This window comes from Mycobacterium sp. IS-1590 (assembly GCF_001500025.1).
Classification (GTDB): domain Bacteria; phylum Actinomycetota; class Actinomycetes; order Mycobacteriales; family Mycobacteriaceae; genus Mycobacterium.
This window is the reverse complement of the sequence record NZ_LQIW01000019.1, coordinates 1-56,977: the sequence shown is the minus strand read 5'-3', so window position 1 is coordinate 56,977 and position 56,977 is coordinate 1. Positions and strand designations below refer to the sequence as shown.

At 67.6% G+C, this 56,977-nt stretch carries 52 protein-coding genes (1 of these 52 cut by a window edge); 33 read left to right on the top strand and 19 right to left on the bottom strand.

Translation table 11 applies throughout. The features are described from left to right. The 3 genes in view from AU197_RS14055 to AU197_RS14045 are tightly spaced (at most 41 nt apart) and all read left to right on the top strand, a layout consistent with a single transcriptional unit that may run on beyond the window. On the top strand, positions 1-1,631 hold the 3' portion of the coding sequence (locus AU197_RS14055; RefSeq protein WP_064403320.1) for an ABC transporter ATP-binding protein. The gene continues 250 nt to the left of window position 1, outside the view; only the last 1,631 of its 1,881 coding nucleotides appear in the window; the start codon falls outside the window, past its left edge; it ends in the stop codon at positions 1,629-1,631. A 41-nt stretch (positions 1,632-1,672) separates the two neighbouring features. Beyond that, positions 1,673-3,598 carry an ABC transporter ATP-binding protein gene (locus AU197_RS14050; protein ID WP_064403319.1) on the top strand — a complete coding sequence of 642 codons (1,926 nt, stop codon included), beginning with the start codon at positions 1,673-1,675 and terminating at the stop codon, positions 3,596-3,598. Further along, positions 3,595-5,439: an ABC transporter ATP-binding protein gene (locus AU197_RS14045; RefSeq protein ID WP_064403318.1), complete on the top strand. Its 1,845-nt coding sequence runs from the start codon at positions 3,595-3,597 to the stop codon at positions 5,437-5,439. The genes AU197_RS14050 and AU197_RS14045 overlap by 4 nt, the downstream gene beginning before the upstream one ends. Positions 5,440-5,511: 72 nt before the next feature. Here AU197_RS14045 and AU197_RS14040 read toward each other — a convergent pair whose 3' ends face one another. Further along, positions 5,512-6,891, bottom strand: a complete 1,380-nt coding sequence (locus AU197_RS14040) for an NAD(P)-binding protein (protein ID WP_064403317.1) — start codon at positions 6,889-6,891, stop codon at positions 5,512-5,514. Then, positions 6,892-7,995, bottom strand: a complete 1,104-nt coding sequence (locus AU197_RS14035; RefSeq protein WP_064403316.1) for an epoxide hydrolase family protein — start codon at positions 7,993-7,995, stop codon at positions 6,892-6,894. Between the two features lie 54 nt (positions 7,996-8,049). Between AU197_RS14035 and AU197_RS14030 the strand changes: the two genes are divergently transcribed. Continuing rightward, positions 8,050-8,445, top strand: a complete 396-nt coding sequence (locus AU197_RS14030; RefSeq protein WP_064403315.1) for a hypothetical protein — start codon at positions 8,050-8,052, stop codon at positions 8,443-8,445. On the opposite strand, the gene AU197_RS14025 is transcribed toward AU197_RS14030, so the two are convergent. Next, positions 8,423-9,556, bottom strand: a complete 1,134-nt coding sequence (locus AU197_RS14025) for an FAD-dependent oxidoreductase (RefSeq protein WP_064403314.1) — start codon at positions 9,554-9,556, stop codon at positions 8,423-8,425. The genes AU197_RS14030 and AU197_RS14025 overlap by 23 nt on opposite strands. Before the next feature lie 100 nt (positions 9,557-9,656). Here AU197_RS14025 and AU197_RS14020 point away from each other — a divergent pair, with 100 nt between their 5' ends. Genes AU197_RS14020 through AU197_RS14005 form a run of 4 tightly spaced genes read left to right on the top strand, consistent with a single transcriptional unit; the run spans position 9,657 to position 11,144 of the window. Further along, positions 9,657-10,199 (top strand): TetR/AcrR family transcriptional regulator, encoded by a 543-nt coding sequence (locus AU197_RS14020; RefSeq protein WP_064403313.1) that lies wholly within the window; start codon positions 9,657-9,659, stop codon positions 10,197-10,199. 10 nt (positions 10,200-10,209) lie between these two features. Continuing rightward, positions 10,210-10,656: a hypothetical protein gene (locus AU197_RS14015; RefSeq protein ID WP_064403312.1), complete on the top strand. Its 447-nt coding sequence runs from the start codon at positions 10,210-10,212 to the stop codon at positions 10,654-10,656. A gap of 30 nt (positions 10,657-10,686) precedes the next feature. Beyond that, positions 10,687-10,902 (top strand): DUF3072 domain-containing protein, encoded by a 216-nt coding sequence (locus AU197_RS14010; RefSeq protein ID WP_064403311.1) that lies wholly within the window; start codon positions 10,687-10,689, stop codon positions 10,900-10,902. Beyond that, on the top strand, positions 10,899-11,144 hold the full coding sequence (locus tag AU197_RS14005) for a hypothetical protein (RefSeq protein ID WP_064403310.1): 246 nt from the start codon (positions 10,899-10,901) through the stop codon (positions 11,142-11,144). The genes AU197_RS14010 and AU197_RS14005 overlap by 4 nt, the downstream gene beginning before the upstream one ends. Before the next feature lie 7 nt (positions 11,145-11,151). Here AU197_RS14005 and AU197_RS14000 read toward each other — a convergent pair whose 3' ends face one another. Both AU197_RS14000 and AU197_RS13995 read right to left on the bottom strand, forming a co-directional pair. Further along, positions 11,152-11,844, bottom strand: coding sequence for a hypothetical protein (locus AU197_RS14000; protein WP_064403326.1), 693 nt, complete (start codon positions 11,842-11,844; stop codon positions 11,152-11,154). A gap of 34 nt (positions 11,845-11,878) precedes the next feature. Then, complete coding sequence (locus AU197_RS13995) at positions 11,879-13,348, bottom strand: acetyl-coenzyme A carboxylase carboxyl transferase subunits beta/alpha (RefSeq protein ID WP_064403309.1); 1,470 nt, start codon at positions 13,346-13,348, stop codon at positions 11,879-11,881. A gap of 26 nt (positions 13,349-13,374) precedes the next feature. On the opposite strand from AU197_RS13995, the gene AU197_RS13990 reads away from it, so the two are divergent. The 6 genes from AU197_RS13990 (at position 13,375) to AU197_RS13965 (ending at position 20,052) form a co-directional block, all read left to right on the top strand. Next, the gene (locus AU197_RS13990) at positions 13,375-14,109 is read left to right on the top strand and encodes an enoyl-CoA hydratase (RefSeq protein ID WP_064403308.1); all 735 of its coding nucleotides are present in this window, start codon (positions 13,375-13,377) and stop codon (positions 14,107-14,109) included. After that, positions 14,109-15,227, top strand: a complete 1,119-nt coding sequence (locus AU197_RS13985; protein WP_064403307.1) for an MBL fold metallo-hydrolase — start codon at positions 14,109-14,111, stop codon at positions 15,225-15,227. The genes AU197_RS13990 and AU197_RS13985 overlap by 1 nt, the downstream gene beginning before the upstream one ends. Before the next feature lie 85 nt (positions 15,228-15,312). Continuing rightward, on the top strand, positions 15,313-16,914 hold the full coding sequence (locus AU197_RS13980; protein WP_064403306.1) for a serine hydrolase: 1,602 nt from the start codon (positions 15,313-15,315) through the stop codon (positions 16,912-16,914). Between the two features lie 14 nt (positions 16,915-16,928). Next, complete coding sequence (locus AU197_RS13975; protein ID WP_502687880.1) at positions 16,929-19,334, top strand: cation-translocating P-type ATPase; 2,406 nt, start codon at positions 16,929-16,931, stop codon at positions 19,332-19,334. A gap of 10 nt (positions 19,335-19,344) precedes the next feature. Then, positions 19,345-19,599: an antitoxin gene (locus AU197_RS13970; protein ID WP_064403304.1), complete on the top strand. Its 255-nt coding sequence runs from the start codon at positions 19,345-19,347 to the stop codon at positions 19,597-19,599. A gap of 3 nt (positions 19,600-19,602) precedes the next feature. Beyond that, positions 19,603-20,052 (top strand): type II toxin-antitoxin system Rv0910 family toxin, encoded by a 450-nt coding sequence (locus tag AU197_RS13965; protein ID WP_064403303.1) that lies wholly within the window; start codon positions 19,603-19,605, stop codon positions 20,050-20,052. A gap of 18 nt (positions 20,053-20,070) precedes the next feature. Here AU197_RS13965 and AU197_RS13960 read toward each other — a convergent pair whose 3' ends face one another. The 6 genes from AU197_RS13960 to AU197_RS13935 form a co-directional block, all read right to left on the bottom strand. Then, positions 20,071-20,358 (bottom strand): hypothetical protein, encoded by a 288-nt coding sequence (locus tag AU197_RS13960; RefSeq protein WP_156434420.1) that lies wholly within the window; start codon positions 20,356-20,358, stop codon positions 20,071-20,073. An 85-nt stretch (positions 20,359-20,443) separates the two neighbouring features. Beyond that, positions 20,444-21,916, bottom strand: a complete 1,473-nt coding sequence (locus tag AU197_RS13955) for an acyl-CoA synthetase (protein ID WP_064403325.1) — start codon at positions 21,914-21,916, stop codon at positions 20,444-20,446. After that, entirely contained in the window at positions 21,913-22,692 is a 780-nt protein-coding gene (locus AU197_RS13950; RefSeq protein ID WP_064403301.1) for an SDR family NAD(P)-dependent oxidoreductase, read from the bottom strand. Before AU197_RS13950 ends, AU197_RS13955 begins: the two co-directional genes overlap by 4 nt. A 21-nt stretch (positions 22,693-22,713) precedes the next feature. Next, entirely contained in the window at positions 22,714-24,252 is a 1,539-nt protein-coding gene (locus AU197_RS13945) for an AMP-binding protein (protein WP_064403300.1), read from the bottom strand. A 9-nt stretch (positions 24,253-24,261) separates the two neighbouring features. Further along, a complete protein-coding gene (locus tag AU197_RS13940) occupies positions 24,262-24,999 on the bottom strand; it encodes a GntR family transcriptional regulator (RefSeq protein ID WP_064403299.1) in 738 nt (245 codons plus the stop codon). Then, positions 24,996-26,600, bottom strand: coding sequence for an SMP-30/gluconolactonase/LRE family protein (locus AU197_RS13935; protein WP_064403298.1), 1,605 nt, complete (start codon positions 26,598-26,600; stop codon positions 24,996-24,998). The genes AU197_RS13940 and AU197_RS13935 overlap by 4 nt, the downstream gene beginning before the upstream one ends. A gap of 138 nt (positions 26,601-26,738) precedes the next feature. Between AU197_RS13935 and AU197_RS13930 the strand changes: the two genes are divergently transcribed. The 14 genes from AU197_RS13930 to AU197_RS13865 all read left to right on the top strand — a co-directional run bounded on the left by AU197_RS13930 (position 26,739) and on the right by AU197_RS13865 (position 43,188). Next, positions 26,739-27,584 (top strand): SDR family NAD(P)-dependent oxidoreductase, encoded by an 846-nt coding sequence (locus tag AU197_RS13930; RefSeq protein WP_064403297.1) that lies wholly within the window; start codon positions 26,739-26,741, stop codon positions 27,582-27,584. Between the two features lie 10 nt (positions 27,585-27,594). After that, positions 27,595-28,968 (top strand): aromatic ring-hydroxylating oxygenase subunit alpha, encoded by a 1,374-nt coding sequence (locus AU197_RS13925; RefSeq protein WP_064403296.1) that lies wholly within the window; start codon positions 27,595-27,597, stop codon positions 28,966-28,968. A 3-nt stretch (positions 28,969-28,971) separates the two neighbouring features. Further along, positions 28,972-30,816: a flavin-containing monooxygenase gene (locus AU197_RS13920; protein WP_064403295.1), complete on the top strand. Its 1,845-nt coding sequence runs from the start codon at positions 28,972-28,974 to the stop codon at positions 30,814-30,816. 2 nt (positions 30,817-30,818) lie between these two features. After that, positions 30,819-31,766 (top strand): SDR family NAD(P)-dependent oxidoreductase, encoded by a 948-nt coding sequence (locus AU197_RS13915; protein ID WP_064403294.1) that lies wholly within the window; start codon positions 30,819-30,821, stop codon positions 31,764-31,766. Further along, a complete protein-coding gene (locus AU197_RS13910) occupies positions 31,759-33,051 on the top strand; it encodes a CaiB/BaiF CoA transferase family protein (protein WP_082696669.1) in 1,293 nt (430 codons plus the stop codon). Before AU197_RS13915 ends, AU197_RS13910 begins: the two co-directional genes overlap by 8 nt. A gap of 14 nt (positions 33,052-33,065) precedes the next feature. Further along, complete coding sequence (locus tag AU197_RS13905) at positions 33,066-34,205, top strand: acyl-CoA dehydrogenase family protein (RefSeq protein WP_197415538.1); 1,140 nt, start codon at positions 33,066-33,068, stop codon at positions 34,203-34,205. A 5-nt stretch (positions 34,206-34,210) separates the two neighbouring features. Beyond that, complete coding sequence (locus AU197_RS13900) at positions 34,211-35,128, top strand: acyl-CoA dehydrogenase family protein (protein ID WP_064403324.1); 918 nt, start codon at positions 34,211-34,213, stop codon at positions 35,126-35,128. Beyond that, the gene (locus AU197_RS13895) at positions 35,125-36,051 is read left to right on the top strand and encodes a Gfo/Idh/MocA family protein (RefSeq protein ID WP_064403292.1); all 927 of its coding nucleotides are present in this window, start codon (positions 35,125-35,127) and stop codon (positions 36,049-36,051) included. The genes AU197_RS13900 and AU197_RS13895 overlap by 4 nt, the downstream gene beginning before the upstream one ends. After that, on the top strand, positions 36,048-37,214 hold the full coding sequence (locus AU197_RS13890; RefSeq protein WP_064403291.1) for an acyl-CoA dehydrogenase family protein: 1,167 nt from the start codon (positions 36,048-36,050) through the stop codon (positions 37,212-37,214). Before AU197_RS13895 ends, AU197_RS13890 begins: the two co-directional genes overlap by 4 nt. Next, positions 37,214-38,161, top strand: a complete 948-nt coding sequence (locus tag AU197_RS13885; protein ID WP_064403290.1) for an acyl-CoA dehydrogenase family protein — start codon at positions 37,214-37,216, stop codon at positions 38,159-38,161. Before AU197_RS13890 ends, AU197_RS13885 begins: the two co-directional genes overlap by 1 nt. A 19-nt stretch (positions 38,162-38,180) precedes the next feature. After that, positions 38,181-39,896 (top strand): thiamine pyrophosphate-binding protein, encoded by a 1,716-nt coding sequence (locus AU197_RS13880; RefSeq protein WP_064403289.1) that lies wholly within the window; start codon positions 38,181-38,183, stop codon positions 39,894-39,896. 27 nt (positions 39,897-39,923) lie between these two features. Then, positions 39,924-41,360 (top strand): aldehyde dehydrogenase family protein, encoded by a 1,437-nt coding sequence (locus AU197_RS13875; RefSeq protein WP_064403288.1) that lies wholly within the window; start codon positions 39,924-39,926, stop codon positions 41,358-41,360. Between the two features lie 83 nt (positions 41,361-41,443). After that, the gene (locus tag AU197_RS13870) at positions 41,444-42,346 is read left to right on the top strand and encodes an amidohydrolase family protein (RefSeq protein ID WP_064403323.1); all 903 of its coding nucleotides are present in this window, start codon (positions 41,444-41,446) and stop codon (positions 42,344-42,346) included. A 68-nt stretch (positions 42,347-42,414) separates the two neighbouring features. Then, complete coding sequence (locus AU197_RS13865) at positions 42,415-43,188, top strand: VOC family protein (RefSeq protein WP_064403287.1); 774 nt, start codon at positions 42,415-42,417, stop codon at positions 43,186-43,188. Positions 43,189-43,195: 7 nt separating this feature from the next. On the opposite strand, the gene AU197_RS13860 is transcribed toward AU197_RS13865, so the two are convergent. Next, on the bottom strand, positions 43,196-43,774 hold the full coding sequence (locus tag AU197_RS13860; RefSeq protein ID WP_064403286.1) for an SDR family oxidoreductase: 579 nt from the start codon (positions 43,772-43,774) through the stop codon (positions 43,196-43,198). A 103-nt stretch (positions 43,775-43,877) separates the two neighbouring features. Between AU197_RS13860 and AU197_RS13855 the strand changes: the two genes are divergently transcribed. Then, the gene (locus AU197_RS13855) at positions 43,878-44,255 is read left to right on the top strand and encodes an RNA-binding S4 domain-containing protein (RefSeq protein ID WP_064403285.1); all 378 of its coding nucleotides are present in this window, start codon (positions 43,878-43,880) and stop codon (positions 44,253-44,255) included. A 2-nt stretch (positions 44,256-44,257) separates the two neighbouring features. On the opposite strand, the gene AU197_RS13850 is transcribed toward AU197_RS13855, so the two are convergent. Then, the gene (locus tag AU197_RS13850; protein WP_064403284.1) at positions 44,258-44,704 is read right to left on the bottom strand and encodes a cupin domain-containing protein; all 447 of its coding nucleotides are present in this window, start codon (positions 44,702-44,704) and stop codon (positions 44,258-44,260) included. A 78-nt stretch (positions 44,705-44,782) separates the two neighbouring features. Here AU197_RS13850 and AU197_RS13845 point away from each other — a divergent pair, with 78 nt between their 5' ends. Together AU197_RS13845 and AU197_RS13840 are read left to right on the top strand one after the other, a co-directional pair. Then, positions 44,783-45,199, top strand: a complete 417-nt coding sequence (locus AU197_RS13845; RefSeq protein WP_064403283.1) for a hypothetical protein — start codon at positions 44,783-44,785, stop codon at positions 45,197-45,199. Next, entirely contained in the window at positions 45,181-45,801 is a 621-nt protein-coding gene (locus AU197_RS13840; RefSeq protein WP_064403282.1) for a GNAT family N-acetyltransferase, read from the top strand. The genes AU197_RS13845 and AU197_RS13840 overlap by 19 nt, the downstream gene beginning before the upstream one ends. On the opposite strand, the gene AU197_RS13835 is transcribed toward AU197_RS13840, so the two are convergent. The 5 genes from AU197_RS13835 to AU197_RS13815 form a co-directional block, all read right to left on the bottom strand. Then, positions 45,792-49,076 carry a LuxR family transcriptional regulator gene (locus tag AU197_RS13835; protein WP_064403281.1) on the bottom strand — a complete coding sequence of 1,095 codons (3,285 nt, stop codon included), beginning with the start codon at positions 49,074-49,076 and terminating at the stop codon, positions 45,792-45,794. The two genes, AU197_RS13840 and AU197_RS13835, sit on opposite strands and share 10 nt — an antisense overlap. Positions 49,077-49,224: 148 nt before the next feature. Then, entirely contained in the window at positions 49,225-49,674 is a 450-nt protein-coding gene (locus tag AU197_RS13830) for an Hsp20/alpha crystallin family protein (RefSeq protein WP_064350661.1), read from the bottom strand. A 97-nt stretch (positions 49,675-49,771) separates the two neighbouring features. Beyond that, complete coding sequence (locus tag AU197_RS13825; protein WP_064403322.1) at positions 49,772-50,650, bottom strand: winged helix-turn-helix transcriptional regulator; 879 nt, start codon at positions 50,648-50,650, stop codon at positions 49,772-49,774. Between the two features lie 39 nt (positions 50,651-50,689). Next, a complete protein-coding gene (locus AU197_RS13820; RefSeq protein WP_064403280.1) occupies positions 50,690-52,216 on the bottom strand; it encodes a carotenoid oxygenase family protein in 1,527 nt (508 codons plus the stop codon). Position 52,217: 1 nt separating this feature from the next. Further along, entirely contained in the window at positions 52,218-53,432 is a 1,215-nt protein-coding gene (locus tag AU197_RS13815; protein ID WP_064403279.1) for an acetyl-CoA acetyltransferase, read from the bottom strand. A gap of 200 nt (positions 53,433-53,632) precedes the next feature. On the opposite strand from AU197_RS13815, the gene AU197_RS13810 reads away from it, so the two are divergent. Then, entirely contained in the window at positions 53,633-54,322 is a 690-nt protein-coding gene (locus tag AU197_RS13810) for a GAF and ANTAR domain-containing protein (protein WP_064403278.1), read from the top strand. A 127-nt stretch (positions 54,323-54,449) separates the two neighbouring features. Beyond that, on the top strand, positions 54,450-55,334 hold the full coding sequence (locus AU197_RS13805) for a universal stress protein (protein WP_064403277.1): 885 nt from the start codon (positions 54,450-54,452) through the stop codon (positions 55,332-55,334). A gap of 253 nt (positions 55,335-55,587) precedes the next feature. Here AU197_RS13805 and AU197_RS13800 read toward each other — a convergent pair whose 3' ends face one another. Continuing rightward, entirely contained in the window at positions 55,588-56,778 is a 1,191-nt protein-coding gene (locus AU197_RS13800) for an IS481 family transposase (protein WP_064403276.1), read from the bottom strand. Positions 56,779-56,977 lie beyond the last annotated feature (199 nt).

Sequence of the window (56,977 nt, the reverse complement as noted above, 5' to 3'; positions counted from 1 at the left end):
TGGCGGTCATCATCGCGGCGGTGGCCGTCGCCGAGACCGGCGCCTCCCTCGTGACGAGGTGGCTCTCATCGACGATCGGCGAAGGTCTGATTCTCGACCTGCGCACCGCGGTGTTCGACCACGTGCAACGGATGCCGGTCGCCTTCTTCACCCGCACCCGAACCGGCGCACTGGTCAGCCGGCTCGGCAACGACGTGATGGGCGCGCAGCGGGCCTTCTCCGACACGCTGTCGGGTGTGGTGTCCAACCTCGTGACGCTCACGCTGACGTTGGTGGTGATGCTGTCGATCTCCTGGCAGGTCACCCTGCTCTCGCTCGTGCTCGTGCCGCTGTTCATCGTTCCGGCTCGCCGGATCGGCCGCACCATGGCCCGGCTGTCGCGCGAGGCCGCCGCCCACAACGCGACCATGAACACCCAGATGACCGAACGGTTCTCGGCGCCGGGCGCGACGCTGGTCAAGCTGTTCGGCAATCCCGCGACAGAATCTCGCGAGTTCGCCGTGCGCGCCGGCCGCGTCCGCGACATCGGCGTGAAAACCGCGATGCTGCAGTCGGTCTTCATGAACTCGTTGACGTTCATGTCCGCCCTTGCGCTCGCGCTGGTCTACGGGCTCGGCGGTGCCCTCGCGATCGGCGGCCACCTGCAGGCCGGCGCGATCGTGTCGTTGGCACTGTTGCTGACCCGGCTCTATGCTCCGCTGACCGCACTGGCCAACGCGCACGTCGAGATCGCCAGCGCCCTGGTGTCCTTCGAGCGGGTCTTCGAGGTGCTCGACCTCGAACCGCTCATCGCCGAGAAGGCGGACGCCGTCCCCGTGCCCGTCGGCCCGGTGGCGGTGCAGTTCGACAACGTGCGCTTCTCCTACCCTTCGGCGGACAAGGTGTCGCTGGCCTCGCTGGAGGAGGTCGCCGAGCTCGACATCCGCGGCGGAGATGAAGTGCTGCACGGCATCTCGTTCACGGCGCGGCCGGGTCAGATGGTCGCGCTGGTGGGCTCGTCCGGAGCAGGCAAGTCGACGATCGCCTCGCTTCTCGCCCGGCTCTACGACGTCGACTCCGGTGCGGTGACGGTCAACGGCGTCGACCTCCGCGACGTGTCCTTCGCGTCGCTCAAGGAGACGGTCGGCGTGGTCACCCAGGACGGGCACCTGTTCCACGAGTCGATCCGGGCCAACCTCACGCTGGCGGCGTCCGACGCCACCGATGACGAACTGTGGGAGGCACTCGACCGCGCCCGGCTGGCCGACGTGGTCGCCGAGATGCCCGACGGTCTCGACACCGTGGTCGGCGAGCGGGGATATCGCCTGTCCGGCGGGCAGCGCCAGCGGCTGACGATCGCGCGCCTGCTGCTGGGCCGATCGCGGGTCGTCGTGCTCGACGAGGCCACCGCCTCGCTGGACTCCGAATCGGAGGCTGCCGTTCAGCAGGCGCTCACCGAGGCGCTCGCCGGTCGGACGTCCATCGTGATCGCGCACCGGTTGTCCACCGTCCGTGCCGCCGATCTCATCCTGGTCGTCGAGGACGGCCGCATCGTCGAGCGGGGCACGCACTTCGAACTGCTCGCCAACCGGGGCCGCTACGCCGAGTTGTACGAAACCCAGTTCGGAGCCCAGGAAACGGCGGCCGCGTGATCGGCCGTTATCCGTTTGCCCCGCATGGGAAGATGGCCTAAGTGGTCGCCCCCGAAGTCCAGGCCCTGCGCTCAGCGCCGGCCATCGCCCCGCCACCGCAACGCCGACGCGCGAGCTCGGACCTGTGGCGGATGCTGCCGTACCTGATGCCGTACCGAGCGCGCTGGATCGCGATGGTCACCGTCGCCATCGCCAGCCTCGCCGCCACCGTGTCGATCCCACTGATGACCAAGGCCGTCATCGACGGTCCGGTGCGCCACCAGGACCAGCAGGGACTGTGGCTGCTCGGCACCGCCGCGATGGGCGTCGGCATCACCGAAGCGGTGCTGTGGTTCATCCGCCGCTGGCTGGCGGCCCGCGCCACCATGGGCGTCGAAGCCGACATCCGCAAGGACCTCTACGCCCGGCTGCAGGTACTGCCGATGAACTTCCACGGACGCTGGCAGTCCGGCCAGCTGCTGTCACGAATCATGAACGACCTCAGCACGATTCGTCGCTTCATGTCCTTCGGCTTGCTCTTCCTCCTGCTGAACGGTCTGCAGATCACCGTCGTGACGGCCATCCTGCTGACGATGTACTGGCCGCTGGGCGTGGTCGTGCTGGTGTCGATCGTGCCGATCACACTGACCGTCCTGCATTTCCAACAGGAGTACACCCGGTTGTCGCGGCTGGCGCAGGATCAGGCGGGCCACGTCGCCACCCACGTCGAGGAGTCCGCGCTCGGGCTGCGGGTGGTGAAATCCTTCGGTCGTGAGGACTACGTCTACGACCGGTTCGACGAACAACTCACCGAGCTCTACGAAACGCAGATCGATCGCGTGTCGGTTTCGGCGAAGTTTTGGACGCTGCTCGAAGTCATCCCGAACCTGACCCTGATCGTGGTGCTCGGCTTCGGCGCCTACGCCGCCGGCGAAGGCCACGTCACCCTGGGCACCCTCGTCGCGTTCATCACGATGATGCTGTCCCTGGTCTGGCCGATCGCCTCCCTGGGCTTCCTGCTGTCGATGACGCAGGAGTCGTTCACCGCCGCGAACCGGATCACCGAGATCTTCGATACGCCAATCGATATCGTCGACGGTCCCGTCGATGAACCGCCGAGCGGCGGCCGCCTGGAACTCGTCGAGGTCGGATTCCGATTTCCCGACTCGGACGATTTTGCGCTGCGCCACGTCACCGTCACCGTCGAACCGGGCGAGACGCTCGCGCTGGTCGGGTCGACGGGCTCGGGGAAGTCGGTGCTGGCCGCGCTGCTGTCTCGTTTGTACGACGTCACCGAAGGATCCATCCGCATCGACGGCCGCGACATCCGCGAGCTCACCCTGTCCGCGCTGCGCGAAACGGTGGCCACGGCCTTCGAGGACCCGACGCTGTTCTCCATGTCGGTCGCCGAGAACCTGAGGCTGGGCCGGCCGGAGGCTTCCGATGACGACCTGGCCGAGGCGATTGACGTCGCTGCCGCCCACTTCGTCTACGAGCTACCGTTCGGCCTCGACACCCGCATCGGCGAGCAGGGCATGAGCCTTTCCGGTGGGCAACGGCAGCGGTTGTCGCTGGCCCGGGCGATCCTGGCGGCGCCGAAGGTTCTCGTGCTCGACGACACGCTGTCGGCGCTGGACGTGCACACCGAAGCGATCGTCGAGGAGGCCCTCCGTCGGGTGCTGCACTCCGTCACGGGAATCGTTGTGGCGCACCGAGCATCGACCGTGCTGCTTGCCGACAAGGTGGCCCTGCTGGAGGACGGCACCATCACCCACGTCGGCACCCACACCGAACTGCTCGCCGAAGTGCCGCAGTACCGATACCTGTTGGCCGCCGATGACGAACTCGACGACGGCACCGAGCGCGCGTGCGCGTGGGAGGACGATCGGGACCGCAGCCGCCTCGAGCACGCCGTCGAGGAGCAAGAGGCGCTGCACCGCGACCCCGCACAGCGACGCTTCGCCGCCCCGGAGGCCGAACGCCGATGACCGCGACCGATACCCCGGATACCGCGACACCAGAATGGCGCGGCAAGTTCGAAGAACAACACGACGACCTCCCGATCGACGAGACCCTCGACCGCCGCCGCGAGGCGCGCTCACTTCTCGGCGACCTGCTGCGGCCCTACCGATTCACCGTTGCACTGCTCGCCCTCGTCGTGGTCGTGGAGAACGCGGCACGCCTGTCGGTTCCGATCCTCGTGCAGCGCGGCATCGACCGGGGCATCCCGCCGATCGTTCAGGGCGGTACGGCCCACACGCTGCTGATGATCGTCGGCGCCCTCGCCCTCGTCGTCGCGGTCCAGGCCACCAGCCGGATGTTCTTCCTCCGCCGCTCCGGGCGCATCGGCCAGAAAGTGCTTCTGGAGCTGCGCCGCAGGGTGTTTCGGCACTTCCAGCGCCTGGACATCGCCTTCCACGACCGGTACACCTCGGGTCGGGTGGTGAGCCGCTCCACCAACGATGTCGAAGCCATCCAGGACATGCTCGAGACCGGCTTCGACAGCCTGGTCACCGCGGTGCTCACGCTGTTCGGCACGGCGATCCTGCTCGTCGTGCTCGACTGGCGGCTCGGGTTGATGTGCCTGGGCGCCTTCCCGCTGTTGATCGGGCTCGTGTGGTGGTTCCGCAACGAGTCGGCGAGAACGTATCGCCGGGTGCGCGAGAGCGCCGCGTTGGTGATCGTGCAGTTCGTCGAGACGATGACCGGCATCAAGGCCGTGCAGGCCTATCGCCGGGAACCGCGCAATCAGCAGATATTCGAAGACATCGCCGATCGCTACAAGGCCGACAACGAGCGCACCTTCCAGCTGCTCGCCATCTTTATGCCGGGCGTCAAGCTCGTCGGCAACCTCACCACCGGTGTGGTGCTACTCTACGGCGGCTACCGAGTTCTCAACGGTCAGATGACGATCGGCACGCTGACGGCCTTCCTGCTCTACCTGCGCATGTTCTTCGAACCGATGCAGGAGATCTCGCAGTTCTTCAACACGTTCCAGTCGGCGGCCTCAGCGCTGGAGAAACTGGCGGGCGTGCTCGCCCAGCGGCCGGGCATCAAGGACCCGGAGCACCCGGTGACGCTGACCGATGTGCGCGGCGAAATCGCCTTCCATGACGTGCGATTCCAGTACGTCGCCGATCGCCCGGTGCTGCCCGGACTGGTGCTCGAGGTGCCCGCCGGCCAGACCGTCGCGCTGGTCGGCACCACCGGGGCGGGCAAGACCACGATCGCCAAGCTCATCGCGCGGTTCTACGATCCGACGTCCGGGTCGGTCACGCTGGACGGCGTTGATCTGCGCGAGCTTTCGCAAAGCGAACTGCGCCGCCACGTGGTGATGGTCACCCAGGAGAACTTCATGTTCGACGGGACCATCGCCGACAACATCCGGTTCGGCCGACCTGACGCCACCGATGCCGAGGTGGCGGCCGCGGCCGAAGCCGTGGGCGCCGACCGTTTCGTCGCGGCGCTACCTGACGGATACGACACCGACGTCGCCAAGCGCGGGGGTCGGCTCTCGGCCGGGCAACGGCAGCTCGTCGCGTTCGCGCGCGCGTTCCTCGCCGACCCCGCGGTGCTGATCCTCGACGAGGCCACGTCGTCACTGGACATCCCCAGCGAGCGCATGGTGCAGCGTGCGCTCGAAACCGTGCTCGCCGACCGCACGGCGTTGGTCATCGCGCACCGGTTGTCCACCGTGCAGGTCGCCGACCGGGTACTGGTGCTCGAACACGGCCGGATTGTCGAGGACGGCACGCCAACGGATCTGATCGCTCGCGGCGACGGTCACTACGCCGCGCTGCACCGCGCGTGGGTCGAGTCGCTGGCCTGATCACGTCGCCGAAACTGAAGATAGCCGCGAGGCGGGCGCGAAACTTCGCGCACAAGTTCAGTTTCGGCGGGATCAGGCCTGCGCCAGCAGCGCTTCCAGTTTCTCGTTGATCGCCGGCAGCTCCGAGGTGAGCATCGAGATGATCCGCTCGCGCGCGCGCTCGCTGACGTTGGCGGTCACATGGTGCAACGCGTTGAGGCGCGCGGCGTCGACCCACGCCATCATGTCCGGGTCGGAGAACCACTGCAGTTGATTCTGGTTGAAGATCAACATCATCCGCAGCCAGTCGACCGGCACGTGCGGGTAGGGGACCGGCCGGCACAACGCATTGCGGGCGTCGTCGTCGGGGTAGGCAGTCTCGACATGAGCGATGACGGCCGCACTGAACGCCGGCTGGCAGGTGCGCACCGTCTGCAGCGCGATCTGGTCGCCGTCGAAGACGGTCGTGACCGGCTCCTTGCCCAAACCGTCTGCGCTGCAGTCGATGTAGAGCACCGAGCCGTCGACATCACGAATGCCGTCGTCGAGCGTGATGCGGCCCGGCTCGATCGCCTGGACGTGGCCCATCCGCACGACGTCGGTGATGCGGCGCAGCTCGGCCAGCTCGGCCTGCGACAGGATCGCGCACCGGTACATGGTCGGCTCGACGGACCGGTCGATGCGTTGCAGGCAGCCCTTGTCCTCCAACAGCCCGAACAGATGGGGGAGCGACTCCGCCTCGCGTACCGCGGCCAACTGGTTGCCGAAATCCCGCAGCGTGTTTTTCGCGAACTGCCGGCCGGGCTGGATGGCCGCCCGGTCCAGCACCCACGATTCGCGGGGCTTGATCCACGTGACGCGCTCCGGCGCGATGCCGTGCCGCAGCAGCCACAGGCACGAGTCCATCGCCGTCTTCCCCGCTCCCACAACCACATAGCGGTCACGCGGATCGGGAAGGCGCGGCAGGCTGTTGGGCGGCACGACGTGGACGCCGTCGGCGACGGTGTAGGACGGGCGCCGCATCGACGGGACGACAACCTCCACCCGCGTGGTCACCACCCGCCGTGCGGTCACCTCGATGTCCTCGCCGCCGAACGTACGCACCCGCCCGTCGCCGAGGTACTCGCTCATCGGCAGGTACGTCACCCTGCCGGTCGGCAGCAGGTGCTGGGTCATCACCGCATCGAAGTACGCGCACACCTCCGCACCGCTGGCCAACTCGTAATAGCCTGCGTTGAGACCGAATTGGTCGACGCTATCGCTGCCGAGCCCGCGGGAGTTCACCCCGTAGTAGGCCGACGGCTGGTGTAGCCGCACGAACGGGTACGCCGTCGTCCAGTGCCCGCCGGGCTGGTCGTTGCGGTCGACCACCACCACCGTCGCATCCGACTCGTGAACCAGCGTGTCGGTGAAGGCCAGCCCCATCGCGCCCGCACCCACCACGAGGTAATCGGCCTGCAGCGTCCTGCCCATCTATCGCACGGTAGCGAAGAATTTCGCGACGTCGTCGACGTACAGGTCGGGCTGTTCGAACGCCGCGAAGTGACCGCCGCGCGGCATCGTCGTCCAGTGGGTGATGTTGTATCCGTTCTCGCACCAACTGCGCGGGGCTTGCAGGATCTCCTTGGGGAAGGATGCGATGCCGGTCGGGAGCTCGACCCGGTCGAATCCGCCGAACGCGTTGAAGCTCTCCCAGTAGAGCCGGGCCGACGACGCGCCCGATGCGGTGAGCCAGTACAGCATCACGTTGTCGAGCAGTTCGTCTTTGGTCAGCACGTTCTCCGGATGGCCGTCGCAGTCCATCCACGACCAGAACTTCTCGACGATCCATGCGAGCTGTCCGACCGGGGAGTCGACGAGCCCGTAGCCGAGGGTCTGCGGGCGGGTGGACTGTTGTTTGGAATAACCCGAGTCCCACTTCTGGTAGTAGGAGCCGCGTTCCAGCGCCCGCTGCTCCTCCTCGGTCGGGTTCTCGAGCTTGCCGGGCGGAAAGCCGAGCGGCATGTTCAGGTGAATCGCGGTGCAGCGGCCTTCGTTGCGGCCGATCTGCGTGGTGACCGCGGCGCCCCAGTCGCCGCCCTGCGCGCCGAACCGGTCGTAGCCGAGCCTGCCCATCAGGGTGTCCCAGGCCGAGGCGATCTTCTCGATGCCCCAGCCCGTCGCGGTGGGCTTCGCGGAGAAGCCGTAACCCGGCAGCGAGGGGCAGACCACGTCGAATCCGCGCTCGGTGAGCGGTTCGATCACCTTGTGGAACTCGACGATCGACCCCGGCCAGCCGTGGGTGATCAGCAGTGGGAAGGCGCCGGGCTGCGACGAACGCTGATGGATGAAGTGGATGTCGAGCCCGTCGATCTCGGTGGTGTAGTGGTCGAACCGGTTCAACGCCTCTTCGCGGGCCCGCCAGTCGTAACGCTCGGCCCAGTACTCGGCCAGTTCGCGGGTGTAGTCCAGCGGGATGCCCTGGCTCCAGTCGGCGACGCATTCGGCCTCGGGCCACCGCGTCCGCCGCAACCGCGACTGCAGGTCGGCGAGATCGTCGTCGGAAATGGCGATTCGGAACGGGCGGATCGCTGCCATGTCCGGATCCTGTCACGGGGATGAATTCCGCCGACGGTGGGAGTCGATATCTTTATGACGGCGATCGCAACGGTAGGGCGGCGGGTGTGCGCTGCGCTGGCCGCGGGGTCGGCGTCCTTGCATGCGGTCATGGTGGGCCATACGGACGCGCCGGCCGCTGCGGTCCTGACGGTGTCGATGGTCGGGGCCTGCCTGTACTGCGCGCGCGACCTGTGGCGCGACGGGCGGCAGCGCACGTGGGCAACCGTCGCGCTGATGAATCTGGCCATGATCGCGGTGCATCTCCCGGCGACCGGCCACCACCACGGTGCGTCGACCACGACCGCGCCGACGGCCGTGATGGCACTGGCCACCGTGGTCGCCATGGCCGAGGCGGCCGTCGCCACGGCCGTGCTGTACGTACACAGCCGCGGCAGGGCGATGGAGCTCATCGGTAGACCAGACCGCTGAGCCTGCGGGCCAGGCCGTAGCGCACGGCGGGCATCAGCCCGGCGAGCCGGATCGCGATGTTGCGGACCGGCCGCGCGGCGCGGGGGAGTGTGGCCAACCGGGTGAGGCGATCGGTCAAGTCGACGACCTTCTTTGCGATCGCCCGGCGCGCCTCGTTGTACTCGTCGAGCCGGGCGTCGGGCTCCCCTGAGAGGACGGCGGCTAGCGCGTCGGCCACCGCCACCGCATCCTGGATGCCGAGGTTCATGCCCTGGCCACCGGCGGGGCTGTGCACATGCGCCGCGTCACCGGCCAGCAGCAGTCGGCTCGCACGGAAGGCGTCGGCGACCCGGTGATGGATGCGGAAGCGCGAACCCCAGATCACCTCGTTCACCGTCGGTGCCCCCGCGCCCACGCGGGTGTCGAGTATCTGCTGGACGAACGCGGCCGACGGCTCCTCGGGTGCTTCGGCGACGGGCGCGACGATCCGATGTACGCCGTCGGGTAGCGGCGCCACCACGGTCAGGCCCTCCTTCGCCCAGTAGAGGATGACCTCGTCCGCGGGTGCGCTGCCGGTGAGGCGGACGTCGGCCAGTACGAACGACTCGTCGTACACACTGCCGGCGAATCCGATGCCGGCCGCCTCCCGCACCGCGCTGCGGATCCCGTCCGCGCCGACGATGTAGCGTGCGCGGATCCTGTCACCGTCGTCGAACGTCGCGGTGACGCCGGTCGGATCCTGGTCGACCGCGGTCACGGTCTTCGGGCGCAGGACGCCGCCGCCCAGTTCCTCCAACCGCTCGAGCAGCAGGCGCTCGGTGGTCGCCTGCGACACCATCAACGAGTACGGGTAGTCGGTGGGCAGGCCGCTGAAGTCGACGGGAATCAGCGTGCGGCCGCGGTCGCGAATCGTGAACTGCGGCGCCTCCACCCCCTCCTTGACCAGTCGCCTGGCCACGTCGAAGCCCTCGAGCACCTCGAGCGTGCGGGCGTTGACCACGGCGGCGCGCGAGGTGTTGGCCCCGGCGGCCTGGCGGTCTACGACCATCACGCTCACGCCGCGCGAGCGCAGCGCGACCGCCGCGGCCAATCCGGTCGGGCCCGCTCCGACGATGAGGACGTCAGTGTTCATCTCTTTCTCCTTCCGCCGGCTGCCTATACCAACGCTTGTTGGCTTTACTATGCGCCTGGGCGGGCGCCATGTCAACGCTTGTTGGCCTACAATTGTTGGCATGCGGAGATCCTCGGAACAGTCCAAGGCGGTGATCCTGGCGGCGGCCCGTGACCGGTTCGCGCGCTCGGGCTTCGAACGGGCCACCATCCGGGCGATCGCCGCGGACGCCGGCATCGACCCGTCGATGGTGATGCGGTACTTCGGCAACAAGAACCAGTTGTTCGCCGCTGCCGCCGACTTCGACCTGCAGATCCCCGATCTGTCCGGTGTCGATCCCGGCGAGGTGGGTGCGGGCCTGGTCGCACACTTCATGAACCGGTGGGAACGCGACGAGGCGCTGATCGTCCTGCTGCGGTCCAGCGCGACGAACAACGATGCGGCGCAACGGATGACGGAGATCTTCACCCGTCAGCTGCTGCCCGTCGTCGCGAAGATCAACCCGAACTCGCCGCAGCGCCGCGCGGCGCTGATCGCGACGCAGACGCTCGGGCTCGCGCTGTGCCGGTACGTGCTGCGGCTACCGCCGATCGTCGCGATGTCGCACGAGGAGATCGTCGCGGCGGTGGGACCGACGGTGCAGCGCTACCTCGACGCCCCGTAATAATCGCGGTGTGTGGACTCCGACGCTCATCCTGATCGCCGCCACCACGCTGATGGCCTGCGTCCTGCTGGGCGGCGGACTCTACGAAACCGTCGTCGTCGACCCCGCCTGGCCGCGGCGGCCCGGCATCGTCCAGGCGCATAACGGCGGAATCTCGCGACGCCGGTTCTGGATTCCGGCGCACACGGCGTTCGAGGTGCTGCTCATCGTGTCGCTGATCGTCGGGTGGTCGCACGCCGACGTGCGCACCGCGCTGCTGGTGGCGCTGGTCAGCCACGCGGTGATGCGGGTGTGGTCGCTGGTCGACTTCGTGCCGAAGGCGGTGGCGTTCGAGAAGACCGACCCGGCGGAGGTCGACGAGGCCGCCGCGGCGCGCTGGACGCGACGCAGCCTCCTGCGGTTGCCGCTGGACCTCGTCGCGTGCATCGCGATGCTCACCGCGCTGGCGGTCGCATAGACCGGTCGGACATCGGGCATAGCTAGGGGCATGAGTGAGGACGCCGGCCGTGCGCCGCAGGAGAATCCCCAGAAGGACCGCTCGGACTGGGTCACCGGTGACGAGCCGATGACCGGTCCGCAGCGCAGCTACTTGACGACACTGGCGCAGGAGGCGGGCGAACAGGTCTCCGAGAATCTGACCAAAGCGCAGGCCTCCGAGATGATCGACCGGCTGCAACAACAGACAGGACGGAATTCATCATGATCTCGACCGAGGATGTACGCACACTGCTGCAGTCCGAGGAGAGGAACGCGGTGCTCGTCGTTGTCGAAGGCCGCGTCGACGTGATCGGCGCGGGCCGGCTCGCGTCGGAGGACTACCGCGGCGCCCTCGAGGTGGTGTCCCGCGACGACCTGGTGCAGCGCATCGGTGAGACGCCGTCCGACCGCGAAATCGAGGAGCAGGCAGCGCAACTCGACACCGCGGTCTCCGAACTGGGCGGCTGAGTTCGACTCACGCCTCGATCTCGCCGACGATCTTGCGCTCGATGCTGGCCCGAGTAGTGGTCGGTAAGGCGATGAGACCGTCGAGTTCTTTCTGCGCACGGGCATAGGCGGCCTTGCGCTCGTCGGATGTCGCGGCTTCGTCGGACGCCAGGCGTAGCAGGTGTTGGGCACGTTCGATGCGCGCCTGGTCTTCGGCGGAGAAGTCGCTTCGGCGGCGGCGAATCGCATCGGCCTCGGCGACGTCGAACGCCACAACGTACTCGTGCACGGCGTCGCGGTAGTCGACCTGCGCGTCGCGGTCGTCGAGAATGTCGTCGACGGAGTCTGGACGCAGCAGATCCGCACGGCTCCTGGCCTTGTGGAAGGCGATGGTCAACGGCTCGCGCATGTCGGTCATCAGCGGGAAGTCCAGCAACTTGGCGATATCGACCTCGTAGTCGAGCCAGCGCGCGTCGGTCTCGGAGTGGCGCTGCACCACCTTGGCCACCTCGCGCCGATTCGCCTCCTCGTTCGTGTGCGCTCGCCGCGAGGCCTCCGCGAGCGCCACCTTGGTCTCCTGTTTGATGCGGTAGCGCTCGAGGCGACGTTGGGCGCGGCGCTCGTTGGCCGCCGCCACGGCACGCACCGTTCCGCCGATCGCGCCACCCAGCGGGAAGATCAGCCACCAGAAGTTTCCGGCGAAATGGAGCAGTGCTTCCATCCAACCCAGCATGCCACCGGACGGTGGCCGAGCATCACAAGCCGATCTGACGGTAACGCGCCAGGCGTGCCTGCAACCGTCGCTCGCCCGGAACGGCGCGCAGCGAGTGCAATTCGTTGGCGACGACGGCTGACAACCGCTGCGTGAACTGCAGCGGTTCGTCGGCGGCATCGGGGTTTTCGGGCACGACCACGTCGACGATGCCGTTGCGCAGCAGGTCCGCGGACCGAATGCCCTGCGTCGCAGCCAGTTCCGGGGCGTGATCGAGATCGCGGAACACGATCGCGCTGGCACCCTCCGGCGGAAGCGGCGCCAGCCAGCCGTGCAGCGCCGCCAACACCCGGTCGGCGGGCACCATCGCCAGCGCCGGCCCGCCGCTGCCCTGACCCAACAGGACCGACACCGTCGGCGTGTCCAGGGTGACCAGTTCGGCCAGGCAGCGCGCGATCTCGCCGGCCAGCCCACCCTGCTCGGCCTCGACGGTCAATGCCGGGCCCGCCGTGTCGATCACGAGCACCAGCGGCAGCTGCAGACCTTCGGCCAACGCCATACCCCGCCGCGCCTCACGCAGCGCCGCAGGCCCGACCATCCCGCCGACCACGCGTTGTTGTCCGAGCACCACCGCGGGCTGCCCGCTGAACCGGGCCAGCGCCAACAGCGTCGTCGCCGCCTCGCCCTGCCCCGTCCCCGACAACAGCACCCGCTCGGTCGTCCCGTGGCGCAACAGATATCCCACGCCCGGGCGGTCCGGCCGCCGCGAGGCCTCCACCGACTCCCACGCCGGCACGTCGGGCAGCGGCCCGAGCTCGGGTGCGGACGGCGGCGAGCCCGGCGGATCGGCAACCACGGTCAGCGTCCGGTTCAGCGTGGCGCGCAACGCGTCGAGCGGCACGACCCCGTCGATCACGCCGTGGCGGTGCAGGTTCTCGGCGGTCTGGATGCCCTCGGGAAACGGCTCACCGTAGAGGTGTTCGTACACCCGCGGGCCGAGGAAGCCGATCAGCGCGCCGGGCTCGGCGCTGGTCACGTGGCCCAGCGATCCCCACGACGCGAACACCCCGCCGGTTGTGGGATGCCGCAGGTACACCAGGTACGGCAGATGCGCGCGCTTGTGCAGTTCGACGGCGGCGGCGATCTTGACCATCTGCAGGAACGCGACGGTGCCCTCCTGCATCCGGGTGCCGCCCGAACTGGGTGAGGCCAGCAGCGGCAGTCGTTCGGCGGTCGCGCGTTGCACCGCCGCGGTGATCCGCTCGGCCGCCGCCACCCCGATCGAGCCGGCCAAAAAGTCGAACTCGCACAGCACCACGGCGACGCGGCGGCTGAACACGGTGCCTTCGCCGGTCACCACCGACTCGTCCAGACCGGTCTTGGCGGCCGCGGCGTCCAACGCTCGCCGGTAGTCGCCGTCGGCCCCGACATCGAGCGGAGGGCCGTCCCAACTGCGGAACGACCCGCGGTCCAGCACGGCATCGCGCACCTGGAGGGCACCGATCCGGCTCATCAGGAGAGCGTATATAGGCTGGCGACATGATTGGTGTGACCCGCGACGGCCACGTGATGACCCTGGAGATGCAGCGCGCCGAGCGCCGCAACGCGCTGAACGCCGAACTCGTCGACGGGCTCCGCGAAGCGATCGAGAAGGCCACCGCCGAGGACGTCCGCGCGATCGTGCTGACCGGCCAGGGCCACGTCTTCAGCTCCGGCGCCGACCTCTCCGGCGGCCAGGGCGTTGCCGACGAGCTGCCCGACAAGGCCCGGGCACTCAACCTCGCGATAGACGCGGCGCCCGTCCCGGTGATCGGCGCCATCAACGGCCCCGCGATCGGCGCCGGGGTCATTCTGTCGATGATCTGCGACCTGCGCGTCGTCGCCCCCGAGGCGTACTTCCAGTTTCCGGTCGCGAAGTACGGCATCGCGCTGGACAACTGGAGCATCCGCCGGTTGACGACGCTGGTCGGGGCGGGCCGGGCCCGCGGCATGCTGCTGGCCGCCGAGCGGCTCACCGCCGACGCCGCACTGCAGACCGGGATGGCCAACCGCATCGGCACGCTTCAAGACGCGCAGGCCTGGGCGCAGGAGATCGCGGGCTTCGCGCCGCTGGCCCTGCAGCACGCCAAGCGGGTGCTCAACGACGACGGCGCCTACGAAGACCCGTGGCCGGCGCACAAGGATCTGTTCGATCGGGCCTGGGCGAGCCAGGACATCATCGAGGCGCAGGTCGCCCGCATCGAGAAGCGCCCCCCGAGGTTCAAGGGAGCCTGATGATCCGGTCGGCGCTGCGCATCGGCTTCGGCACGGCCTCACTGCTGGCCGGCGGATGGCTGGTACGCGCATTGCAGGGCGCACCCGCGGCGCTGGGCGCCTCGCCCACCGAGATCGAACGCGTCGCACAGCGCTCCCCGAACTACCGCGACGGCGTGTTCGTCAACCTCGAACCGGCGTCGATGATGAGCATCGACGCCGAACAGCAGCGGCTGCTGGTCCGCGAGTTGATCGGATCGCGCGGCGTCGCCAAACCGGACGGCCCGATTCCGGTCGTCACCCCGTCACCCACCGACCCCGACTCGACGCAGATGTCGGCCTGCTGGTTCGGTCACTCCTCGGCGCTCGTCGAACTCGACGGCTACCGCGTGCTCGCCGACCCGGTGTGGAGCCGCCGGTGCTCACCGTCGCAGACGGTCGGTCCCGAGCGGATGCACGAGGTGCCCGCTCCGCTCGAGGCGCTGGCCGCGGTCGACGCGATCATCGTCAGCCACGACCACTACGACCACCTCGACATGGACACGATCACCGGGCTGGCCCGCACCCAGCGGGCGCCGTTCGTCGTTCCGCTCGGCATCGGCGCGCACCTGCGCAAATGGGGGATACCGGAGAGCCGCATCGTCGAACTGGACTGGAACGAGACCCACACCATCGGCGAGCTCACCCTGGTGTGCACGCCGGCGCGGCACTTCTCCGGCCGCCAATTCACCCGTAACACCACGCTGTGGGCCTCCTGGGTGATCATCGGCCCGCGCCACCGGGCCTTCTTCGGCGGCGACACCGGATACACCAAGAGCTTCGCTCAGATCGGCATGGACCACGGGCCGTTCGACATGACGCTGCTGCCCGTCGGGGCCTACCACCCGGCGTGGCCCGACATCCACATGAACCCCGAAGAGGCGGTCAAGGCGCACCTCGACGTCGCCGAGGCCGACCGGGGGCTGCTGGTGCCGATCCACTGGGCCACCTTCCGGCTCGCGCCCCACCCGTGGGCCGAACCGGTCGAGCGGCTGCTGCGGGCGGCCGACGCGGAGAAGGTGCAGATAGCGGTGCCCAAGCCCGGTCAACGGGTCCGGTTGGACGCGGCGCCGGCGCTCGACCCGTGGTGGCGGTTCTAGCTCCGCCTGCCCACGCACACTTTTTGCAGACGCACTCGCGGTTCGAGCACCACAACAGCGCGCTCGCCGGGTTACCGTTCAGCTCATGAAAGCACTGGCCAGGGTGGCCGTCGTCGGGGTGCTGCTCGTCGCGGGCTGCGGTGCCGATCGCCCCGAACCCGCTCCGCCGTCCCCGCCGGCCGCCCCGGGTGCGCAGCCCGACGTACCCCCGCCGCTGGTGCCCGCGATGCCCCTTCCGGAGAACGCGGTCGACAACGCGGTGGCCGAACTCGACGGCATGGGCGAGGACCTGATGCGGAAGTCCGGAATCCCCGGTATGGCGGTCGCTGTCGTCCACGGCGGAAAGACGGTGTACGCCAAGGGGTTCGGAGTCAAGGACGCCACCAAGCCCGACGGGGACGAGAACCGGGTCGACCCCGACACGGTGTTCCAGCTCGCGTCGGTGTCCAAGTCGCTGGCGGCGACCGTGGTTGCCCACCAGGTCGGTGTGGGCGCCGTCAGCTGGGACACCCCGATCGTGTCCGAGCTGCCGTGGTTCGCGTTGTCCAACCCGGTGGTCACCTCGATGGTGACCGTCGGGGACATGATGTCGCACCGGTCCGGGCTGCCCGACCACGCCGGCGACATGCTCGAAGACCTCGGCTACGACCGCAGGCAGGTGTTGGAACGGTTGCGCCAGCTTCCGCTGGACCCGTTCCGGATCTCCTACGCCTACACCAACTTCGGGTATACAGCCGGCGCCGAGGCGGTCGCGGTCGGTGCGGGCAAGCCGTGGGAGGTGTTGGCCGACGAGGTGCTGTTCCGTCCGCTCGGCATGGGGCAGACCAGCTACCGGTTCACCGACTATCGGGCCCGACCCAACCGCGCGGTCGGCCACATCCACATGGATGAGCGCTACGAACCGGCGTTCGTCCGTGACGCCGACCCGGAAGCCCCGGCGGGCGGTGCGAGTTCGTCGGTCAACGACATGACCCGATGGCTGGCCATGGTGCTCGCCAACGGCAGCCATGACGGCAGACAAATCGTCGCCCCGAAGGCCCTGCTGCCCGCGCTCACCCCGCAGATCGTGTCGAGCCCGGCCACCGAACCCGCGGCCAGGTCGGGCTTCTACGGCTTCGGCTTCAACGTCAGCTCGACCTCGGCGGCGCGCATGGAGCTGAGCCATTCGGGCGCCTTCGAGCTGGGCGCCGGCACGACCTTCCTGATCCTGCCGTCGGCCGACGTCGCGATCGTCGCGCTCACCAACGCCACCCCTTCGGGTGTGCCCGAATCGCTGGCCGCGCAGTTCGCCGACCTGGTGCAGTTCGGCGAGGTGCGCGAGGACTGGTACGGCCTCTACAGCGGGGCGTTCGCCGAGATGGAGAAGCCGGTCGGGTCCCTGGTCGGCAAGCAGCCGCCGGCCAACCCGGTACCCGCTGCGCCGCTCGCGTCGTACGTCGGCACCTACCGCAACGACTACTGGGGGCCCGCCCGGGTCACCGAACGCAACGGCGAGCTGCGGCTGGCGCTCGGCTCGAAGCTCGACGTGCCGCTCGAGCACTGGGACGGCAACACCTTCACGTTCTCCTTCGTCACCGAGAATGCGCCGCCGGGAACGGTTTCCACCGCGGTGTTCGATGGGGTCGACCGCGACAAGCTCATACTGGAGTACTACGACACGTTCAAGAAGGGCACGTTCGTCAAGTGACCGCCGCACCCGAAATCCAGGCCGCCGGGCTGACCGAAGCCGAGGTCGCCCAACGCATCGCCGACGGCAAGACCAACGACGTCCCGACGCGGGCGGCGCGCAGCGTATCCGACATCGTGCGGTCCAACGTGTTCACCCGCATCAACGCCATCCTCGGCGTGCTGCTGATCATCGTGCTGTCCACCGGCTCGATCATCAACGGCGCCTTCGGATTGCTGATCATCGCCAACAGCGGCATCGGCATCATCCAGGAACTGCGCGCCAAGCGGACGCTGGACAAGCTCGCCATCGTCGGTCAGACGAAACCGTTGGTGCGCAGGCAGACCGGCGCCGGCTCCGCTACCCAGCAGCTCAGCCCCAGCGACATCGTCCTCGACGACATCATCGAGCTCGGGCCCGGCGATCAGATCGTGGTCGACGGCGAGGTGATCGAGGACGCCAACCTCGAGGTCGACGAGTCCCTGCTCACCGGGGAGGCCGATCCGATCGCGAAGGATGTCGGCGACCACGTCATGTCGGGCAGCTTCGTCGTCGCAGGCTCCGGCGCCTACCGCGCCACCAAAGTCGGCCGGGAAGCCTACGCGGCCAAGCTCGCCGAAGAGGCCAGCAAGTTCACCCTGGTGAACTCCGAACTGCGCACCGGCATCAACAAGATTCTGCAGTTCATCACGTACCTGCTCATCCCCGCCGGGCTGCTGACCATCTACACCCAGCTGTTCACCACCGAATCCGGTTGGCGCCGTTCGGTGCTGGCGATGGTCGGCGCGCTGGTGCCGATGGTGCCCGAAGGCCTGGTCCTGATGACGTCGATCGCGTTCGCGGTCGGGGTGATCCGGTTGGGCCGCAGGCAATGTCTGGTCAACGAACTACCCGCGATCGAAGGCCTGGCACGGGTCGACGTCGTCTGCGCAGACAAGACCGGCACGCTGACCGAGAACGGGATGCGCGTCTCCGACCTCGAGCAGCTCGACGAGGCTGGGCTCACGCGCGAGCTGGGGAACGTCGGAAACATCCTGGCGCAGCTCGCCGCCGACGACGCCCGCCCGAACGCGAGCATGCAGGCCATCGCCGAGGCGTACAAGATGCCGCCCGGGTGGACGGCGACGGCGACCGCGCCGTTCAAGTCCGCCACCAAGTGGAGCGGCGCCTCCTACGGCGAGCACGGCAACTGGGTGATCGGCGCGCCCGACGTGCTGTGCGAACCCGGCTCGCCGATCGCCGAACAGGCCGAACGGATCGGCTCCTCGGGGCTGCGGGTGCTGCTGCTCGGAGCCAGCGACCTGCCCGTCGACCACGCCGACGCTCCGGGCTGCGTGACCCCCGCCGCGCTGGTCGTCCTCGAGCAGCGTGTGCGGCCCGATGCCCGCGACACCCTCGATTACTTTGCCGCCCAGAAGGTTTCGATCAAGGTGATCTCCGGGGACAACGCGGTGTCCGTAGGGGCGGTCGCGGGATCGCTGGGCCTGCACGGCGAGTGCATGGACGCCAGGAACCTGCCGGAAGCCTCCGACGAACTGGCCGATGCCCTCGAGTCGCACACCACCTTCGGCCGGGTCCGCCCCGACCAGAAGCGAGCGATGGTGCACGCCCTGCAGTCCCGGGGACACACGGTCGCGATGACCGGCGACGGCGTCAACGACGTACTCGCGCTCAAGGACGCCGACATCGGCGTCGCGATGGGGTCGGGCAGCTCGGCATCGCGCGCCGTGGCCCAGATCGTGCTGCTGGACAACAAGTTCGCGACGCTGCCCTACGTCGTCGGCGAGGGACGGCGGGTGATCGGCAACATCGAACGCGTCTCGAACCTGTTCTTGACCAAGACGGTGTACTCGGTGCTGCTCGCGACGTTCGTCGGCCTGGCCGGGCTGGCGTCGAAGTTCTTCGGCACCGACCCGCTGCTGTTCCCGTTTCAGCCGATCCACGTCACGATCGCGGCGTGGTTCACGATCGGCATCCCGGCATTCATCCTGTCGCTGGCGCCGAACAAGGAACGCGCGCACCCCGGATTCGTGAAGCGGGTGATGACGGCGGCCCTGCCGTCGGGCCTGGTCATCGGTGTCGCGACGTTCGTCTCGTATCTGGCCGCCTATCAGGGCCGCGAAGCCACCGCCGTCGAGCAGACCCAGGCGTCGACCGCGGCGCTGATCACCCTGCTGGTCGGGGCGATCTGGGTTCTCGCGGTCGTGGCGCGACCCTACGAGTGGTGGCGGGTGGCGTTGGTCGTCGTCTCCGGTCTGGCCTACGTGGTGATCTTCTCGATACCGCTGGCGCAGGAGCTGTTCATGCTCGACATCTCCAACGCCAAGACGACGTCGATCGCGCTGGCCATCGGCGCTCTCGCCGCCGCCGCCATCGAGGTGATCTGGTGGGTGCAGGGCGCGGTGCTGGGAGAGCGACGCCGGTTGTGGCGGGCCGAGTAGCCTGGGGTCCATGGCATTTCTCGACAAGGTGAAGAATCTGCTGGCCCGCAACGCCGACAAGGTGGACACCGCGATCGACAAGGCCGGTGACATCGTCGACCGCAAGACGCAGGGCAAATATGCCCAGCACGTCGACAAAGTCCAGGACGCGGCGCGCAACTACGTCAACAAGGACAACCCGTCGGCGCAGGGCGCGCCACAGCAGCCGCCCCAGGCCCCGCCCCCTCAGGCTCCGCCGCAGCAGCAGCCACCGCAGCAGCCCTGAGCCATGGCCAAACTCTCCGTATCCGTCGACGTCCCCCTGCCGCCGGAGCAGGCCTGGTCGTGCGCATCCGACCTCGCCCGCTACAAGGAGTGGCTGAGCATCCACCGGGTGTGGCGCAGCAAGTTGCCCGAAACGCTGGAGAAGGGCACGACGCTGGAGTCCATCGTCGAAGTCAAGGGCATGCCGAACCGGATCAAGTGGACCATCGTGCACTACCGCCCGCCGGAGGCGATGACGCTCAACGGCGACGGCAAGGGCGGCGTGAAGGTCAAGCTGATCGGCAAGGTGCGACCGGCCCAGAAGGACCCCTCCGGATCGACCGTCACATTCGACGTGCACCTCGGCGGCCCGGCGCTGTTCGGCCCCATCGGCATGGTGGTCGCCGGTGCGCTCAAGGGCGACATCCAGGACTCGCTGAACCGGTTCAAGTCGGTGTTCGCCCCGGCCCAGTAGCCGGGTTGGTTTCTCGGGTTAGAGCGAGCCGCCGGCCAGGGCGTACTCGCCGAACGGCCCGGCCGCTGCCTCGCGGCCCAGGCGGCGCTTCTCGAGGCTGCTGTCGAGGAAGACGGTGGCCCGTGCGCCGATGAGGTGAAGCACCGCGAGAATCCCGGCCGTAAGGGCTACGGTCGAATGCCCGATGAGGAACGCGGCAAGGCAGGCGGTCGAGGCGAACAACGCCGCCGCATGCAGAAGCAGCGCCAGCGTGGCCAACCCATCGGAGGCGGGCGACCCGTCGGCGGTCGGCATGTGGTCGGTCATCGTCATCCTTCGGTAGAGCAGCCCGCCTGATACCCCTGGCCAATGAGCTCCAAACCAAGATCGTCTGTGATGACGGACACAGGTGCTACCGCGGCACCGATCGCACCCGGTCGCGCAGCTCGCGCTTGAGCACCTTGCCGTAGCTGTTCTTGGGCAGTTCCTCGATGAACTCGTAGCGTTTCGGACGCTTGAACCGCGCGATGCGATCGAGCAGATGCGCGTCCAACTCCTCGGCCGAGACCGACCCGACGATGAATGCCACCACCACCTCGCCCCACTCCTCGTCGGGCGCGCCCACGACGCCGGCCTCGATCACACCGGGATGCTCGAGCAGCACCTCCTCGACCTCGCGCGGATAGATGTTGCTGCCGCCGCTGATCACCACGTCCTTGGACCGGTCGCGCAGCGTGAGGAAGCCGCGGTCGTCGAAGGAGCCCATGTCGCCGGTGCGTAACCAGCCGTCCTGCAGCGTCGCTGCGGTCGCCTCGGGGTTCTGCCAGTAGCCCGACATCACGACGTCGCCACGGCAGACGATCTCGCCGATCTCGCCGACATCGGCCGGTGTTCCGTCGGCCCGGTGCACCGCCACGTCCACGCCGGACCGGGCATAGCCGACCGACCCGAGAACGGCGTCGTCTGCGCCGACGTGATCGGCTCTGCGCAGACCGGTGATGGTCATCGGCGCCTCGCCTTGGCCGTACAGCTGCACGAAGACCGGGCCGAACGCGGCCATCGCCTTCTTCAGGCTCTCCACGTACATGGGGCCACCGCCGTAGACGATGGTCCGCAGGTTGTTCGGGCAGGCCCGGCCGGTCTGCACCAGGCGCTGCACCATCGTCGGCGCCAGGAACGCGCTGCAACCGGGATGGCGCTCGCACAGGTCGAGAAACTCGTTCGGCTCGAACGCCGCCGACTCGGGGATCACCTGGCGCGCCGCGCGCAGCACGTAGGGCGGGATGTACAGTCCCGAGCCGTGCGACATCGGCGCGCCGTGCACCAGGGTGCAGTTCTCGTCGGGAGCGTCGAAGTCGGCCAGGTGCGACACCGTCATCGCCATCAGGTTGCGGTGCGACAGCATCGCGCCCTTGGATTTGCCGGTCGTTCCGCTGGTGTAGAACAGCCAGGCCAGAGTCTCGGGATCGGTGGTCGGTGGTCCCGAAGGCCCTGCGCTGAACCAGCTTTCGTAGCCATCGGTGCCGACGGTCGTGATCGGGACACCGGTCTGCGACGCGAGCGCTGACGCGATCTTCGGCGACGCGAACACCTGCGCGGCGCCGGAGTCTTCGAGGATCTGCACCATCTCCCGCGGGTGCAGCTTGTAGTTGATGGGCACGTACACGCATTCGGCGGCCCACACCCCGAACATCAGCTCGATGATCTCCGGACAGTTCTCGCTGGCGACGGCGATTCGCGTGCCGGGCGTGCCGAGCGTGGCGGCCAACCGCAGGGACCTCTCGCGCAGCTGTTCCCACGTCTGGTGTTGCCGCTCACCGTGATACACCGCGCCGCGGTCGCCGAAGCGGCTCGCGGCCTGGTCGAGCAGCGCGAACAGGTTCACTGCCGGGCCACCCACTCGGCGTTGAGCGCGAAGTCGGAGAGATACTTCGTCGAACTCCAGCCACCATCGACGACGATGGTCTGCCCGTTGATGAAACTCGCACCCTCCGAGCACAGGAATGCGACGGTGCTGGCGATGTCGTTCACCTCGCCCAGCCGCGGGTACGGGGTCATCTCGGTGTTGATCTTGCGGAACCGCTCGTCTTCGAGTCGCGTCGCCACCATCGGGGTCAGCGTGACGCCGGGAGCCACTGCGTTACACCGGATTCCCTGGGGACCGTATTGGCATGCGATGTGCTGGGTCAGCGACGTCAAGCCGCCCTTGGCCGCGGAGTACGCGCCACCGCGCAGCCCGCCGACGACGGCGAACGTCGAGGTCACGTTGACGATCCCCGAGCCGGCCTCCATGTGCGCAATGACGTCGCGGGCCAGCCGGAACGGTGCCCGCAGCATCAATCCCAGGAAGTAGTCCAGGGATTCGTCGTCGGTCTCGTGCAACGGTTTCGGGCTTCCCACGCCGGCGTTGTTGACCAGGAAGTCGATGCGACCCCAACGGTCCAGTGCGGCCTGCACGATGCGCTGCGGGGCCTCGTCGGCGGTGAGATCGACGGCGACCGTCGCGACGCGGTCGGTGTCACCGATCGCCTTCGTCAACCCGGCTAGCCTCGTCTCGTCGCGGCCGGTGCCCAGCACCGCCATGCCCGCCTCGGCCAGTTTGGTCGCACATCCGAAGCCGATGCCGCTGCTCGCCCCGGTCACGATCGCTACCTGAACCATTCTTGCTCCTCGCGTCCGCGGTCATATCAGCGCCGCTCGTATCCGATGCTTCAACACTTTTCCGGCGTCGTTCTTGGGCAACGACTCCCACACCGCCACCTGCTCGGGTGCCTTGAATCGCGCGACCCCGTGCTCCTCGAGCATGGTCCGCATGGCCGTGACGTCCGGCGGCGGCTGGTCGCTGGCCACCACGACAGCGCAGGCCCGCTCACCGGTGCGCTCGTCGGGTATGCCGACGATGGCGATCTCCGCGACGCCCGGATGACCGATGAGGATGTCCTCGACCTCCTTGGGCGAGATGTTCTCTCCGTTGCGGATGATGATGTCCTTGGCGCGACCGATGACGACGAGGAAGCCGTCGTCGACCCACCGGCCGAGGTCGCCGGTGCGGAAGTAGCCTTCGTCGTCGAATGCGGTGGTCTCGTCCTCGGGGTGCAGGTAGCCGACGAGCATCTGCGGCCCGCGGGCGCGGATCTCGCCGTCGACGAGTTTGATGTCGGCGATCCCCGGTCTGCCGTCGGTGTCGGCCGCACGCCCGGCGTCGTCGAGCGCGCCGACCGTGGTCACCGGCACCTCCGTCGAGCCGTAGACCCGGGACACCGCCGCCTTCTCGAAATATGCGGTGGCGCTGCGGATCAGCGACGGCGGCACCGACGCGCCACCACAGATGAACACCTTCAGCCCGGGTAGCCGCGTCCCGGCCCGTTCGGCGGCGCTGAGCAACCCGTCGAGGAACGGCGTGGCCCCCGCCATGTGCGTGACCCGCTCGGCGAGCATCAGCGCCACCGCCGCATCCGGATCCCAGCGTTGCATCAGCACCGCGGTGCTGTCCAGCAGCAGGGGACACTCGAACGCATAGATCGACCCGCCGATGTGCGCGATCGGGGACGGCACCAGGAACGTGTCACCGTCCTCGACGCGCCAGTGCTCACCGATCTGACGAATCAGTGCGTGGATCGAGTTATGGGTGTGCAGCACGCCTTTCGGCCGACCGGTGGTTCCCGACGTGTAGAGGATCATGCGCACCGTGTCGGCGTTCAACACCGGCAGGACGCCCCCGCCGCCCATTAGTGACTCGAACGGTGTGTGATCGCCCGCGTCGCCCCGCACCACGATGACTTCCGGCGGGGCGGACATCGCGCCGGTGACGCGGTCGAGCATCGCGACATAGTCGTGTTTGTTGAAGGCGGACGGCACGAAGATCGCCCGGACGTCGGCGTCGCGCAGAATGAACGTCAGTTCGTGGTCGCGCAGCGACGGCAGGATCGGGTTGACCACCATGCCTGCCAACGTCGCCCCGTGGTAGATGACCGCGGCCTCGTGCCAGTTCGGCAACATGAACGAGACCACGCTGCCGGCCGGCATGCGCGACATCAACGTGTGCGCCAGCGCCACCGCGCGGTCATGCAGCTCGCGGCAGGAGAGCCGGATGTCGCCGTCCACCAACACCGTTCGGTCAGGGGTCGAGGTGGCCGCGTCGCGCAGTGCGTCGGCCAGCGTGTCGTGCACCCACAGGCCGCGCCGGTAGGCGTCGGCGCTGCGCTTCTCGTCGACCCGCACGGTTGGGGCCTAACCCTTGATCCGGCGCATCGTCATCGAGTGTCGGTACCGCGACGAAGGATGGGTGTTGATGGTCACCTGAGCGACCTCGCCGTCGGAGGTCGTGTAGGCGCGGCGCATCTTCAGCGCGGCGCTGCCCGCGTCGGCCTTGAGCGCCTTGGCGAGGTCTGGGGAGACGGTGATCGCCGCCATCTCCTGGTGCACCTCGACGATGCTGACCCCGAACAGATCTTCGATCAGCGGGAAGATCGGTCCCGAATGGCGTTGCAGCAGACGACCGACCGCCGCGAAGGCCCGATTGATGTAGTACTCGGTGGTGCAGACCGGGGTATCGCTGCCCTCGGCCTGCCGGCAGCCGCGCACGGCCAGCCACTGCGTACTTGCCTCCAGCCCGGTGTGGGCGGCCAGCTCGTCGTCGACGGTGACCATCGCGTTGGACTCGATCGTGAGCTGGGCTCCGGCCGCGAAGGCCAGCAGGTCGTCGATCGAAACGACGTCTTGCGCATACGAATTGGACGCGGGTCGGGGGACCACGAGGGTGCCGGCGCGTGGCCGCGACGCGATCAGGTTGTCCTCGCGCAGCCGGCGCAGCGCCTCGCGGACGGTGTAGCGGCTGACCGCGAAGCGTTCGCACAGTTGTTGTTCGGTGGGAAGCTGCGAGCCGACGGGGTAGATCCCGTCGACGATCTCCTTGCGCAGCGTGCGGGCCACCTGCAGGTAGCGATGGTCGGTGGGGCTGACGGTCATGTCCGTCGCAGCGCCAGCACGCTGCCCTCGCCGTCGGCCGACACGTACAGAGTGCCGTCACGACCGACGGTGATGCCGGCGAACGGCCCCTGCGGTCCGGAGAACGGCGGCATGCCCTTGAGCGGTTTGGGCTCCACGCCCGGCGGCGGCCCCACGGGCAGATTCGAGGCGATCGTGGTGCGCGCACCGGTGTTCAGGTTCACCGCGATCACCTCCTTCGCGCCCGCGTCGACGATGTAGAGCACTCCGTCGGCGACCGTGATGCCCTGGGGCCGCTGCAGACCGTCGACCACCGTCTCCTTCACATCGCCGACCGCGATCACCCGGCCCGCCCCGGACTCGGCGACCAGCGGACGACCGTCGTCGAATGCGACGCCGACGGGATCCCGCAGATCTGACGCCAGCACCTTGGTGCCGCCGGTGGCCAGCGCGTGTACCCTGCCCGTGCCGAGTTCGGTGAACACGATCCGCCCACCAGGTCCGACCGCGACACCGTAGAGCTGGTCGAAACCGTCTGCCAGGTAGTCGGTCTCGCCATCGGCGGGACGGTACCGACCGATCTGGCCACCCGACGTGGCCACCACGAACGCATTGCCGTCAACCGGTGCCAGCCCGCGCAGGAAGCCGGGATAGCCGGGGGAGAACAGCATCCCGACGGTCTGCAGCGATCCGTCATCGCCGACGGTGTAGAAGTAGGTGCCGTCAGCGACGTAGAGCCGGCCGTCCCCGCCGACCGCCAGATCCAGCGGCCAGTTCAACCCGCCGCCGAGCAGTGTGCGGGTCTCGCCCACGCCGACGATCTCGGTGATCTCACCGGTGAAGTTCGAGACGAACAGCCGGTCCCCGACGAACGTCAGGTTGTCCAGTCCCGGGTTGAGCTGCGCCAGAAGGGTTTTCTCGCCGCTTCGGGGATCGATCCGCAGTACCTGGCCGCTGGCCACCTGCGTGGAGACCAGGTTGCCCTGCGGGTCGAACTTCACCGCATCGGGCACACCGAGGTCGGCGGCCACCCGTTGCGGCTCACCGCCATTGGGATCGATGCGCCAGATCTCGTTGGCCGTCATCAGCGGGTAGTAGAGTAGGCCGTCCGGGCCCACCTCCATGGCGTTCGGTGACGGCAGGTTCTCCACCAGGATCCGCTCGGCGCCCGTGACGCGGTCGAGTTCCATCAGCCGCCCACCGTCGCGGCACTCGTTGACGAACAAACGGTCCTGGTGCACGGTGATGCCGTTCGCGCAGGGCAGGTCGTCGCGCAGCACCCGCGTGCGGCCCGCGGCGTCACGCACGCTGACCCGTCCGTCCATCACCTCGGTCGCGAACAGGTTGCCGTCGCTGTCGAAGGCGACGTCGTCGGGGGCGATGATGTCGCCGCCCTTTGCGCTGATGGTCTCGAGCTTTCCGGTACCCAGGTCCAGCGCGCTGATCTGGCTGCCCGTCACCTGGGCGACGTAGACGCGGTCGTCGGGGCCGGTGCGCAGACCGTTCGCACCGAACAGCCGGCTCGGGGCGGTGATCCGCTCGACACGCCACCCGGCCACAGCGGTCGGATTTCCGCCCGGATAGCGAGACTGCTGCAAGGACCCCGTCGCCGATTGCGTCATGACCTGGCACGTTAGCAAGCCCGCTTAGTCCAGACAATAGGGCGCGAAAGAAGATGGTTCGCCCTTGACGGGCAGATTCCCGCTGGGGAATAGTGTTCTGCAACATGGAGAGCAACACTCGTTGTCCGGACAAATAGTATGACCGACCTCTTGCGGCTGGATGGCCGGATCGTCGTGGTCTCGGGTGCGGGCGGCGGCGGAATCGGCACCACCGTGACCCGAATGGCGGCCGAGGCCGGTGCCACGGTGGTGGCCGTCAGCCGGTCGCGCGACAACCTCGACCAACACGTCGGACCGCTGGCCGAACGCGGCCTGCCGGTGCACCCGGTTGCCGCCGACGCCTCCACCGACGACGGCATCGCCACCGTGCTGGAGCAGGTCCGGCGAACCGACGGTGATCTCTACGGACTGGTGAACATCGCAGGCGGCGCTGCGCCCTCGACCTGGATGCCCTCGACCCGGGTGACGCGCGAAGACTGGCGGGCCCTGTTCACCGCGAACCTGGAAACCGCGTTCTTCATGAGCCAAGCGGTGTGTGGAGAACTACGCGCCCGCGGCCTGAAGGGTTCGGTCGTCTCAGTGTCGTCGATCAGCGGGATGAACACCGCGCCGTTCCACATCGCCTACGGCACGGCGAAGGCGGCGGTGGTCGCGATGACGCGCACCATGGCCGCCGAATTGGCGCACGACGACATCCGCGTCAACGCGGTGGCGCCCGGGGTGACCGAGACCGCCGCGTCGCGAACCTATGTCGACGTCGATCCCGACCGCGACCGGCGGGCGATCGCGATGGGCAGGCGGGGCCGACCCGAAGAGCAGGCGGGGGCCATCCTGTTTCTGCTGTCGGACCTGTCGAGCTACATCACCGGGCAGACGCTGCTCGTCGACGGTGGACTCAATCTGAAGTGGACGCATCTCGGCGCCGACAACACGTCGTTGTTCTTGAAAGACGAAACCTTCCGCGCAGAAATCAGTCGGTTCTAAGGAGTTTGCGATGACCGATACGCAGGATCGTGAAGTAGAAGTGCCGGAGGAGCTTTCGGCGCCGATGACGATCCCGGTGGACGCGTACGTCTCCGAGGAGTACGCGCGCGCCGAACGAGACAAGCTGTGGCGCAAGGTGTGGCAGCAGGTCGGTCGCGTCGAAGAACTCCCAGAGGTCGGCAGCTACCTGACTTACGACATCCTCGACGACTCGATCATCGTCGTGCGCACGGGGGAGAACGAGTTTGCCGCGCACCACAACGTGTGCATGCACCGCGGCCGCCGCCTCGTCGACACCCCCGACGGTGCGAAGAACGCCGTCGGACGCGCCCGCAAGTCGTTCGTCTGCGGATTCCACGGCTGGACATACGGCCTCGACGGCGCCTGCACCCACGTCCGCGAGCAGGACGACTGGAACGGCGCGCTCACCCCGCAGAACACCCACCTCGTTCCCGTCCAGGTCGACACCTGGGGTGGCTGGTTGTTCATCAACATGGACCCCGACTGCGAACCCCTCGCCGACTACCTGTTTCCGGCCGCCAAGATCCTCGACCCGTTCGGGCTGGAGAACATGCGCTACAAGTGGCGCAAATGGCTGTATTTCGACTGCAACTGGAAGGTCGCGCTGGAGGCTTTCAACGAGACCTACCACGTGTTCACCACGCATCCGGAATTCAACAAGTTCGGTGAGTTCAAGGGGTGGGCCAAGGCGCAGGGCAGGCACAGCAACATCGGGTACGACGCGCCCAAGGACATGGAGGCCACCAAGTCCAAGATCCGGCTCGGCACCGGCGACGACCCCCGCGTCTCCACCGCGGAGATGCAGATGTACACGTGGGAGCAGACCAACGCGACGACCACCGAGACGCTGGTGAACGCGGCCAAGCGGCTGGTCGACGAACTGCCCGAGGGCACGCCTCCCGACAAGGTTCTCGAGCACTGGCTGGCCTCGGCGCGCCGCGACGACGAGGCGCGCGGCGTCGTCTGGCCGACCATTCCGCCCGACATCCTCGGGCAGGCCGGTACGGCGTGGCAGGTCTTCCCGAACTTCCAGATCGGCCAGGGGCTGACGACCGCGTTGTGCTACAGCGCCAGACCGCACCCGAGCTACGACCCCAACAAGTGCATCTTCGAAGTGGCGACCCTGGAGCTGTTCCCGAAGGGCCAAGAGCCGCAGACACATTGGGAGTACACGCCCAAGGACAGCCCGAACTGGCTGTCGGTGCTGCCCCAGGATTTTTCGAACATGGCCGCCGTGCAGCAGGGCATGAAGTCGCTGGGCTTCCCGGGCACCAAACCCAGCCCGTACCGCGAGCGCAGCACCGTGAACCTCCACTACCAGTTGTCCAAGTACATGGGCACCGGCGAACCGAAAGAGCTCTGAGCTATGACAATGTTCGACACCTGCGGGCCCACCGAGACGCCCGACGACATCGACATCGACGCGCTTCGGGAGAAGTACGCCCAGGAGCGGGCGAAAAGGCTTCGGCCCGAGGGTTCCAAGCAGTACGTCGAATTGTCCGACGACTTCGCCGGCTACTACGAGGTGGACCCGTACACGCCCGTGGCGCCGCGCGACCCGATCGTCGAGGACATCGACGTCGCGGTGCTCGGTGGCGGCTTCGGCGGGCTGCTCTCGGCGGCGCACCTGAAGAAGGCCGGTGTCGAGGACGTCCGGATCATCGAGCTGGGCGGGGACTTCGGCGGTGTCTGGTACTGGAACCGGTATCCGGGCATCCAGTGTGACAACGAGTCATATTGCTACATACCGCTTCTGGAAGAGCTCGACTACATTCCGAGCAAGAAGTTCGCCGACGGCCCCGAGATCTACGAGCACTGCAGGCGCATCGGCAAACACTTCGGCCTCTACGACTCGGCGATCTTCTCCACCCAGGTGCGGGACATGCGCTGGGACGAGGAGATCAAGCGGTGGCGCCTGGCCACCAACCGCGGTGACGACATCCGCGCACGTTTCGTGGTGCTGGCCTCGGGCCCGTTCCACCGGCCCAAGCTTCCGGGGATCCCGGGCATGAAGGACTTCAAGGGGCACAGCTTCCACTCGTCGCGGTGGGATTACGACTACACCGGCGGGGACTACACCGGCGGCATGGACAAGCTGGCCGACAAGCGCGTCGCGATCATCGGCACCGGCGCCACCAGCATCCAGGTGGTGCCGTTCCTGGCCCGAGACGCCCAGCATCTGTACGTGTTCCAGCGCACCCCGTCGACGGTCGACGTGCGTAACAACACGACCACCGACCCGGAATGGGTCAAGACGCTTCAGCCCGGATGGCAGAAGGAGCGGCAGCGCAACTTCCACTCGTGGACATTCGAGGGCATGGCGCTCGGGCAGCCGGACCTGGTGTGCGACTTCTGGACCGAACTCGGCCGCAACACCGCGGCGCGGGTGCTCTCGCTCGAGGATCCCTCCACGATGACACCCGAACAGTTCATGGCGATCCGCGAGGAAGAGGACTACAAGATCATGGAGCGGCTGCGCCGCCGGATCGCCGAGATCGTCGAGGACGCCGACACCGCCGAGGCGCTCAAGCCGTACTACCGATTCCTGTGCAAGCGGCCGCTGTCCAACGACGACTATCTGCCCGCCTTCAACCGGCCCAATGTCACGTTGGTCGACGTATCCGATTCCAAAGGGGTCGAACGGATCACCGAGAAGGGCATCGTCGCCAACGGCCAGGAGTACGAGGTCGACTGCATCATCTACGCCAGCGGCTTCGAGATCACCACCGAGATCAGCAGGCGCTACTCGATCGACGCGATCGAAGGGCGCGACGGCGTGTCGCTCTACGACTACTGGCGCGACGGCTACAAGACGCTGCACGGCATGACGAGCCGCGGCTTCCCGAATCAGTTCTTCACCGGCTTCACCCAGGTCGGCATCTCGGCCAACATCGCGGCCAACTACGAACTGCAGGGCGAGCACATCGCCTACATCGTCGCCGAGGCGCTGAAGCGGGGCGCGACCGTCGTCGAACCGACCGACGATGCGCAGGAGCAGTGGTGCCAGACCATCCGCGAATCCGCGGTCGACAACTCGGCTTTCGACGCGTCCTGCACACCGGGCTACTACAACAACGAGGGCGGCGGTGGCGGGGAGGGCATCCGCTCACACCTCGGCGAACCCTACGGCCCGGGCTTCTACGCGTTCGGCGATCTGCTGAAGGAGTGGCGCGACAAGGGCGACCTCGATGGCCTGGTACTCGAGAAGTAGCGATGGGTGAGGTGCGCTTCGACGGTCGGGTGGCCGTCGTCACCGGCGGCGGCAGGGGACTGGGCCGCTCGTACGCCATGCTGCTCGCCGAGCGGGGCGCCAAGGTCGTCGTCAACGATCCGGGCGGCAGCCTGACCGGTGAGGAATACGACCCGGTCCACCCGCCATCCGATAGTCCCGCCCCCGCCGAAGAGGTGGTACGCGAGATCACCGCTGCCGGAGGCGAAGCCGTGGCCGACACCGACTCGGTGGCGAGCCCGGCCGGCGGCAAGGCGATCGTCGAGACGGCTCTGGAGCATTACGGGCGCATCGACATCCTGATCCACAACGCCGGCATCGTGCGCCGCGCTCCGCTCGCCGAGATGACGTACGACGACTTCGAAGCGGTGCTCGACGTCCACCTTCGCGGCGCGTTCCACGTTGTGCGCCCGGCATTTCCGTCGATGTGCGAAGCCGGCTACGGCCGCATCGTGCTGACGTCCTCGATCGGCGGCCTGTACGGCAATCACGGCGTCGCCAACTACGCGGTGGCCAAGGCCGGCGTCGTCGGGCTGTCCAACGTGGCCGCGATGGAGGGCGCCGCACACGGCGTCAAGAGCAACGTGATCGTGCCCGCCGCAGTGACCCGGATGGCCGAGGGCATCGACACGTCCGCGTATCCACCGATGGGCGCCGAGTTGGTCGCCCCCGCGGTGGGGTGGCTGGCGCACGAATCATGTTCGATCACAGGTGAAGCGCTGATCGCGCTGGCCGGCCGGATCGCTCGGGCCGTGGTCGTGGAAACGCCTGGGGTCTACCGGCCGTCGTGGTCGATCGAGGACGTCGGCGCGCAGATCGGCGCGATCCGCGACATGTCCGAACCGGTGGTGTTTCCCGTGGTGCCCGATGGGCACGGCGATCACATCAAGTACAGCTTCGCGATGGCGCAGAAGGGCGGTGTGCATGCCTAGCGGCCCGCTGACCGGCGTGCGTGTCGTCGACCTCACCGCGATGGTGATGGGTCCGTACTGCACCCAGATCATGGCGGACATGGGTGCCGACGTCATCAAAGTCGAACCGCCGCAGGGGGATAACACCCGCTTCATCTCCGTGGGTCCCTCGCCGGGGATGAGTGGGGTGTTCGTCAACGTCAACCGCGGTAAGCGCAGCGTGGTGCTGGACCTGCAGACCGAACACGGAAAGGCGGCGATGCGCGCGCTCATCGAACGGTCCGACGTGTTCATCCACTCCATGCGCGCCAAGGCGGTCGCCAAGCTGGGCTTCGGCTACGACGACGTCGCGGCCGTCAATCCCGCGATCGTCTACACCAACTGCTACGGCTATGGCCGCCGCGGGCCCGACCGCGACCGCCCCGCCTACGACGACACCATCCAGGCCGAGGCCGGATTGCCCGCGGTGCAAAAGCAATTGACCGGAGACGCCGATTTCGTCGGCACGATCATGGCCGACAAGGTCGGCGGGCTGACCGCCCTCTACGCGACGATGATGGCGCTGTTTCATCGCGAGCGCACCGGGGAGGGCCAGGAGGTCGAGGTCGCCATGTTCGAGACAATGGCGTCGTTCATGCTGGTCGAACATGCCAACGGCGCCATGTTCGACCCCCCACTGGGTCCCGCTGTGTACCCGCGCACGGTCGCACCGAACCGCAGGCCGTATCGGACCAGCGACGGGTACATTGCCGCTCTGATCTACAACGACAAACACTGGAACGCGTTCATCGACGCGGTGCAGCCCCCGTGGAACAACGAGACCTACGCCACGCTGGAACAACGCGCCCACAACATCGATGTCGTGTACGGGCTGCTGGCCCAGACCATGACGGAACGCACCACCGCCGAATGGCTTGACCTGTTCGGGAAACTCGAGATTCCCGCCGCGCCGCTGAACACCCCCGACGCGCTGTTCGACAACGAGCACCTGAACGCGGTCGGGCTCTTCGAGACCGTCGAGACCGCCGACGGGCCGGTGCGCTTTCCGGGAGTGCCGACGTGGTTCTCCCGCACCCCCGGCAAGGTCGCGGGCCCCGCCCCGACGTTGGGCGCCCACACCGACAGTGTTCTCCGAGAGCTCGGTGACCTGGGCCCGACCGCGGCAACGCCCGAGTCGGCGTCCGCGCCCGAGCCCGCTGGCACGCCTCAGCCCGCCGAGCCCCCTCCCGCCGAAACTGCGGTTTCTGCGGAAAAAGGGCCGAATCTGGTCAACAACCGCAGTCTCGGCACGTCGGAGGTGGGGTAGGCGTGGAATTCGCCATGGGCGATAAGGCCGCGGAGTTACGCGGCGAACTGCGTGCGCTGGTAAAAGAGCATGTGCCCGAGAACTATCTGGGTGCGTTCACCGACGACCCCGCCGATCTCGAGATCGCACAACGGTTCTGCCGCATGCTTGCCGAACGCGAACTGCTGTGCCTGTCGTGGCCCAAAGAGTTCGGCGGTGGCGGAGCATCGGTGTGGGAACAGACGGTGGTGCGCGAGGAGATGTGGGCGCACCACGAACCGCGCGGCGCCCAGTACATGGGTGTCAACTGGGTCGGCCCGATCATCATGCGTCACGGGACCGAGGACCAGCAGCGCAAACACCTGCCGCCGATCGCGCGCGGCGAAGTCATTTGGTGTCAGGGCTTCTCCGAACCCGAGGCGGGCTCCGATCTGGCATCCCTGCGCACCGCCGCCCGTCGTGACGGTGACGGGTGGCTGGTCAGCGGGCAGAAGATCTGGACGTCCTACGCGACGATGGCGCAGTGGTGCTTTCTGCTCGCGCGGACCTCGCGCGGTGAGAAGAAGCAGCAGGGCCTCACGATTTTCCTTGTCCCGATGGATGATCCGGCGATCGAGGTCAGGCCGATCCGCTGCATGATGGGCCCGCATCACCTCAACGAGGTGTTCTTCGACGATCTGCGTGTCACCGACGCCGATGTGCTCGGGACGGTCGATGCCGGCTGGTCGGTGGTGCAGGACGTGATGGCCTTCGAGCGGGTCGGCATCGCACGCTACGCACGCTGTGAACGACTACTGGCCGCGGCGCCCACCGTGCTGGGTGACCGGTGGGACGCACTCCCCGGGGAACTGCGCGGCCGGTGGATCCGCATGCTGACCCACTGCCGGCGCGCCCGGCTGATGGCCTACCGCGTGGTGTCCCTGCAGAGCAGCGGACGCATTCAGCCCGGTGACGCCGCGGCCTACCGGATCGCGGTCACCAAGCTCGACCAGGACAGCGCGGAAGTCCTGATGGACATCGCGGCAGAGGTGTCGCACGACGACCCCCGCGCCTCCTGGTTCCTCGGCGAGGTCGAGGACCACTGGAAGTACTCACAGGCCTCCACGGTGTCGTCGGGAAGTATCGAAATGCAACGGATCCTGCTGTCGCGTGCTCTGTTGGCGGCGGCGAAATGAGCGAGATGATCCTCGACCTGTCCGATGACGCCAAAGAGTATGGGCGCCAGGCGCTGCGGGCCTTCGAAGCCGCCGGCGGCGATGAGCTCGTCCAACAGGCCGAAGCCAAGCCCGAGACGCGTGAGTCGTTGGTCGGCGCGAGCCTGGTGGGGCTCGGCGCCTGGGAGCTCGACGCCCGCAACGACGCCGACGGCCTGGAAGCGGCCGCGGCGCTGTGCCGCAGCGCGGGGTACTGGGCGCTGCCGTATCCGGTCGCCGAACGCCTGGCCGCCCCGACCGACCTGGACACCGACGGCCTGATCGTGGTGGCCGGCAACCGGCCCGCCGCAGCGGTGGGCGGGGCCGAGAGCCGTTGGACGACAGTCACCCTGGATGGCACCCGCAGCACCGTGACCGAAATCGGGCCCGTCGGTCCCGGCTTCGTCTCCGAACTACAGACGGCCGCCGTCGACGACCAGGGCGCGGCCGACGTCGCGCTCGGACTGGTACTGCCGTGCTGGACGCTGCTCGGCATGCTCGACCGGGCGATCGAGCTGACCGTCGCTCACGTCAGCCTGCGCAAGCAATTCGGACAGACGCTGTCGTCGTTCCAAGGCGTGCAGTTTCAGCTGACCGACGCCGAGGTGGAGCGCAGCGGCCTCGACATCCTCGCCAAGTACGCGTTGTGGAGCATCGCCACCGCCCGGCCCGAGGCGCTCACCGACGCACTCGCGTTGCGGCTGTCGGCGCTCGAAGCCGCCGAGGTCGTCTTCCGCGTGTGCCATCAGTTGCACGGCGCGGTCGGATTCTGCGACGAGACCACCCTGTCGTGGCTGTCCCGCTACAGCCAGCCGCTGCGCCGGCTGCCCCTCGGACTGTCGGCGACCCGAGATGCTTTGACCCGCAGTGCAGGCCGCACGGGATTGACGGGGCTCTACGCATGAAGGTCGCGGTGATCGGCACCGGGTTCGGCAAGCACGCGGCGGCTCCCGCGTACGCCGAAGCCGGCTTCGACGTGGAGGTCATCAGCCCGCGCGACGACGCCGCGGTCAAGGCCGCGCTGGCCTCGGATGTCGACCTGATCTCCGTGCACTCCGCGCCGTTCCTGCACCTCGAGCACGTCACCGGAGCCATCGCACACGGGCATGCGGTGTTGTGTGACAAGCCATTCGGACGCAACGCCGATGAGGCGGTGCAGATGCGCGATATGGCGCGTGATGCGGGCGTCCTGCACTTCCTGAACTTCGAGTTCCGGTTCAACGAGTCCTGGGCGAGGCTCAAGGAGCTGGCCGACGGCGGGACGATCGGCGCACCCAGGCACCTGCACTGGACGTTCTTCGGAAGCGGGCTGCGCGGCCGCAAACTGGGCTGGATCAACGACCGCGAACTCGGCGGCGGCTGGATCGGCGCCTACGGCTCCCATCTGATCGACTTCACCCGGTGGCTCTTCGGCAGCGAGATCACCGAGTGCGGCGGCATCACCCGCATCGACGGATCGCCCGACCAGGCCACCGCCGAGGATGCCTACTCGGCATGGTTCGCAATGGCCAACGGCTGTACCGCCACTCACGACACCGGTTTCGCTGCCGCGGTACCGTCGGCGCCGTCGGTCGCGCTGCTGGGCAGCGACGGCACCATCGAGCTGACGGCCGACACGACACTCGTGGTGCGAAGGGCCGGCTCCGATCCCGAGACCACCGAATTCGCCCCGCCGCCGCGACGCTCACCGCCACCCGCGCTGTCGGCGTTCTTCGGCCGCGTCGCCGAGGCGTTGCGCAGCGGGACTCAGATCACCCCGTCCTTCGACGACGGCCTGGCCGTCGCGCGCGTGATGGACCACCTGCGGGCCGAGGCGGTGCGCCTATGACCGCCGAGCTCGAGCGGTTTCGGCAGACGGTGCGGCAGTGGTGCGTCGAGCACATCCCACCGGACTGGCGCGCAACACAGACGGGCGCAAGCGATGAGCAGTTCGTCGCCTTCCAGAAGCAGTGGTTCGCCGAACTGCACAGCGCCGGCTTCGCCGTGCCGCACTGGCCCGCCGAGTGGGGCGGCGGCATGTCGGTGCCCGAGCAGGTGGTGCTGTACCAGGAGCTGGCCGCCCACGACGCACCGCGGCTGGTGCTCGCGTTCGTCGGAATCCACCACGCCGCGTCGACGCTGCTGGTCGCCGGCACCGACGAGCAGAGGCGACGGCACCTACCCGCCATCCTGGACGGTGAGATCTGGGTGCAGGGCTTCTCCGAGCCCGAGGCCGGATCCGACCTGGCGAGCCTGCGCACCACCGCACGCAAAGACGGTGACTCCTTCATCGTGAACGGACAGAAGTTGTGGGCCAGCGGAGGCAAGCACGCCGACTGGTGCCTACTGCTGGCCCGCACCGACCCGAATGCGCCCAAGCGGAAGGGGATTTCCTACTTCCTGCTCGACATGACCACGCCCGGCATCGAGGTCCGCCCCATCCGCAATGCGATCGGCGACTCACACTTCTGCGAGATCTTCCTCAACGACGTTTCGGTTCCGGCCGCCAACCTGATCGGAGCGGAGAATGACGGCTGGCGCGTCGCGCAGTCCACTCTCGGCGCCGAACGCGGTATGACCATGCTCGAGCTCGCCGAGCGCCTGGGAAACGCGGGCTTCCGCTGGCTGCTGGAAAGCGCTCCGGTCGACGACCCGGTGGTCGCCGACCGGCTGGCGCAGTTCGAAACGGAGATCACGGGACTGCGCGGCATGTGTCGAAAGGTGGTGGAGGACAACGAGAGAGGCACCGCCGATCCGGCCGACGCCTCGATCGTCAAGCTGTTCTACAGCGAGCTTCTGCAGCGCATGACCGACTTCGGCGCGGAGATCGGCGGGTTGTCCGCCCACACCGAACTCGCCAAGCCCGCCTCGAGCGGCTGGGAGTCGGGTGCGTGGGTGCTCGACTTCATCGGATCGTGGGAATGGACGATCCCGGGCGGGGCCAGCGAGATCCAGCGCACGATCATCGGCGAGCGCGGCCTGGGCCTGCCGCGAGAACCGAGCGCCGTCTGATGGCCGACTTCACCGAGTTCCACGATGATTTGCGCTCCGTGGCGGGCGATCTGCTCGCGAAGGACCGCAGGGTCGAATGGTCGACGCTGATCGATGCCGGTTGGGTTGGGCTCGAGGTGCCCGAACAGTTCGGCGGGGCAGGCGCATCGTTCGCCGAAGTCGCGGTCGTCTGCGAGGAGATCGGACGCGCCGCCAGCGCCACCGACTTCCTCGGCGGCGCGGTGCTTGCGGTCGGCACGCTGAACGCAGTGCGGCCCAGCGATACCCGTGACAGGATGCTCGCCGAATTAGCCGACGGTGCGACCCGGGTGGCCGTCGCGCTGGAACCGTACGACTTCGTGCCCGACGCCGAAGGTGCGGACCGGGTCCTGATCGTCACCGACCGCGGCGTCGCCGTGACCGAACAGCGGGCCACGCCGCGGCCCGTCGTCGACGAGACGCGCAGGCTGGCCTCCGTGGGGCCGGACGCCGCGGTCATCGAAACCCTGCCGTTCGCCGACGACACAGCCGTGCAACGCCTCCACAACCGCGCGGCCGCAGCGGTCGCCTGCGACAGCCTCGGCCTGTGCGAGGCCATGCTCGCCGCCACGGTCGGATATGTGAAGGTGCGTCAGCAATTCGGCCGAGCCATCGGCTCCTTTCAGGCCGTCAAACATGCCTGCGCCGACATGCTCGTCAGCATCTCGGTCTCGCGCCAACTCGTCGACACCGCGGTGCGAGCCGTGGCCGAGGACGCGCCCGATGCCGGCGTCGCCGTCTCGATGGCCAAGTCGTACACGTGCGCGGCGGCCGTCGACATCGCGGGCAAGGCCATGCAACTGCACGGCGGCATCGGATACACGTGGGAGAGCGGTATCCACGTCTACCTGAAGCGCGCCACCCTCAACCGATCGCTGTTCGGCTCTCCCTCAGCACACCGAAAACGACTAGCACAACGCTATCTGTAGAGAAATCAAGGAGTTTCCCGTGGGTGTACCTGTCTACAAGCGCATACTCGACCTGTTCGAGGCCGAGGGCGTCAACACGTTGTTCGGCATCCCCGACCCCAACTTCGTGCACATGTTCACCGAGGCCGAGGCGCGCGGTTGGTCGGTGGTCGCACCGCACCACGAGCTCAGCGCCGGGTTCATGGCCGAGGCGGCGTCGCGGATGACGGGCAAGCCGGGGTTGTGCATCGGAACCCTCGGACCCGGCATGGCCAACATCGCGGGCGCGATCCAGTGCGCGCTGGTGGAGAACTCGCCCGTCATCTTCCTGGGCGGTCAGCGCGCCCGCGTCACCGAGCGCCGGGTGCGGCGCGGGCGCATCCAATTCGTGCAGCAGGAACCGCTTTTCGAGGCGTCGGTCAAGTACAGCAGCTCGATCGAGTACGCCGACCAGACCGACGAGATCATCCGCGAAGCGATCCGTCGCTCCATGTCCGGTACCCCCGGGCCGAGCTACGTCGAGTATCCGTCCCACGTCATCCTCGAGGAACTCGACGTGCCGGATCCGTTGCCGCCGCACCGGTATCGGCTCGTCGACCAGGGCGCGGGCGAACGTGAGGTCGCCGAGGCGGTCCGATTGATCCGGGAGGCGAAGAGCCCCATCCTGCTGGTGGGGCACGCGGTCCACACCTCGCGTACCCAGGAGCAGGTCAGGCAGTTGGCCGAGCTGATGGCCTGCCCGGTGATCCAGACCTCCGGTGGCACCTCGTTCATCCCCGGCCTGCAGGACCGCACCTTCCCGTACCTGTTCTCTCCGGCGGCGAACGAGGCCGTCGAGAAGTCCGATCTGTGTGTGGCGCTGGGAACCGAGCTCGGGGAGCCCATGCACTACGGCAGGACCCAGCACTGGGCGGAGGGCGACGCCAACCGCAAATGGGTTCTCGTGGAACAGGATCCGACCGCGATCGGGGTGAACCGGCCCATCGACGTGCCGCTGGTCGGCGATCTGCGCGGCGTGGTGCCGCAGCTGGTCGAGGCGCTGCGGGACAACCCGCGCACCCCATCGGCCGACTTCGAGGCACTGATCAAGGCCGACGCCGCCGAGCTCGCCCGGGTGGCCGAGGAAGCGCCGAGCGGTCGCTCGCCGATCCACCCGGCCCGCTACGTGGTCGAGGCCACGAAGGCGTTCGACGAGTGCACCGAGGACGGCATCCTGGTCCGCGACGGCGGCGCCACGGTGATCTTCCAGTGGACCTACTCGCAGACCAAGCCGCGAGACGTGATCTGGAACCAGAACTTCGGTCACCTCGGCACGGGCTTGCCGTATGCCGTCGGTGCGTCGGTCGCCGAGGGCCGCAAACGCCCGGTCATGCTGCTCACCAGCGACTCGGCGTTCCTGTTCCACATCGCCGAACTCGAGACCGCGGTGCGGGAGAACCTGCCGCTGGTCTGCGTCGTCGGCGTGGACCATCAATGGGGCCTGGAGGTCGGCGTCTACAAGCGCACGTTCGAACAGCCGTCGCCGCAACCCGGCGTGCACTGGAGCAAGGACGTGCGGCTCGACAAGGTTGCCGAGGGTTTCGGCTGCCACGGCGAGTACGTCGAGAAGGACGAGGAGATCGGCCCGGCGATCAAGCGGGCGTTCGCCAGCGGCAAGACCGCCGTCGTGCACGTCTGCATCGACCCGAAGGCCAACTCCGAGGAGATGCCGAAATATGACCGATTCCGCACCTGGTATGCAGAAGGCACGCAGTAGGACCACGTAACAGAGAAGAGTAGAGCCATGCGTGAATATCTGAAGTTCTACATCGACGGCCAGTGGGTCGACCCGATCCGGCCCAACACCCTCGAGGTCGACAACCCGACCACCGAAGAGGTATCCGGCAAGATCGCGATCGGTTCCGCGGCCGACGTCGACGTCGCGGTGCAGGCCGCCCGCCGGGCCTTCGCCACCTGGTCACAGACCAGCCGCGACGAACGGCTCGACCTGTTGCAGACGATCATGGGCGAATACCAGAAGCGCGCGGGCGACCTCGCCGACGCGGTCAACGAGGAGATGGGCGCGCCCGCGTCGCTGGCGGCCGGCCCGCAGGTCAACCTCGGGCTCGGGCACCTCGCCACGGCCATCGAGGTGTTGAAGAACTTCGAGTTCGAGGAGCAGCACGGCGCGACGCTCGTCGTGAAGGAGCCGATCGGCGTGTGCGGGTTGATCACGCCGTGGAACTGGCCGATCAACCAGATCGCCTGCAAGGTGTTCCCCGCGTTGGCGACGGGCTGCACGATGGTGCTCAAACCGTCGGAGGTCGCGCCGTACTCGGGTCAGATCTTCACCGAGATCATCGATTCGGCGGGCGTTCCCGCGGGGGTGTACAACCTGGTGTTCGGCGACGGACCCGGCGTCGGCGCGGCGTTGTCGGCCCATCCCGACATCGACATGGTGTCGTTCACCGGGTCGACGCGCGCCGGTGTGGACGTCGCCAAGAACGCGGCGCTGACCGTCAAGCGCGTCACGCAGGAGCTCGGCGGGAAGAGCCCGAACATCGTGCTCGACGACGACGACTTCGCCAAGAGCGTCACCGCCGGCGTCTCGGTGATGATGATGAACAGCGGCCAGAGCTGTAACGCGCCGTCGCGGATGCTGGTGCCGAACTCCCGCATGGACGAGGCGATCGCGATCGCCCGCGAGGTGGCGGGCGCGGTCAAGGTGGGCGACCCGGACGACAAGACCGCGATCGGTCCGGTCGCGTCCAAGGCGCAGTTCGACAAGATCCAGGGCCTGATCCAAAAGGGCATCGACGAGGGCGCGACCGTCGCCGTCGGCGGTACCGGGCGGCCGGACGGGCTCGGCAAGGGCTACTACGTCAAGCCGACGGTGTTCGCGAATGTCACCAACGACATGACGATCGCCCGTGAGGAGATCTTCGGCCCGGTGCTGTGCATCCTCGGCTACGACGACCTGGACCAGGCGCTCGAGATCGCCAACGACACGGAATACGGTCTGGCGGGCTATGTTTCGGGTGCCGACCTGGAGAAAGCCCGCGCGGTGGCGCGGCGGATCCGGGCCGGCTCGGTGGCCATCAACCACGGCTTCGACATGGCCGCGCCATTCGGCGGCTACAAGCGCAGCGGCAACGGGCGCGAGTGGGGCCACTTCGCGTTCGACGAGTTCCTGGAGATCAAGGCCGCGCTGGGCTATGCGCCGGAGGCCGCCGCCGGATAGGGATTTCGGTGTCCAAACAGTCGCTATTCGGCTGTTTGGACACCCGAATCGCAAGCGGTTTCGGCGCGTATATCGTCACGTGGGTGACGGCACGCGGCGAGAAGTACGAATACGGCATCGATTTCGACCGCATCGCGGCGATCGACATCCACACCCACGTCGAGATCGACTGCCACGGCCACAAGGCCTACGTCGACGAACTCGTCGAGGCGACCGAGAAGTACTTCAAGATGCCACCGGGCGCGACGGCAGGCGTCGACGCGGTCGCCGACCTGTACCGGCAGCACAACACCGCCGCGGTCGTCTTCACCATCGACGCGCGCACGGCGATGCGCCACGTGCCGAACTCGATCGAGGACCTCGTCGCCGGCGCCGCGCGCAACAACGACGTGCTGATCCCGTTCGGCAGCGTCGATCCGTGGCACGAGCGCCGGGCGGTACACCGCGTCCACGAGCTCGTCCGCGATTACGGGGTCAAGGGCTTCAAGTTCCATCCGAGCATGCAGGCGTTCGAGCCCAACGACCGTCGCTTCTACCCGATCTACGAGGCGATCACCGAGGCCGGAGTGCCCGTGTTGTTCCACACCGGCCAGACGGGGATGGGGTCGGGGCTGCCGGGTGGGCACCGCATCAAGCTGCGCTACTCCGATCCGATGCTGCTCGACGACGTCGCCGCCGACTTCCCGGAGCTGACGATCGTGATGGCCCACCCCGCGGTGCCGTGGGTCGACTCGCAGATCGCGATCGCCACCCACAAGGCCAACGTGTACGTCGACCTGTCCGGGTGGAGCCCGAAGTACTTCCCGCCGCAGCTGGTCCGCGCCATGAGCAGGCAACTGCGCACCAAGGTCCTGTTCGGCACCGACTTCCCGTACATCCAGATCGACAGGTGGCGCGCCGACTTCGACACCCTCGACATCGATCCCGCGGTTCAGTCGCTGATCTACAAGGAGAACGCGCTGCGGGTCCTGGGGGTCGCGCGCTAGTCCGATGAGTTTTCGGGCGGACGACGGTCTGCACCGGTGACTGACCACTCACCGACAAGGAGCCCGTCGTGCCCATCCGCAATTCCGCCCCTGTGGGCGCCCCGACCTGGATCGACCTGGCGTCCTCGGACGTCGAACGCTCACAAGCTTTCTACGGCGAGGTGTTCGGCTGGACGTTCGAGTCAGCGGGCCCCGAATACGGCGGCTACGTCACCGCCGCCCAAGACGGCAGGCCGGTCGCCGGCCTGATGTTCAACGATCCGCAGTGGAACAGCCCCGACGGCTGGACCACCTATTTCCACACCGCCGACGCCAAGGCCACCCTCGACGCGGCGATCGCCGCGGGCGCGACGACGTGCGGGGCGCCGGTCATGGAGATCAAGGACAAGGGCTGGATGGGCATGCTGTCGGACCCCAGCGGCGCGTTCGTCGGACTGTGGCAGCCGGGCGGGCATCGCGGATTCGAGATCGTCAACGAACACGGCGCACCGGTGTACTTCCAGTGGACCGGCCGCGACTACGCCAGGGCGCAGCGGTTCTACGGCGACCTGTTCGGCTGGCAGATCGAGACCGTGTCCGACACCGACGAATTCCGCTACAGCACGGCGAACTTCGACGGTGAGGCGTTGCTCGGCCTGATGGACGGCAGCGCCTTTCTAGCCGACGGCGAGCCCTCGAACTGGAATTTCTTCTTAGGCGCCGACGACGTCGACAAGACCGTGCAACTGGTCCTCGACAACGGCGGCGGCGTGATTCGCGACGCCGAAGACACGCCCTATGGGCGGTTGGCCGCGGTGGTCGATTGCACCGGAGCGGCGTTCAACCTGAGCTCGCTGCGATGAGCGAGCCTCAGGCGGTCATCAGGTAGTCGGTCCTGCCGACGAAGATGATGCTCGCCGGGTTCGGCGTGGTGGCCGCGTCGACGACAGCGTCGGCGAAGGTCATGTGGCTCATGTCGCCGGACACCACCGTGAGCTGCACGCCGGCCTGGCGGAACTCCGAACGCCTTGTCAGCAGGGCGGTTTCGCCGGCCCGCATGCTTGCCGCGACGGCCGTGTAGCCCTTGGGCACCGCCTTGTCGGGGAAGAAGTGGGCCTGGTGGCTGGTGACGAAGACGATCCGTCCGCCGACCGGCATCAGCGGCAGGGCCGCCAGGGCGAGCCGGCGTTGGGCGTCGCGGTTGAGGCGCATCGCGCATTCGGGGTCCGCGCCGGTGTCCAGCGTGTCCGAGGAGTTGAGGATCAAGGTGTCCAACCGACCGAAGCGCGATGCGATGCCGTCGATCACCTCCGCGGATTCGACCTCGTCGGAGATGTCGCGAGTGACGACCACGTGGGTGTCCACGCTGCCGAGCTGTCGCGCGACCCGCGCGCCGAGGCCTCTCGAGCCGCCGGTGACCAGGACGATTCGTTCGGGTTGGTGATCCATGTCGGGCTCCTTCCGTCGCTGCGCGCCCGCGTGGACCCAACCGTACACCCATTCCTAAGAAAAATAAGGCCCATCTAAGGTCACAATAAGGTAGCCGTCGGCCATGATGGGTGACGTGGAGTCGACCCGCATAGACAGGTGGCTGTGGTCGGTCCGGTTGGCGAAGACTAGGCCCGACGCGGCAGAGGCATGCCGGGGCGGCCATGTCCGGATCAACGGGCGGCCCGCCAAGCCGGCCACCGCGGTCGCGCCCGGCGATGAGGTACGGGCCCGCATCGGCCAGACCACGCGGGTCGTCGAAGTGCTTCGCGTGATTCACAAACGGGTGGGCGCGGCCGACGCGTCGACGTGTTACCTGGACAAGACCCCCAAGCCGCAGGTGACGGACACGGTGCAGTTCGCGGCCCGCGACCGCGGTGCGGGCCGGCCGACCAAACGGGACCGCCGGATGTTGGAACGGCTGCGCGCGGGCCTTCGATGAATTCAGGCGGTCGGGGCGGCGAGTTCGAAGTCGGCGAAATCGAAGCCCGGAACCACCACACAGCTGACCAGGCTCGGCTCGTCGTCGCGTGGACGGGCGCGCTGCCAGTGGCCCGGCGGCACGACGAACTGGGGCTGCTCTCCGGCGAGAATGTCGACACCCAGTAGATGAGTTGTGGCACGGCCCTGTTCGGGCCCGACCTCGAGCAGCAGCGGGCTGCCCGCGTGGAACAGCCACACCTCGGCGCTGCGCACGGTGTGCCACGCCGACTGCTGGCCCGGCATCAACAGAAAGAGGATCGCGGTGCCCGCACTGCGCGGGCCGGTGTACGCCGGCGGCAGCGCGGACTGCGGCACCGTCAGGTCGCTGCGCCACGTCTCCCTGTACCAGCCGCCCTCCGGATGGGGCGACAGGTCGAGGCGTTGTGCCCAGTCCGGAAGATCGGTCATTCCAGTACCCGCCTTTTCGGTGTCGGACACTCAAGACTAGAGACCGGTGCGGTGCGATCCAGCCGATAGGCTCGTGGCATGTCGCGCGTGCGCCCCGGATGGCTGGTCGCCTTGTGCGGGGCGATCGTTTCGGTGAGCGCATGGCTGCCGTGGCTGACCGCGAACGGCGGCCGGGTCAGCGCGATCGGCGGCATCTTCGGTGACCTGCCCGCACCGAAACCCGGATTCGGGGTCGGCCAGTTGATCGTGTTGCTGGCCTCGCTGCTGATCGTCGCGGGCGCGATGTCGGCCCGAGGGTTCTCGGCTCGCATCGCATCCACTGCCGCGCTCGCGATTTCGGTGCTGTTGGTGGTGCTGGCCCTGTGGTACTACCGGCTTTACGTGTATGCACCGGTGTCCGCCGGCTACGGGCTCTACCTCGGAGTCGTGATCGCCGTGGTCGCGGTGGTGCTGTCGGTGTGGGCGATGGTGGCCGCGTGGGCGACGGCCGCGTAGGCGGTGGGAGGGGGTTCGTCGAGCCGGTCGTGCTGACCGGCGAACAATGGGTGACGTTGGAACCGCTGCGCCGCGAGCATATTTCGGAGGTTGCGGCCGTCGCCGCAGACGGCGAGCTCGGGCGCTTGTGGTTCACCGCGGCGCCCGCACCCCAGGCCGTCGAGCAGTGGGTGTATGCCAGGCTGGCGGTGCAGGCGCCCGACACCGGACTGACGTTCGTGGTGCGGCGCCGCGACGGAACGCTGGTCGGGTCGTCGAGTTACATGAGCGTCGACGCGGCCAATCGGCGCCTCGAGATCGGCAATACCTGGTATGTCGCGTCGGCGCGGCGCAGCGGCGTCAACACCGAGACCAAACTGCTGATGCTCGGTCACGCCTTTGACGAGTTGGGCTGTATCGCAGTCGAATTCCGGACGCACTTCTTCAATATGGCCAGCCGTGCGGCGATCGAGCGCCTGGGCGCCAAACTCGACGGGATCCTGCGCAGCCACCAGGTGCTGCCCGATGGTTCGCGCCGCGACACGGTGGTGTATTCGATTCTCGACGTCGAGTGGCCGGCCGTGCGCAACAACCTGCTGTACCGGTTGAGCCGTCACGCGTGACGTGCGGCCTCTTGGATCAGCTGAATCCGCGAGGCGCATCCGAGCTTGGCGTAGACGTGGGTCAGATGCGTCTGCACGGTGCGCGGCGAGATGAACATCCGCTCGGCGATGGCCTTGTTGCCCAGCCCGTCGACGGCGTGACGGACGACGTCCCGCTCGGTCGGCGTGAGCGACTCCCATCCGCTCGTGGGCCGCTTACGGTCGCCCCGCCCGCGTTGGGCGTAAGCGATGGCTTCCTCGGTCGACATGGCCGAACCCTCGGCCCAGCTGGCGTTGAACACGCCTTCTCCCAGGGCTTCTCGGCACAGTGCGACCGCATCGTCGTATCCGATGGCGTATACCGGCCACCGCGCTACGCCCATCACGGTTCGGCTGGCCGTGGCCGCGCCGAAGAGCCGAGCCGCGTGCCGGTGATTGCCATAGTCGGCCGCGCACCGCCCGAGAGCTTCGAGCGCTTCGGGCACGCGCAGGAACGCACCGGTGACCGGAGCGAGCGCCAGGGCGTCGTGGGCGTCCCGCTCGGCTTGGTCGCGTTCGCCCTGGGCAAGCGCTACGTGAGCTCGCGCGACGAGCGCGTTCAGTTGGTAATTGCCGACCGTGAGCCCGACCGTTTCGTCGACCCACCGGCGTGCGGCGGCGACCTCACTGCACGCGAGCAGCGCCAGGGTCATCGGAGTGAGGGCTCGCACGTAGGGCATCTGCTCGGGAACGGTTTGTCCTATCGCCGCTTCGCACTCCGCCTTTGCCTCCGCGCCCCGGTCGGCGGCCAGGGCGGAAAGTGCCCAGGCAATGTGGATCTTGTCCTCATGGAAACCACCCATCGCGATCGAGGTCTCGCGCGCTTCCTCGGCTTTCACCCGAGCCACGGCCGCCTTTCCCTCGTATGTGAACGAGCTGCATTCACAGACCAGGGCGAACAACTCGAGCATTCGTTCACCGGCCGCACGTGCCTCTTCGCTGACGCCGCGGATCACCTCGTCCGCACCCTGTACTCCGCCTCGCCAGCCCATCGCGGTCGCTTGCCAGATCCGGCAATGACGCGACACGAAGCCATCACCGATGGTGTCGGCGACGCGACGACCCTCTTCCGCCGCCAGTTGCGAGGCGAGCGGCTGCCCCGCCACATTCGTGGCGACGGCCAGGCAGCTGAGGAAATAGCACAGCTTTGATCTGTCGCCGCTCCTGCGCGCGAGCTCGATCGCATCAGCCCAGTACGCCTGTGACACCTCCGGGTTGTAGTAGGCCAGCGCGCCGCAGGCAGCCAGGCAGGATGCGATCAGTCCTTGGTCGCCCAGGGCCCGGGCAGCTGCCAGCGCCTCCTGGCCGCGCTCCAAGCTTGCCGCTTCGGCGGTCCAGGCCGTCAGGATGCTCCTGTCGGCGACGGCGCGCACCCAGACCGCCGCAGCGACGTCGTCGTCCCGATAGCGATTGTCGTCGAACGCGAGATCGAACGCGGCGATGCCTTCGCGCATCCTGCCGCGCGTCTCCCAGAGCCGCTGCAGAGCCGATGTCATCTGCAAGGCGGGCTCGAACTCCCCGCTGTCGATGCTCCAGGCATGCGCCGCGCGTAGATTCCCGGTCTCCCGCTCCGCCCATCCGATGAGTCCATCGTCGCCCTCCAGCCCAGTTGCCGTGGCGACGTAGTGGTCTCGATGCCGAGCCCGTATCAGGCTGGCTTCGCCTGATTCGGCAAGCTTTTCGAGCGCGTACTGGCGGACTGTCTCGAGCAGGCGATACCGCATGGTGGCCGCGTCTTCCTCGGCGGTGACGAGCGACTTGTCCACGAGCAGGGTCAGCTGGTCGAGGATCTGGAATTCCTCGGCTTCGCTGGTGGCCGCGACAGCGCGCGCAGCGTCGAGGTCGAATCCGTCCATGAACACGCCCAGCCGTCGAAGCAGGACCTGCTCCGGCTCAGTCAACAGCGCATGAGACCAATCAACCGAGGCCCGCAGGGTTTGTTGGCGCCGCATGGTGTTTCGGGCGCCGCCGGTGAGGAGCCGGAACCTGTCATTGAGGCTGTCTGCGATCTGGCGCAGCGACAGTGCGCGAATCCGGGCCGCCGCCAACTCGATCGCGAGCGGCATACCGTCGAGTCGCCGGCACACGTCCACCACCAGTGCGAGGTCGTCGCCTGAGGCGTGGAACGTGGGCCGCGCCCGTTGAGCCCGTTCGGTGAACAGCGCGACGGCCTCGTCCTGCAGAGACAGGGAGGGCACCCGCCACGTGATCTCGCCGGACACCGCGATCGGCTCGCGGCTGGTGGTGAGGATCGTCAACCGCGGACAGTGGTTCAGCAGTCGTGTGATCACGTCACCGCACGCGTCCAGCAGGTGTTCGCAGTTGTCCAGCAGCAGGAGCATTTCGCGGTGGCCGATCAAGCGCTCCACCGTCTCCAGAGGGGACCGTCCGGGTTGATCGGGCAGGCCCAGCGTGCGGGCAATCGTTATCGAGACGACGGCCGGATCGGCGATCGCTGCCAGGTCCACCCACCACAGGCCGTCGGCGAAATCCTCGGACAGCGCACCCGCTACTTCGATGGCGAGGCGCGTCTTACCCGCTCCGCCCGCGCCGGTCAGGGTGACCAGGCGGTTGTCGGCAAGCAGCCGGCATACATCGTCTAGTTGCGGCGCCCGGCCGATGAAGCTGGTCAGTTGCGCCGGGAGGTTATGCGAACGTGAGCTTTTGGCGGTACGCAGCGGCGGGAACTCGTTCCGAATGTCGGGATGACAGAGCTGCACCACACGTTCGGGTCGTGGCAGATCGCGGACCGGATGCGTTCCAAGTTCCGCCAGCCATGCACCGGGCGGTAACCGGTCAGACACCAAATCGGTTGTCGTGCCGGACAACACGGTCTGCCCGCCGTGTGCGAGATCCCGTATCCGGGCGGTGCGGTTGATGGTGGGGCCGATGTAGTTGGCCTCGTCACGCAGTTGCACTTCGCCGGTGTGCAGGCCGATACGTAGCCGGATCGGCGCCAGCGCAGCCAGCTGCAGATCAAGGGCGCATGCCACCGCGTCGCTTGCGCGCCCGAAGGCGATGACGAAGCTGTCGCCCTCGCCCTGCTCGATGGGCCGAACCCCGCCGTGGGCACCGATCACCTCGGCCAGCGTCCGATCCAGGTTCGCGAAAGCCGCCGTCATCTCGTCGGGCTGGGTCTCCCAGAGCCGGGTCGACCCCTCGACGTCGGCCAGCAGCAGCGTCACCGTTCCGGTCGGTACCAGTTCGCTCACGCCCAAGTCGCTCCAGTTCAACGGCGCCGCGTCGATTCCAGTCATGCTAGCCAGCGTGCGGCCGTCCGCACGGCGAAACATCGGCGCGGATGCGTAGATCTGTCGCGGAGGGGCGCGTAGACGTGCCGAGACTGCGGGCAGATCGCGGAATCGGCTCGGAATGCGATCTGACCGCAGTCTCGACTAGGCGCGGTTACCCGGCTTCGACGGTGGTTGTCTCGATCGACTTCTGGTCGCCGCCGTGGGCGACGTCGATCTTGCGCGGCTTGGCGCGTTCGGCCATCGGGATGGTCACGGACAGCACGCCGTTCTCGTAGGTCGCCGAGATCTTCGTCGCATCAATGCCTTCACCCAGGCTCAGCTGCCTGCGGTAGGTGCCGAAGAATCGCTCGTTGGCCAGCCACTGCACACCTTCGTCGGAGCGGGCCGTGCGGTGTGCGGAGATGGTCAGGGTGCCGTTGTCGACGTTGACATCCACCGAGCCGGGATCCACGCCGGGCAGATCGGCGGTCAGCAGGTAGTGGTCGTCGACCTTGCACAGGTCCATCGGCATGAACCGGGGGGAACGATTTGATCCGGTCTGGTTCGTCAGCAGGCCCCGGGTCAGAGCATCAAGTTCAGTGAACGGATCAAAGCGAAGCACAGCAATCCACCTCCTATGCCACTCAGAGCCCGCCACCCTGGCGGGCAGCCAAATTACTGTGCGCACCTGCAAGTTTAGCACTCACCACCAGAGAGTGCTAGAAATTTTTCGAAGAATTTTGCGCCGTCGAGACATCCGCGCCGGCCAGCGGTCGGCCGCACCGGTCGCACGCGAGGACGGCGGTGAAAGGCCCCCCGCAGGGGGTGTGGGTCAACAGGACGGCCGGTCCGTCGGGGTCTGCGAACCAGCGTTGCGCCCACTGCAGAGCGGAGATCAAGACCGGGAACAGCGCACGGCCCTTCTCGGTCAGCTCATACCGACTGTCGGCGTCGACCAACACGTCGTTGGCGGTGAAGATGGCCAGCCGGTCGGCGATCGACCCGGGCGGCGCGCCGAGTTGGGTTTGGAAGTCGGTGAACCGCCGGACGCCGACGAATGCCGCCACCAGCAGCGCGAAACCCCAGCGGTTCCCCATGACGCTCATCGTTTGCGGAAACAGGCCGGCCGCGGCGTGCTGATCGGCCTCCGAGCGCCTGCGCGTCGAGGCCGCCGACGGCACCGACCGCTCCCACGATCCGCTCGGGCCCCACTGAGGCACAACGTCTTTGTCGCCTGCACTCTCGCCGCACGAACGGCACGTCACCATCGGGGTGAAATCGGCACCACATGCGGCATGGCGCATGGCGGGCAATGGCTCAACGTGGTCGGGGACCCAGCGGCGCTCCCACTCCCAGATCGACAACAACACCGGCCACAGCGACCGGCCGCGCGGCGTGCCGATGTACTCGAAACGCATTGGCCGGTCCTGGTATTGACGACGCTCGAGCAGCCCCGCATCCGTCAGCATCCGAAGCCGTGCCGTCAGCACGGAGTTGGAGATCGGCAGGCGTGACTTGAAGTCACCGAACCGGGTGGCCCCCAGCAGCGACTGCTGCATGACCAGCAGCGTCCATTCGTCGCCGAGCAACCCGAGCATGCGGGCGACGGCGTTCGGCTCGGACACGGGCTCGGGGGCCTACAGGCCGACGGCCTCGGCTGCTGAATCGGTCTCCCGCCACCGTCGCAGCTCCGATCCCGGAGCCCACGTCGAGTGCGTCCCGCTGGAGATCCGTTCCGGCAGTGCGAGTTTGCACACCGGCCCGTCGTCGACCCTGGCCGCGTCGAACACCAGGCAGTATGAGGCGTCGGCGCCCATGTCGGTCGTGAGCGTGACGAGGTATCCGTCGTCCTCGGCAGTGGCCCCCGGACGTGCCGCCATGGCGGTCTCGCTGCCATACACCCCGTCGGGGAAGCTGAACCGCTGCTCGGCGCCGGTGTGCAGGTCGTGTTTGACCAAACCGTCGAACAGGAACCAACCCGGCTTACCGGTCGCCGCGTACGTGTAGCGGTAAGGGAGACCGGCGTAACCGCTGTTGATCATGCCGAACTCGGTGATGGTGTCGGTCAATTGCTCCTCGGTGGTCTGCCCGGTGAGCAGGTTGAACCGCCAGCGGTGCAGCCGGGTCTGCAGCCGGTCGAGCGCCAGGAACCGGAAGGCTCGCTGCCAACGGTTACCGGCCCCCGTGTCTACCGGGGACGGGTCGCCTTCGAAGAAGCCGTCGAGGACGATCTCGTCTCCGTCTTCGTACGCGTTGGTGAAGTGCAGCACGAACGTCGGATCCGCCTCGAACCACCGGATGTCGGAGGGCCCACCGCGGCGGGGGATCACGGCGAACCGCGACGGCATGTCCGGGTGGAACCCTGGGAAGTGGATGTCGGCTTCGAGCAATTTCGGATCCCAGAACATCGGGAAGTCGTTGAGGATCGCGTAGTTCTCGGTGAACGCCATGTCGTGGGGCAGCCGCGGGCCGGGCAGCGGGATATCGGTGAGGTGGACGAGGCTGTTCTCATCGTCGACGACGCCGTAGCGCATGTACGGGTCCTGCTTGCTGTAGGAGAAGAACAGCAGCTCGCCGGTGCGATCGTCGACCTTCGGGTGTGCCGACACGCCCCAGTCGTCGGGGAACCGGCCGTGCCAGTCCTCCTTGCCCAGCGTGTCACCGGTGAACGGGTCGATGCGGTAGAGATCGCCGCACTGATAGTGGCTGGTGAGTGCCACACCGCGATGGACGACGACGTCGGTGCTCGATGCGTCCTTCATCAAAGTCCGTGCGCCCCAGCCATAGTCGCTTTTGGCCAGTTGAATCGGCTCGGCCAGCCCGGGCCACAGCGGTCCGCCGGCGTCATTCTCGGCGAGCAGTCCGTCGGTGCGGACAAAGCGGTTGCGGTAGAACGCCTTTCCGTCTCTGAACCCGACGACGTGCACCATGCCGTCCCCGTCGAAGGGGTGATAGAACTTCAGCGCCGGATGAAGCGGGTTCTCCGTGTTGCGCAGGTAGACACCGTCGAGGTCGGTCGGGATCTCACCCTCGACCACCGCGAGGTCGTCGGCATTCCACTCGGTGTGCTGTGGCCGCCACGGCCCAGTGCGGTACGGGTGGTCGTCGTCGTCCGGAAGGGTCGAGAGGTACTTGCCGACGATCTCCACATTCGCGCCATCCATTTCATGCCTTCCCGACGATGAAACTGATGGTCGTGGCGGTGCTGCCGCCGAAGTTCAAGGTGCCGAACGTCGTTGCACCCTCGACCTGGTAGCCACCTGCGCCGCCACTGACCTGCTTGGCCGCGTCCAGCAGCATCCGCACGCCCGAGGCGCCGACCGGATGTCCGCCACCGATCAGGCCACCGCTGGGGTTGATCGGCAGCCGACCGCCGATCTCGATCTCGCCGTTCTCGATGGCCTTCCACGATTCGCCGGGCCCGGTGAGGCCGAGGTGATCGATCGCGAGGTACTCGCTGGGGGTGAAGCAGTCGTGGACCTCGAACCCGTCGACGTCGTCGAGCGTGACACCGGCTCGACCGAAGGCGTCGAGCACCGCACCCCGCACATGCGGCAGCACGTACGGGTCGCCGGCGGCGTGCTCGAGTTTCTGCTGCAGCCCCAATCCGACCGTCCGGTGGCCCCACCCGGCGATGCGGGCCAGCGGCCGCAGGTCCGGGTGCTCGCGCAGGAAGTCGTCGGTGGCGAGCACGACGCCTGCGCCGCCGTCGGTCAACTGGCTGCAGTCGAAGCGGCGTAACCGGCCCTCCACGACCGGGTTGGTGGCGTCGTCGTCGGTCAGGGGATCGGGCACTGACCATGCGCGGGTCTGCGCGTTGGGGTTCGCGCGGGCATTGGCGAAGTTCAACGCCGCAATGGCGCGCAGGTGGGTTTCGTCGATGCCGTAGCGCCGGTCGTATTCGGCGGCCACCCGATCGAACATGTGAGGCCACATGAACGTCGCCTCGGTGCCTTCGTGCCCGGTCCAGGCGGCGGCACCGAGATGTCGCGAGCCGGTGTCACCCGGGACCGTCTTCTCCAGCTCGACACCGAGCACCAGGGCCGACCGGTAGGCCCCCGACCGCAGGTCTGCGATGGCCGACAGCGTCGCGACACTGCCCGACGCGCACGCGGCTTCGTGCCGTGCGGCCGGCTTGCCCCACAATCCGTCGTGCACCGAGGCGGGCATCGCCCCCAGGTGCCCCTGGAAGGCGAACAGTTCGCCGAACGCGTTGCCGACGTGCACCACCTCGATATCGCGGGCGTCGACTTTGGCGGCCGACAGCGTCGACTCGACAACGTCGCTGGTCAGATCGGCGAAGTCCCGACCTTCGCGCGTGAGGTTCCTGGCGAAATCGCTCTGATGACCACCGAGGATCCAGACATCGGTTAGACGCACATCGGTGACGCTACTACAACTAAGAGAGTTACCCGCGGCGGGTGCTCGAACAAGGGCGGCCCCGTCGGCTGTTGTCTGAACCGACGAGACCTCGGCACGAGAAACGGTCGACCGTCTCCCGAGCTTGACCCTCACGTGCCCACTGGCCGGCACCGCAAACAATCGTGTAGCCAGCGGGCCGAAAGGGAAGACTTCAATGCATGACCGCGCCCCGCACACACGACCTGGCCGAGCGGATGGCCGAACTGGCCCGCGCCTCCGCCGCGCCGCGCACGGTCAACGAGGTGCTCGACGATGTCACTGAAACCGCCCGTGACCTGCTGCCCGGGGCCGACACCGTGGGTGTGCTTCTGATCGGCAGGGCAGGGAAGTTCGAGTCACTCGCCGGCACGTCGCAGTTGCCGCACACGCTTGACGAAATCCAGATGCAGTTCGGCGAAGGCCCCTGCGTGGAGGCCGCGCTGGACGAATTGATTCTGCGGACCGATGACTTCCGTACGGAGGACCGCTGGCCGCTGTATTCGGCCGCCGCGGTCGAACACGGCGTGCTCAGCGGTCTGTCGATCAAGCTGTACACCGCTGAACGCACTGCGGGGGCGCTGAACATGTTCAGCTTCAAACCTCGCGCCTTCGCCGCCGACGACGAGGTCATCGGCACCGTTCTGGCCGCACACGCCGCGGCGGCGATTCTGGCCAGCCGGGAAGGTGAACAGCTGAAGTCGGCGATGGCCACCAGAGATCGCATCGGTCAGGCCAAGGGCATCATCATGGAGCGCTACGGCGTCGACGAGGTGCGGGCGTTCGAGATGCTCAAGCAGCTCTCACAGGACAGCAACGTCAAGCTCGCAGACGTCGCGCAGCGCGTCATCGAGACGCGCAGCGGAATCTGAACCGCACGCGATAGGACCGGGCTGCCCACCCGGATCCGGTGACTTTCGCCTCTACGCCCGCGCATGGAGCTCGGGTCATCATCACCTCAGGAGCGAACGAACCGCGAGGGCGATGGCAGGAGTCACGATGCGGACAGGTGCGGTTGTAGTCGGCGTGGACGGCAGCGATGCCGCGGTCAACGCGGCGCGATGGGCGGCTGCGGTGGCATCGAAGTACGAAACGTCCTTGCACATCGTGCACGCGCTGCCGGCCATCGGGCACAACGTGACGGACACCGTCGCCGCGATGCGAGCGGCCGTCCTCGCGCACCAGCGCGATAGTGCCGACGCAATTCTGCGCCACGCGGAGCAGGTCGTGCGCTCGCAGCACAACGACCTCGAGGTGACGACCCTGTCCACCGATGTTCCGGTCATCGAGGTGGTGGTGGAACTGGGCAAGACCGCACGGATGATCGTCGTGGGAAACGATGAAGTCACCCCCGCGGGTGCGCTTCTGCTGGGATCGACGACGCTGGCGGTCGCCACGCGTGCCGACTGCCCCGTTGTTGCCTGGCGCGGGCCCAATGTCGTGCCGACCGATGATCCGGTGGTCGTCGGGGTGGACGGGACACCGTCGTCTCTGGAGGCTCTGGAGAACGCATTCGCTTTCACCCAGCGGTTCAACGCGAAGTTGGCGGCCGTACGGTCGTGGTCGTCGCCGCTGCGCGCGGTGGCCACGCGACTGCCCCTCCTGATCGACTGGGATGCGTTGGAGACGGCGGAATGGGCGCAGCTGACGAACGACGTCGACGCGTACAACCAACGCTACCCGCAGGTTTCCGCATCGTGTTTCGTCGAAAACGCGAAACCGGCTGCGGCACTGATGGATCGGTGTCACGCCGACGGCGCGCAGCTGCTGGTGGTCGGAAGTCACGGGAAGGCCGCGCTCACCAGCGCCATCCTGGGTTCGACTGCGGTGAACCTGTTGCAGCACGCCACCGTTCCGGTCATGGTGTGCCGTCCGGGTCGGTGACGCGCAGGCGAGGCCCGATTGCGCGCGCCACGACGGGATTCTCCGGTTCACCAGCGGTCGTGAACGACACACCCGCCGAGCGCACGGTGGTGCGGGAGGCGGTCGCGCAATGCCGTGTGGCACGTGAACGCCAGCACGTTGCGGATCGGCGCGACTTGGCTGGTCTGACCTGCGAAAACGAAGTGCCCCTGTTCAGAGTCGGTTGATGGTTGACGTTTCTGTGTCGGTTGATCCTTGACACTCTTGTGTTGTGTCAGCCCTGACCGCTGCTGCGTAGGGCCCGCTTGTTTCGTACCTCGCCGTGACTGGTGCGGGCGGCGGTTTTGACCAGTTCATCACCGACCCAGAACCGGAGAAGGTCGCCGTCGACGTGGACATCGCAGCGCTGTGCGGCCCAGTGTTGGCCGATGCAAACCTGCTGCCATGACACGCAGACCACCCCGTTGGTGGTGACCCTGCGTGACACCCAATCTGAGCCCTGTCGTTGGTGGGCTTGAGCCGATTGCGAGGTTGACGCCGAGGCTGGCGGCGCTCCGGCGGTGAAGCGCTGGGCAGGGGTGTCCATCTTCAGCGACTGGTGCGGTCGGTTGGTGTTGTAGTCCTCAACCCACTCATCCAACGCCTGCTGGGCTGTCTTCAGCGACGTGAAAGGCCGGGCCGTGGAGAGGAACTCGGCTCTTAGGCTTCGGTGGAAGCGCTCGATCTTGCCGGTAGTGGTCGGACTGCGAGGCTGAGTCAACAGGTGCTCGATCCCACGCTCGCGGCAGATCGCGTCGAAACGCACCTCGGTCGGGGGATGGTTGAACCGGCCGGTGAACACCTTGCCGTTATCGGTCAGGATCTGCTCGGGATCCCCGTAGCGGTCCAACGCCGCGATCAGCGCATCACACACAGCACGGGTCCGTTCGCGGGCCATCAACCGCGCCGATACACACATTCGGGAATGGTCGTCGATCCCGGTCAACGCCTTGGCGCTGGTCCCATCAGCCAACGGAAAACCCCCGACAACATCCATCTGCCACAGCTCCATCGGGGCGCCGCGCTCCCAACGCTTCCATTTACGCGAGCGCCGATCCCGCAGATGGGGATCGATCATTTGGGCACGCACCAACGCGCGATAGACCGCCGACTCCGAGGGCACCGGAGCGATGCGGCGTTTGGTCAATTCGAACACCAACCGCCGCGGCCCCCAATACGGGCGCGACCGGCGCAGCTCCAGCACCGCCGCCTCCACCGCCGCGCTCATCTGGTGCGGACACGACGCCGGCCGGTGCGACCGATTCACCAAGCCCTCCAGGCCCTCGGCCTCATAGCGGGCCAACCAGGTGTGCAGCGTCTGCCGCGACACCCCAACCTTCGAAGCGACCTGCGAAATCGACAACCCATCGCTGATCACCGCCAACACAGCCTGATACCGCTGCTCAGCCACGCTCATCTCCCTCATTCAGGGAGTGTCAAGGATCAGCCGAAGTAACTGTCAACCATCAGCCGAAATACTGTCAGGCATCACCCGAAGACCAAATGTCAGGCATCAACCGCAGTAATACAAAAACGAAGTGCCCCCGGCAGTGTCTGATTTCACGACATAGTGGGCAGCTGTCTCGCGACATAGTTGGCATCTGTGCAAGCGTGGGAGGCCGGCC

What these genes read in the sequence shown, in the direction of transcription:
- AU197_RS14045 (WP_064403318.1), top strand. Translation starts at nt 3,595, where the DNA reads ATGACCGCGACCGATACCCCGGATACCGCGACACCAGAATGGCGCGGC.
- AU197_RS14040 (WP_064403317.1), bottom strand. Translation starts at nt 6,891, where the DNA reads ATGGGCAGGACGCTGCAGGCCGATTACCTCGTGGTGGGTGCGGGCGCG.
- AU197_RS14035 (WP_064403316.1), bottom strand. Translation starts at nt 7,995, where the DNA reads ATGGCAGCGATCCGCCCGTTCCGAATCGCCATTTCCGACGACGATCTC.
- AU197_RS14030 (WP_064403315.1), top strand. Translation starts at nt 8,050, where the DNA reads ATGACGGCGATCGCAACGGTAGGGCGGCGGGTGTGCGCTGCGCTGGCC.
- AU197_RS14025 (WP_064403314.1), bottom strand. Translation starts at nt 9,556, where the DNA reads ATGAACACTGACGTCCTCATCGTCGGAGCGGGCCCGACCGGATTGGCC.
- AU197_RS14020 (WP_064403313.1), top strand. Translation starts at nt 9,657, where the DNA reads ATGCGGAGATCCTCGGAACAGTCCAAGGCGGTGATCCTGGCGGCGGCC.
- AU197_RS14010 (WP_064403311.1), top strand. Translation starts at nt 10,687, where the DNA reads ATGAGTGAGGACGCCGGCCGTGCGCCGCAGGAGAATCCCCAGAAGGAC.
- AU197_RS14005 (WP_064403310.1), top strand. Translation starts at nt 10,899, where the DNA reads ATGATCTCGACCGAGGATGTACGCACACTGCTGCAGTCCGAGGAGAGG.
- AU197_RS14000 (WP_064403326.1), bottom strand. Translation starts at nt 11,844, where the DNA reads ATGGAAGCACTGCTCCATTTCGCCGGAAACTTCTGGTGGCTGATCTTC.
- AU197_RS13995 (WP_064403309.1), bottom strand. Translation starts at nt 13,348, where the DNA reads ATGAGCCGGATCGGTGCCCTCCAGGTGCGCGATGCCGTGCTGGACCGC.
- AU197_RS13990 (WP_064403308.1), top strand. Translation starts at nt 13,375, where the DNA reads ATGATTGGTGTGACCCGCGACGGCCACGTGATGACCCTGGAGATGCAG.
- AU197_RS13985 (WP_064403307.1), top strand. Translation starts at nt 14,109, where the DNA reads ATGATCCGGTCGGCGCTGCGCATCGGCTTCGGCACGGCCTCACTGCTG.
- AU197_RS13980 (WP_064403306.1), top strand. Translation starts at nt 15,313, where the DNA reads ATGAAAGCACTGGCCAGGGTGGCCGTCGTCGGGGTGCTGCTCGTCGCG.
- AU197_RS13970 (WP_064403304.1), top strand. Translation starts at nt 19,345, where the DNA reads ATGGCATTTCTCGACAAGGTGAAGAATCTGCTGGCCCGCAACGCCGAC.
- AU197_RS13965 (WP_064403303.1), top strand. Translation starts at nt 19,603, where the DNA reads ATGGCCAAACTCTCCGTATCCGTCGACGTCCCCCTGCCGCCGGAGCAG.
- AU197_RS13960 (WP_156434420.1), bottom strand. Translation starts at nt 20,358, where the DNA reads ATGACCGACCACATGCCGACCGCCGACGGGTCGCCCGCCTCCGATGGG.
- AU197_RS13950 (WP_064403301.1), bottom strand. Translation starts at nt 22,692, where the DNA reads ATGGTTCAGGTAGCGATCGTGACCGGGGCGAGCAGCGGCATCGGCTTC.
- AU197_RS13940 (WP_064403299.1), bottom strand. Translation starts at nt 24,999, where the DNA reads ATGACCGTCAGCCCCACCGACCATCGCTACCTGCAGGTGGCCCGCACG.
- AU197_RS13935 (WP_064403298.1), bottom strand. Translation starts at nt 26,600, where the DNA reads ATGACGCAATCGGCGACGGGGTCCTTGCAGCAGTCTCGCTATCCGGGC.
- AU197_RS13930 (WP_064403297.1), top strand. Translation starts at nt 26,739, where the DNA reads ATGACCGACCTCTTGCGGCTGGATGGCCGGATCGTCGTGGTCTCGGGT.
- AU197_RS13925 (WP_064403296.1), top strand. Translation starts at nt 27,595, where the DNA reads ATGACCGATACGCAGGATCGTGAAGTAGAAGTGCCGGAGGAGCTTTCG.
- AU197_RS13920 (WP_064403295.1), top strand. Translation starts at nt 28,972, where the DNA reads ATGACAATGTTCGACACCTGCGGGCCCACCGAGACGCCCGACGACATC.
- AU197_RS13915 (WP_064403294.1), top strand. Translation starts at nt 30,819, where the DNA reads ATGGGTGAGGTGCGCTTCGACGGTCGGGTGGCCGTCGTCACCGGCGGC.
- AU197_RS13910 (WP_082696669.1), top strand. Translation starts at nt 31,759, where the DNA reads ATGCCTAGCGGCCCGCTGACCGGCGTGCGTGTCGTCGACCTCACCGCG.
- AU197_RS13905 (WP_197415538.1), top strand. Translation starts at nt 33,066, where the DNA reads ATGGGCGATAAGGCCGCGGAGTTACGCGGCGAACTGCGTGCGCTGGTA.
- AU197_RS13900 (WP_064403324.1), top strand. Translation starts at nt 34,211, where the DNA reads ATGATCCTCGACCTGTCCGATGACGCCAAAGAGTATGGGCGCCAGGCG.
- AU197_RS13895 (WP_064403292.1), top strand. Translation starts at nt 35,125, where the DNA reads ATGAAGGTCGCGGTGATCGGCACCGGGTTCGGCAAGCACGCGGCGGCT.
- AU197_RS13890 (WP_064403291.1), top strand. Translation starts at nt 36,048, where the DNA reads ATGACCGCCGAGCTCGAGCGGTTTCGGCAGACGGTGCGGCAGTGGTGC.
- AU197_RS13885 (WP_064403290.1), top strand. Translation starts at nt 37,214, where the DNA reads ATGGCCGACTTCACCGAGTTCCACGATGATTTGCGCTCCGTGGCGGGC.
- AU197_RS13875 (WP_064403288.1), top strand. Translation starts at nt 39,924, where the DNA reads ATGCGTGAATATCTGAAGTTCTACATCGACGGCCAGTGGGTCGACCCG.
- AU197_RS13860 (WP_064403286.1), bottom strand. Translation starts at nt 43,774, where the DNA reads ATGGATCACCAACCCGAACGAATCGTCCTGGTCACCGGCGGCTCGAGA.
- AU197_RS13855 (WP_064403285.1), top strand. Translation starts at nt 43,878, where the DNA reads ATGATGGGTGACGTGGAGTCGACCCGCATAGACAGGTGGCTGTGGTCG.
- AU197_RS13850 (WP_064403284.1), bottom strand. Translation starts at nt 44,704, where the DNA reads ATGACCGATCTTCCGGACTGGGCACAACGCCTCGACCTGTCGCCCCAT.
- AU197_RS13845 (WP_064403283.1), top strand. Translation starts at nt 44,783, where the DNA reads ATGTCGCGCGTGCGCCCCGGATGGCTGGTCGCCTTGTGCGGGGCGATC.
- AU197_RS13835 (WP_064403281.1), bottom strand. Translation starts at nt 49,076, where the DNA reads ATGACTGGAATCGACGCGGCGCCGTTGAACTGGAGCGACTTGGGCGTG.
- AU197_RS13825 (WP_064403322.1), bottom strand. Translation starts at nt 50,650, where the DNA reads ATGCTCGGGTTGCTCGGCGACGAATGGACGCTGCTGGTCATGCAGCAG.
- AU197_RS13820 (WP_064403280.1), bottom strand. Translation starts at nt 52,216, where the DNA reads ATGGATGGCGCGAATGTGGAGATCGTCGGCAAGTACCTCTCGACCCTT.
- AU197_RS13810 (WP_064403278.1), top strand. Translation starts at nt 53,633, where the DNA reads ATGACCGCGCCCCGCACACACGACCTGGCCGAGCGGATGGCCGAACTG.
- AU197_RS13805 (WP_064403277.1), top strand. Translation starts at nt 54,450, where the DNA reads ATGCGGACAGGTGCGGTTGTAGTCGGCGTGGACGGCAGCGATGCCGCG.
- AU197_RS13800 (WP_064403276.1), bottom strand. Translation starts at nt 56,778, where the DNA reads ATGAGGGAGATGAGCGTGGCTGAGCAGCGGTATCAGGCTGTGTTGGCG.